The sequence below is a fragment of the Actinoplanes octamycinicus genome (assembly GCF_014205225.1).
GTDB lineage: Bacteria > Actinomycetota > Actinomycetes > Mycobacteriales > Micromonosporaceae > Actinoplanes > Actinoplanes octamycinicus.
Map to the genome: position 1 here is coordinate 6,282,004 of NZ_JACHNB010000001.1, position 57,510 is coordinate 6,339,513.

Genomic DNA, 57,510 nt, shown 5'->3' on the forward strand with positions numbered 1-57,510 from the left:
ACGATGATGCCGGTGTCGTCGATGGTGATGATGCCGTCGCCGGCGGTCCGCGTCTCGAGCAGTCGCTGCTGCGCGGCCCGCTCCTCGGAGAGCGACTCGATGGTGCTCAGCAGCTGCCAGGAGGGGCCGGTCTCCGGCCGGACGAGATAGCTGGAGACCAGGGCGACCAGCAGGGTGCCGTCGCGGTGCCGGTACTGCTTCTCCCGGACCACCGAGCGGCGGGCGCCGGAGATCAGGTCGCCCATCATCGCGACGTCGGAGTCGTGCTCGCCGGCCAGGGTGACCTCACTGAAGTGCCGGCCGAGCAGCTCGTCCACCCGGTAGCCGAGCAGGTCGGCGAAGGCGCGGTTGACCTCTACGTACTGGCCGCTGTCGTCGACGATGGTCAGGCCGGTGGAGGCATGGTCGAAGGCCGCGCGCAGCCATGCACCCGCCTGCGCCCGAGCGTTGTGCGCAACAGAACTGTCTTCGATCACCATGACTCCCCGTACGGCTGGAAGCGCCGGACACCCTGGTTCTGTTGATCGGCGCGGGCCGCGTCGATCTGAGCGTTGCGCCAACTGCCGACGGTGGGAGGGCGCGACTGGGGTGATCGGGGCGGCCGGATCGCCGCCCATGCCGCGGGCGGTTCCGCCAAGGGTGGCGGTGCTGGCCGGCCGCGGCCTCGGCGACGACCCGCGCCCTGCACGCCGGAGGAACTACGCGGCGGTGTGGATCTCCGCACGCGGGCGAGGCGGCACTGCGGCTGGCGATGACGGCGACGTCGCCGTCAAGAGTTCCGTCCGTCGACCGTGCCCCATCGCTTCGCGTCCTCGTCGTCCCAAGCGGCGATCTCCCGATCGATGTCGTGCTGATCGGCGACGCGCTCGCGTTCGTCGAGCTGCGCCTCACGCAGATCGAGCAGACGGTCCCGTTCGTCGGCCATGGATCGTTCCCGGTCGAGGGCGGCCTGCTGTCGCGCTGCCCGCTCGTCGCGGCGATCGGCGGCCTCGGCGCGCTGGTCGGCGGCGTGCTCCCGGCGCTGCAGGGCGGCCTCCCGCTCGTCGTTCGAGGCCTGCAACGCGCGCCCCGACGCGGCCGTCTCGGCGTCGATCTCGGCCTGTTCGTCCGCGGCGCTCGTGCCGCCATTTTTGGTCATCGCTTCACCTGGCATCGGGCGGGGCCGGGGTGTTGCCGCTCGCAGCACACGCCGACCGCGCGGCGCTACGCCTGAATCCTACCGGCCCGCGCTCCACAACAGCGCGAACTCTCGATGGAAGGATGCGTAAGGACTCGTGAGTTGGCCGAAAAATATGACGAATCCGCTACTGCCCTGACCTGAGCCTGCCGTGCCATGACGCGCGGGTGCGGGCGCTGCCGATCAGCGGGGTACGGTCATCTGCTGGGTGCCGATGGTGGCCAGCAGGTCGAGTTTGCTGCGGGCGTCGGTGCCCGGGCGTGGGGTGTAGACGACCAGATGCAGGTCCGAGCCCTGGGTGGTGAGCACATCGCAGTCCAGGGCGATGTCGCCGACGTCCGGGTGCTCGACGATCTTGCTGGCGCCCTGGTGGGCGGCGACCGACCCGCGGGTCCACAGCTCGCGGAAGCGGGGGCTGCGGTGCAGGCGGGCGACCAGCGCGGTCACGGCGGGGTCGCCGGGGTAGCGGCTGGTCGTCGCGCGCAGGTCGGCGACCAGGGACTCCTCGAAAGCGGCTCGCTCCGCCGGGCTCTGCCGGATCCGGTTCAGGCCGCCCTCGAAGTGCATGATCAGCACGTTGCGGGCCTCCGGGCCGCGTACGGTCGGATCGCCGAACGTGGCCGCGAGCAGCGCATTCCAGTGCAGCAGCTGCCAGGCCGCGTCGTAGACCGCGAGCGGGTGGCCGTCGAGCCGTTCGATGATCCGGTGGAGGCTGCCGGGGATGATCCGTGGCACCCGGTCCGGAGCGGCGGCGTGCCCGGCGAGGCGCATCAGGTGGGCCTGCTCGTCGTCGGACAGCCGCAGGGCGCGCGCCAGCGCCGAGCAGACCTGCGCGGACGGGGTGGGTGCGCGGCCCTGCTCGAGACGCACCACGTACTCGGCGGAGATGCCGGCCAGCACGGCGAGTTCCTCGCGGCGCAGGCCCGGCACGCGGCGCGGCGAGTGGTGCGGAAGCCCGGCGGCGGCCGGGTCGAGACGATCACGCCACGCGCGCAACGTGGCGCCGAGTTGATCCATGCCGACCATGCTGCCACCGGCGGCCGGGCGCAGCCTGGTACGGCTGGTACCAGGACAGGCTGTGGCTCCCCGGACCGCTGCCGGAGCGGCACGATCGTTGTCATGAACCGAGACGCACTCACCCTCGCCGACGACCTGGTGCTGACCCGGATGGGCTACGGCGCCATGCAGCTCGCCGGCCCCGGCGCCTTCGGGCCGGTCCGGGACCGCGCGGAGGCTGTACGGGTCCTGCGCACCGTCGCCGACCTGGGCATCACGCACATCGACACCAGCGACTACTACGGCCCGGTGGTGACCAACGAACTCATCCGGGAGGCGCTGCACCCGTACCCGGAAGATCTGCGCATCGTCACCAAGGTCGGCTTCCGCCGCGGCGAGGACGGCAGCTGGCAGCTGTCCGGGCACAACCTGCGCGAGCAGGTGCAGGACAATCTGAAGCACCTCGGGCTGGACGCGCTGGACGCGGTGAACCTGCGGGTCGAGGGGCCGGGGTCGCTGGCCGAGCGGTTCGGCCAGCTGGTGGAGCTGCAGCGCGAGGGCCTCGTACGCCACCTGGGGTTGTCGAACGTGACGGCGGAGCAGATCGGCGAGGCGCGGCAGATCGCACCGATCGTGTTCGTGCAGAACCTCTACAACATCGTGCTGCGCGACGACGACGCCCTGATCGATCAGCTCGCCGCGGACGGGATCGGGTTCGTGCCGTTCTTCCCGCTCGGCGGGTTCAGCCCGGTGCAGTCCGACGTCCTCGAGGAGGTGGCCGCCTCGGTGGGGGCGTCGGTCCAGCAGACCGCGCTCGCCTGGTTGCTGCGGCGATCTCCCAACATCCTGCTCATTCCCGGTACGTCGTCGGTGGCGCACCTGCGGGAGAACGTCGCCGCCGCGGATGTCGAGCTGCCCGAGGAGGCGATGGCCCGGTTGACCGCCCTGGCGGGGTGAACCACCCGACGAGCGGGACTCTCGCGGGAGGTTCCGGTGCGGGCCGGCGTTGCGGCGGTGGCTGGTGGAGCCGCAACGCCAACGCCGGTGCTCCTGATTGCTACGCGCCACCACCAGGGTAAATGCGTATTATGTCCGAATGGGGGATTGGGGCGGGCAGGCCAGCTCACACGGCCAGGACGGCGACGTCGATCACCGTTTGTTGTTCCTGGCGGTGCCGACCCCGGTGCTGGTGCTGGACACCCGCCTGGTGATCGTCGAGGCGAACCAGGCGTATCTGACGGCGACCATGCGCAGCCGTGGGGAGCTGGTCGGCCGGCCGGTCTTCGACGCGTTCCCCGACAATCCCGACGACCCGTCCGCGAGCGGGGTGAGCATGTGGGGATCCTCGCTGCGGCGGGTGCTCAGCGAGCGGGTCACCGACGTGATGGCCATCCAGAAGTACGACATCCCCCGGCCCGGCGGCGGGTTCGACACCCGCTACTGGTCGCCCGCCAACGCGCCGGTGTTCGGCGCCGATGGCGAGCTTCGCTGGATTCTGCACCGCACCGAGGACGTCACCGCCTTCATGCAGGCCCATCAGGGTGACTCTCCCGCGCTGGACGAGCTCAACGCCGAGCTGCGGACCCGGACCGAGCAGATGGCCGCCGAAGTCTTCGCCCGCCGGGAACTGCAACAGCAGAACGAAACCCTGCACGCGCTGCTCGACAGCCTCGACACCGCCGTCGTCGGCTGCGACTCCGCGGGCCTGCCGGTCCTGTTCAACGACGGTGCCCACCAGCTGTTCGGCCACCTGCTCGACGGGGTGCCGGTCGATCGGTGGGCGCAGCACCGGGCGGTGTTCCATCCCGACGGCAGGCCCATGCGCGACGAGGAGTTGCCACTGGTGCGAGCACTGCGTGGCGAACGGGTGCGGGACACCGAGGTGGTGATCCGGGCGCATGCGGCGCCGCGCCGGTACTTCCGGGCCAACGGCCGGCCGGTCACCGGCCAGCCAGGGCTGGCCGCGGTGGTCGCGCTGCACGACGTGACCCTGCACCGCCGCGCCGCCCGCTACAAGGAATGCGAGCTGGAGATCGCCCGGCTGCTGTCCAAGCTCAGCCCGCCGGACCAGCTCCTGGTTCAACTCGTCGAGGTCATCGGTCGCATGGCGGGCTGGGCGGCGGTGGAGCTGTGGACCGTCGACGACGTCGCGCAGATCCTTCGGCGGGCTACGTGCTGGGCAGAGGCCGACTACGACCTGCCCCACCCGATGCCCGACCCGTTACGGTACGGCCAGGGCATCCCCGGCCGCGCGTGGCAGACCGCGAACCCGGTCTGGGCGGCGAATCTGCACACCGACCCGGACGCCGCCCAGCAGACCGCCGACTGGGGGCCACTCCGCGCCGCCCTCGCCATCCCGGTGCCCAGCGGGTCGGTCATCCTGGCGGTGCTGATCTGCTACAGCGACACCACCGAAACCCCGGACGACGCACGCACCGTCATCATGGCCGGCATCGGCGCGCAGATCGGCGAGTTCCTCGTCCGGCGCCGCGCCGAACGGCTCGCCGCTGAACTCGATCAGTCCCGTGACGAGTACATCGCCCTGGTCGGCCACGAGCTCCGCACTCCGCTGACCAGCGTGCAGGCCTACACCGAAGTGATGCTCGACGACCCCGACACGACCGAGGACCAGCGGTTCATGCTCGAGGTGATGAGGCGCAACACCACCAGCCTGCATGGCATCGTCATGAAGCTGCTCGACGTCTCCGGCATGCGCGCCGGACACATCGACCTGAACTTGCAGCCCATGGACCTGGCCGCTGTCGTGCACGCGGCCGTCGACGCCGCCCGGGAATCCTCGGCCGCCGACGTCACGATCGAGGCGAACACGCCGCCGACGACACCGCTGCGCGCGGACCCCCACCGGCTGCGTCAAGTCGTCGACGAACTGCTCGCCAACGCGCTCACCTGGGCCGCCCCCGGCAGCACCGTCGGCATCAGCCTGCACAGCGACCCGCACAGCGCCACGCTGGCGGTCTCCAACACCGGGAACCGCATCGCCACCGACGAACGCGACCGGCTGTTCGACATGTTCTTCCGCAGCGACACCGCCCGTCACAGCGGCATCCCCGGCACCGGACTCGGCCTCACCATCGCCCGGACCATCATCGAACAACACGGCGGCACCATCACCGTCAGCGAACCCGATGAAGCCGCCACCACCTTCACCATCCGCCTCCCGGTCGCGGCCGGGAGCCGTTCACCGTCCTCCGGGCCGGTGATGATCGGACGCTAGCGCAAGCGGTCGCCGGTCATCGTTCCGCGCTCCAATCTAGCAGCGCTAGACACTCGATCGATGGCAGTGCTAGCTTTGCATCATCAGCTAGCAACGCTAGATCGATGGAGGGTTCGTCATGCTTGACGCTCTGGAAGTCGTCACGACCGTGGTCGTCGGCCTGATGGTGGGCGTGGAGTTCTCCGTCGCCTTCATCATGAACCGGATCCTGGACGCCCTGCCCGAGGACAGCGGCCAGCTCGGCCACGCACACGGCGGCCGGATGCTCGGCACGCTGATGCCGTTCTGGTACATCGGCTCGCTCGTGCTGATCGCGATCTGGGCGGTGGCCGGCTGGCAGCACGACGGCGCCGGGCTCGTCGTCACCGCCGCCGGGCTGCTGATCGTCAGCGTGCTCATGTCGGTGCTGCTCCTGGTCCCGATCAACAACCGCAACCGGACCTGGACGCCGCAGAACCGGCCCGCCGACTGGAAGCAGCAGCTGAACCGGTGGCTGCGCTACCACTACGGCCGCCTCGCCGTCATCCTCGCCGCCTTCACCCTGCTGGTCACCGCCCTCGTCTGACGCGACCGCGGCTTCACCCGGTCCGATACGGCTCTACGGAAACCCGGACGCGGCGAGGTTCGTACGGCGAACGGGTTATCGGTCTTGCGTCGTGAGCGGTACGGGGAACTCCTCGGTGCCGAGGACCCGCAGCAGGGCCAGGCGCTCGCGGGCCTCGTCGTCGGCCGGCGTCAGCACCAGCAGCTGCTGGCCCAGATCCGGGGTGACCAGGGTTTCGCAGTCCATGGTGAGCCGGCCGACCCTCGGATGCTCGAACGTCTTGCGGTCGCTGCGGCGTACCGCGACCTGGTGTTCGGCCCACAGCCGGTCGAAGTCGGCGCTGGCCGTGCGCAGGGTCGCGATCAGGGCGGTGACCTCCGGGTCGCCTGCCCGCCGGCCGGCCACGGCGCGCAGATCGGCGACGTGCTGCCGGCCCAGCCGTTCGCGTTCCGCGGCGGACGAGACGGGGTGCGAGTCCGGTTCGGTGAACCAGCGATAGGTCAGGTAGCGGCGGTAGCCGGTGAAACCGGTGTGGTCACCGGCCAGCAGGATCGACGCCCGGTTCTGAGCCAGCACCACGCCCAGGTCGGAGATGACTATGGCCGGGGTGTCGCCGAGCAGGTCGAGCATCCGCAGCAGACCGGCCCGGGCCAGCCGGGCGGCGTCGGCGCCCGGCTGCGGCTGGTGCCCGGCCAGGCGGAACAGGTGGTCGCGTTCGTCGTCGGACAGCCGCAGCGCGCGGGCCAGCGCGATCAGCAGCTGCGTCGACGGCTGGCTGCTGCGGCCCTGCTCCAGGCGGACCACGTAGTCCACCGACATGCCGGCCAGCATCGCGACCTCCTCCCGGCGCAGACCGGTGGTGCGCCGGCGCGGCCCGTCGGACAGGCCGACCTCGGCCGGGTGGATCGCCTTCCGGCGGCGGCGCAGGAAGTCGGCCAGCTCGTCACGTTCCATGCGACCATGCTGCCTCGCCGGGTGGCGGGGAGACAGGGAGCGGCGCTCCCACGACAAGCGCTCCGCTGCCGGGCCCGGCGGATCCGGCGCAGGCTGGCGACATGCAGAAACGAACTCTTGGTGAGCACGGTCCGATCGTCTCCGCGCTGGGTCTGGGCGCGATGAGCATGTCCGGGGCGTACGGTCCGGCCGACCGCGGCGAGAGCATCGCCACCGTGCATGCCGCGCTGGACGCCGGCGTCACGCTGATCGACACCGCCGACTTCTACGGCATGGGCCACAACGAGCTGCTGCTCGGCGAGGCACTGCGCGGCCGGGACCGGGACAGCTATCAGCTGAGCGTCAAATTCGGTCAGCTGGTCGGGCCGGGCATGCGGTTCTCCGGCGCCGACGGGCGGCCCGAGGCGGTCAAGAACTTCCTGTCGTACACGCTGACCCGCCTCGGGGTCGACCACGTCGACATCTACCGGCCGGCCCGGGTCGACCCGCGGGTGCCGATCGAGGACACCATCGGCGCGATCAAGGAGCTGATCGAGGCGGGATACGTCCGGTACGCCGGGCTGTCCGAGGCCGGGGCGGCCACGATCCGCCGGGCCCATGCCGTGCACCCGATCGCCGACCTGCAGATCGAGTACTCGCTGCTGTCCCGGGGGATCGAGGCGGAGGTGCTGCCGACGCTGCGTGACCTGGGCATCGGGCTGACCGCGTACGGCGTGCTCAGCCGGGGTCTGCTCAGCGGGCACTGGGCGCCTGGCCGGGACGGCGACCACCGCAACCACAGTCCCCGCTTCTCGGGCGAGAACGCCGCGCACAACTTCGCCCTGGTCGACGCGCTGCGCCGGGTTGCCGAGGCCAAGGGCTGCACGGTCGCCCAGCTGGCGATCGCCTGGGTCGCCGCGCAGGGCGAGTTCATCGTTCCACTGATCGGGGCTCGCACCCGGGAGCGGCTGGCCGAGGCACTCCCGGCGATCGGCCTGGAGCTGACCGGCGACGACCTGGCCGAGATCGAGAAGGCGGTGCCGGCCGGGTCAGCCCGTGGCGACCGATACCCGGCGGCGTTCATGGCCGCCCTCGAGGTCGGGAACTGAAGCCGGTCAGGTGTTGATCAGGGTCAGCAGCCGGGCGCACTCGGCTCGGCCCGCGAGGCGGGCGATCGCCGAACGGTAGAGCAGCACGTCGGCCAGCACGTCGAAGCGGCTGCCGCGGGCGTGTTCGGTCAGCCACCGGTCGATGAGGGCCCACATCTGATCGTCGGTCAGCTCGTCGAGGCGGGACGACAGATGACCCCAGACCGGTCCGCGCAGGGTCGCGGTGCCGAGGTTGCGGTGCACCTGCGCCGTCCACTCGACGATCTCCGACGGGTCGAGAAGGTACAGCAGCTCGGCGAGGACCTCCTGTTTCAGCTCGGCCGGGTTCGGTCCGCCGACCAGGTACAGCACCCGGTAGGCGGACTCCCGATCACCGTGGTGGGCGTACCCGACGGCGAGGCCGGCCATGACGTACGCCCGTAGGGTCCCGCTGTCGATCTGCGGGGTGTCGGCCCGTTGCTCGAGCTGGGCCAGCTGTTCGGCGGAGAACAGCGGGGTCAGGGCCAGCGCCTCCCGCGCCCAGTCGTCCAACTCGCCGCGCCCATGGTTGTGCTCGGGTCCTTCGACACCTTCGCCGTAGCCACCGTCGAAGAGCAGCTCGCGGACGATCGGCCGGGCGTCGGGGGCGAGGAGGCGGACGAAGAACGGGGCCCACCCGTCGACGCTGCCGGCCAGCCAGGGGCTGTCCGGCGGGAACGGGTACACCGAGCCACGCCGGGACGCGACCTCGCGCAGCTCGCCGATCCGGGACCGGATCTCGGCCAGCGCGGCGTCGCGGTGATCGCCGCGCGGTCGGCGGGTGACCGCGGCGAGCCGGCAGAGGGTGAACCACGGCCCTGACCCCGACCCGGGCTCCAGCCGGGGACCGGTGGGCGGATACCAGCGCTGGCCGCCAGGCGGCGGGGTGCCCCAGTACGCGGCGGTCCACCAGGCGGCCAGGTCCCGCTGCTCGGGCGGCTCTTCGGCGTGTTCCGCCGGAAGGTGGGTGGTCAGCAGCCAGCCCAGCTCGCCGGACACCTCCGAGGTGCGGTCACCGTGGACCTCTTCGAGCACGGCGGCCGCCTCCCGTGGGCCGTCGGCCGCCCGGCGGGCCAGCAGTTCCTTCCGGGACCGATGGACGGTGGCGGACGCGGCGATCGGCATGAGATCGCGGGCCTGCTCGAGGGTGAGGTGCTCCGCGGCGGTCGCGATGAGCCAGGTCTCCGCGCCGGTGCGCTCGATCAGGTCGACGACCAGGTCGGTGCAGCCCGCCCGGACCATCGCCGGCACGGCCGGGATCAGCATGTTCAGGCTGTCGGCGAAGGCCTTGAGGTCCTGCGGCGCGGCTTCGGCGATCTCGGCGGCGGTGTCCTGCCGGGCCGGCGGGTCGAGAAGCGGGAGCAGCTGAGCGAGGCAGCACACCCGTTTCGCGCCGGTCAGCTCCGCGCGGACCCAGGAGGCGACCTCGTCGGCGTCGGCGGCGGGCAACACGCTCAGCAGCCCGTCGTAGTTGATGTCCGGCAGGAGCACCTGCTCCTGCTCGTAGCGGCCCGCCTCCGGATCACGGCCGAGCCGATCGAAGATCGCCCAACGGATGATCGCGCTGACCTGCTCCTCCGGCATCCACGGCGCGGCCGCGACGAATGCGTGGTGCTGCAGGTAGTTCAGGTGGACGAAGGGCGTCTCGCCGTGCCCCCGCTTGCGGTACTCGTCCAGTTCGCCGACCAGGAAGGCCGCCGGCTCGGCAAGACCGAGCCGTTCGGCGCGCTGCGGGTGCAGTCTCGCGGTGAGATGAGCGATCGCGTACGTGTCGTCGTGCTGCTGATCCGACTCGGTGATCTGCCGGGCCACCGTGGCGAGCGCGCCGGCGGCCAGGTCGTCGGGCATCCTCGCGATCAGTTCCGTCAGCGTCCAGATCGCGACGTACCGGCGGGAGTGGTGACCCTCGGGCAGCCGGAACGCCGCCTGCAGAGCCTCCGCGACGTGGCCGAGTTCGTAGAGGCGTACCGCCCAGGCGGAGATCGCGGCGGCCAGCTCCTCCGAGTACGTGTTGCGTTGCGCGTCGTCGAGCAGCTGTTCCAGCGTGGGCAGGTCCTCGACCGGGATGACCGGCGCGAGCGCGGCCACCCCGTACGCCCGGTCGGAGAGCCCCGGGTGGGTGGAGGTCGCGAGGTATCCGAGGGCCCGGCCGGGCCGCCACAGCCCGTGGCGCACCAGTTCGGTGGCGAGCGCCGCGGACATGCCGGTGCCGAGAGCCCGCTGTTCGGCGGCGATCTCGGCGGCGCAGATCACCCGTTCCGGAAGGAGCCGGGGTTTCTCGCCGCGGGCGCGGCGTTGCTGGTCGAGGCGGCGGGCGTGACTCGCGACCGTCTGCACGTCGGCGCGGAACGCGTCGATGTCGTCGCCGGCCGCGTCCTTGACCCGCCGCCACAGCGGCCCAGCCAGCCGCGGCGCGTACGGATGAAAGGTGTCCTGCGACGTCAGATGGCCGGCCAGGTGCCGGGCCAGGTAGCTGGGCACCTCGCCGGGGGACAGGTCGCCGGCGTGCAACCGGTCGAGGACGTCGACACCCCACGATACGAACGTCTGCCGGTACTCCGTCGCGGAGCCGTCTGCCTCGAGACGGTCCCGGAGCATGTCGGTGATCACCTGGTGAGCGACGACCACGGTGCCGCCGGTCCGGCCGGGGAGCACGAACCTGCTCAGCACGGTGAGAGCCGCGTCGACGCGTACCCCGTCCAGGGGTTGCCGCAGGCGGCCGGCGAGGGTGAGCAAGTCCGCGCGGGTGACCGGTCCCTCGGCGATGACGAGGATGCGCAGCAGCCGCTCGGCGTCGTCGACGCGGCCCTCGCCGTGCCCGGACCAGAGTTTGCGCTGTTCCCTCCACCAGACGGCGAAGAAGCCGGCGAGGCCAGGCGGAGTCTGGGCGGCGTTCGCGGTCCAGGCGGGCAGGCCGCCCGGCTCGGCGGCGGCCGCTTGCAGGTGCAGGGCGACGGTGACCGGCTCGCCGTCGGTGAGCGACCACAGCCGGTCCGCGGCCGCGTCGAGGGCGGCGGCCGGTGCGTCCGGCAGAGCCTGGCGCAGCAGGCCGGCCATGGCGGGCGCGCCGAGGCGGGACAAGGTGGTGGTGCGCGCGCCGGGCAGGCCGAGCTCGCCGGTCCAGGCGGCAGCGTCCGGGTGTTCACCGGTGTGCCGGGCGGACAGCAGCAGCCGGACCCCGGCGCCGGGTTGCTGCGGGAAGAGCCGTGGCCCGGGTGTCCAGCCGGCCGCCTCGTCGAGCGCGTCGACGATGACCACGATCCGGGTGCCGGCCGGCGCCGGCCGGCTGAGCAGGGCACGGACGCTCTGGCGGGCGTCGGCGGCGCTCATCGTCCGGTCGTAGCTCTCCTGGTGCACCCGGCTGAGCCGGTGGACCAGCGCGAGCAGCGCCTCGCGGGCCTCGTTCGTCTCGTACCGGACGCTGATCGGCACCAGCACGACGTGCAGGTCGCGGCGGGCGGCGATCCGAGCCGCCCAGCGCACCAGCAGCGTGCTCTTGCCGATCCCGGCCGGTCCGCTGACCAGATGCTGCGGCGGCGCGTCCGGTTCGTCGAGCCACCTGTCCAGGGCGGCGAGGTCGTCGTCGCGCCCGGCGAACGGCAGATCGCCGCCGGGCCCGCGCAGCTGAGCCGTGACGAAGTCCTCGACTGCCAGCCGAGACGGGGCCTGCAGGTCACCGGCGAGGTCGAGCGCCGGCGCCGAGACCGGCCGCAGCGCCCGCCACCGGGCGGTGATGTCGCTGATTCGGGTGGCGTAGACGACACCGCCGACCGCGGTCTCCGGGTCGTCGTCGTCCTCCTGCATCCAGCGGGCGACGCCCACGGCGACCGGACCGGCCGGGGTACGGGCCAGCGCCGGGGAACCGCTGAACCCGCGCGGCCGGACGCCGCCGATCAGCTGGTCGGCGTAGAGCTGCAGCACCGTGGTACCGGCGCCGATGACGATCTGCTGCTCGACCCGGCACGGCAGAGTACGCGCGGCCACCGTGGTGATCCGGTCCAGCGGCCAGCCGGTGACATCCACCGCCGCCTCCCGCGGGGCGTCGTCGTCGCGTCCCAGCGCCACCGGCGACCAACCGGCGGGAAGCCGGAATGGCGGCCGGAAACCGAGCAGCGCCATGTCGTTGACCTCGTCGTCCTGCAGCAGGACGACGGTGGCGGTCAGGTCCGGCGCGAACGTGACGGTGATCTTTGCCCCGGCGGGCCGATCCCGGACACAGTGCCAGCAGGTCAGCAGGAGGTCCTCGGTGACCACGAACGCGGTGCCGCGCGCGCGGCCGCCGATCCGCACTTCACCGATGGCGAGCCCGGCCACGACGTCACGTCCTCGCGGTCCAAAGGACCGCCACCTTGAACGCGGCGGCCGTCTTGCCCTTGCAGACCACGATGCCGGTCTCGGCTTCCAGGTTCAGGCCGAACTCCATGCTGACCTGCGACATCTCCCAGCGGCCGGGCTCCGCCGGCGGCGGGGTGTCGCGTTCCAGGGCGGCGCGCAACCGCTCGGCCATGCCGGCAACGGCGGCGCCGACCTCGTCAGCCCGGTTGCTGAAGCGTTCGAGCACGTCGACGGCGCCGATCTCGCCGCGCCGGTCGGGGCTCGCCTCGACCTCGATGCGGACCAGCTCCAGAGACGGCCCGCCGTCGCCGGCGTCGACGTCCGCGGTGTCGGCGAGAATCCGGCGATAGTTGATCGGATCTGACATGTCGGCCATGAACGACAGCTATACCGTGGCCGCCGCCCGCGTCCTAGCAGGAATGCGTCAACGTGCGCGACGAGTCAACCGTAGGAGGAAAAACAGGCTTGTGGCGACGAGGCTGACGCGACAGAGCCGCAGGCCTGCACGTCACGGTCAGCGACCACCTGCGCGGACCTCCGAGCAGGCAGGCCCTAGCGTTGGGTCACGTTCAGCAGCGGCGACGCGTTCTGCACCGCCGGCGGGGCGTTCCATTTCTGCTGGTCGGAGCCGTCGCACGGCATCACGCGGAGAATGCTCGCGTTCGCTGGTGCGCCCGGATCCGCGAGGACGTCCTGTCCGACAGCGGTGAGGCACAAGGCGTGGTCGTCCTGGACCTGATAGCTGGTCGCGGACTGGCCGGTGTTCCGGGTGATCGTCCACCGGTATCCGGCCGTCGCCGCGGAGCAGGCCTTGGCCTGTACCTTCTGCCCAGCGGTGCCGGAACTCCACAGGCAGTACTTGCCGTCGGGATTGGTCGGGCTTCCGTCGTTGTCGGTCACGGTGAACAGGACATCCTTCACGCCGGCGGCCCCGTTGACGAGTACCGCGGCTTGACCGCTGGTGGCGTCCACGGGCACCCACTGCTGGCTCCAGTCGGCGCTCGTCAGGCTCTGGCTCTGACTGCAGGGATAGGTGATCAGCCGGGCGTCGGCGACCTTCTTGCCGGCGACGTCCATGCACCGGCTGAACTCGGCGTGATCCACCCACTGGTTCCGGTCCGCCAGCACGGCCGCGCCGGCACCGGCAGAGCCACCCGAGACGAAGGTGGACGCCGCGGTGCCGCAGTCGGCGTCGAGGTTGACGGGGTTGCCCGCCGCGGAGCCCGCTGCGCGCCAGCAGAGAGTCCGGGCCGAGGAGAGCCACGTGCCGCCACCGGACGCCCCGGGGCCCGAAGAGATCCATTGCTGGCCGGCGGGGACGGTGGTGGTGCCGCACACGGCGAGGGCCAGGGAGGCGCCGCTCGTCTGTTGGGCGGTCACGCACAGGGCGTCGGGAGAGTTCGACGACACCAACCTGACCTGCAGGTTGGAGCCGTAGGCGAACAGCTGGCTCGTGGGCCTGGTGCTGGCGGCGCAGTTGCGCAGCGAGAGTTGCTGGCCCGCGCTGGGCGAGTCGCCCGCGTCCAGGCACAGGTTGGTCGCGCCGAGCCGGATGGTGTCGCCGGCCAGGTTCTGGTCACCGGACAGCAAGGGGTACGTGGCGGTCAGCGTCACGCTCGCCTTGCCCGCGAGGTCCAACCCGGTCGACGTCAATCGCACGTAGGCGGCCTGGTTGCCGGGACCCTGTCCGGTCTGGCACGAGGGCAGAGGGCTGCCGCCGTACTGCGGATCCGTCGTGTAGTAGTCGAAGCTGATCGTATAGGTGGCCGGGACGGCGGGCGAGGCGTCGGTCAGAGTGGCGCAGGGCAACTTGGTGCGATCGCCCTGCGGGTTGCCGGCCGTCGTGGAGAGGGTCGCCTGCGACACGCTACCCGACGTGGACGCCCGGATGGTGGCCACGGCGACTTCCAGACCCGCGCGCGCGGCCTGCAATCCGCTGACCCGGCGCTGGTCGAATCGCGTGATACCGATCTGCGCGATCAGCAGTGCGCCGAGGATCGCGCTGAGGCTCGTCGCCACCATGGTGACCAGGATGGCGATCGGCATCGAGCCGCGGTCGTCGGCCGAGGGCCGCGGACGCGGCCGTCGCAGAGCGCTCACGGCGTGTTCCTTCCTAGCGAGCAGGCGACCGGGTCGTGCCAGCGGACGGCGCTGTTGGCCGCGACGATGGTGGTCTGGGTGTCGCGTTGGGTCGAGCCCTTCGCCCCGCTGGCCGTCGCCGTGAGCCGGATGCGCAGTTGCAGCGGCGTGGCGCTCGGCAGGTTCGTCAGCGAAGGTGTCGAGAAGTCCGGGAAGTGGAGGGTCTGCGGCGCCGCTGCCGCGCCGGTTTCGGTGTCCGGTGTGCCGGGCGCCGACAGCCCGGACGCGAGAACACGCCAGGCGGCTGCGGACACCGCCGCTGCCGTGGTCGCCGACGCCGGCCACTGGCGTAGCTTCAGCTTTCCGCCGGAGAGGCGTAGCTGGTGGCAGATCCGCTGACCGCTCGGGTCCTGGGTGACGTACTCGACGGAGGGATCACCGCCGGCTCCGGCGCCCGGCTCACTGATGTCGTAGGCGACACCGATCTCCGGTTGGAGGCCGGCGTACGCCAGGCTCGCTTGCGACTGGGCCTCGTCCATCCGGTCGGTGACGTCGGTCATCCGGTACAGCTGCGCGAGGCCGCCGGTCACGATGGACCCGATGATCGACATGAGCGCCATGGCGACCAGGAGGTCGATCATCGTGACCCCGGCGTCGCCGCGCGGCAGGGCGTGGCGTGCCCCGATCGGGATCCGGCTCGTCATCAACTCACCTGCCAGGTGAAGGAAATCGTCTTCCGGTTGCCGGCGTAGTCGGTCACGGTGACGTACACGGTCGACGTTCCGATGGTCGTCGGCTTCCCGGTGATCACGCCGGTGCTCGCGTCGATCGAGAGACCGGCCGGCAGCCCGGAGACAGTCCAGGTGAACGGTCCGGCGCCGCCCGTCTGGGTCAGTTGCAGCGACGGGATCGCCTTGCCCTTCGGACTTGCCTGGGCACCCGGAGACGTGATGCTCAGCGGTGCGAAGATCGTCCACTTGAAGGGCACCTTCTTCACGGTGCCGCCGGCGTCGGTGAGCAGGATCTGGATGTCCCAGGTGCCGACCGTGGTCGGCGTGCCGCTCACGAGTCCGGTCAGCGAGTTGATCGAGAGCCCCGGCGGCAGGTTGACGGCGCTCCAGGTGTACAGCGAGGGGTTGGCCACGATCAGCTGTGTGGTGGTGCTGTCGTACAGCTGCTGGGCCTTGTTGATGGACCAGTCGAAGGTCACCGAGGCGCTCTCGCCGCGACTGTCCGTGACCGTCACCACGACGTGCGAGGTACCCAATGCCAGCGGCGTCCCGCTGATCACGCCGGTGCTCGACCCGATCGACATGCCGGCGCGCAGGCTGGTGGCCGTCCAGGTGTAGGGGCCGACGCCATCGGTGACGACCATCTGCAGCGGCACCGCGGCGGTGTCGATGTAGGTGTCCTGCTTCGGAGGAACCGCCAGTTTCGGCGCCGAGTAGATCGTCCACACGAAGGAGACCTTGGCGGACTGCTTACGGGCGTCCGTCACCGTGACCGTGACGGTCGAGGCTCCGAGAGTGTCCGGCGTACCCGTGATCGCTCCGGTGCCGCTGTCGATCGACAGGCCGTGCGGCAGACCGGTGGCGGACCACGTGTACGGGGTGGTGCCGCCGGCCGCGGACGGCGACAGCGTGACACTGCGACCCTGCGTGGTGCCCTGGTCGGCGATCTTGGCGAGTGCGAGCTTGGTGACGACTGTCCACAGGAACGTGTCCTTGGCTTTGGTGCCGAGGGCGTCGGTCACGGTCACGGTCACCGTCGAGTTGCCGGCGCTCGTGGGCGTCCCGGTCACCGACGTCGTGGCCGGGTCGAACGTCAGACCATTCGGGAGGCCGGTGACCGACCAGGTGTACGGCTGGGCGCCGCCGGTGGCCGAGAACGGCAGCGGCGCGATCGCCGACCCGAGGGTGGTGACCTGGTCGGCAACGGCGGTCAAGGTCACTGCGCCGGAACTGAACACCGGGTCGCCCGAGCCGCCGGCGCTGAACAGCGTGGACGTGGCGAAAGAGCAGGTGCCGCCGGCGCAGGCAGACGACGGCCAGGCCACTCCGACGACCGCGCGAACCATGGCGATCGGCTGGGTGTCATCGGCAGTGCAGGCGCCCCCGCCCGTCTGCTCCCAGCATTTGCCGAGGTAGAGGTAGCGCTGGTAGGCCAGTCCGTTCACCGTGACGCTCGACGAGTTCGGCGGCACCGGGAAGGCGGTAGCGGAGACGGCCGGAGACGGCGCGATGGTGACGGACGTCGGCGCCGCCGCGGCATCCCACCGCTCGGTGCCGGCGAGCAGCGGTGCTGCCTTGGCCACCGGCGCCGGGCATGCCCCGGCGCACGGCGTGCGCTCGGACAGCAAGGCCGCCACCTGCGGCGCCCGGAGCGTGTCCAGGGCATCCGCGGCGACCCGGATACCGACCTGTTGCTGACCTTGCAGGTGAGAGCTCGACATGGCTTGCACGAAGAAGGCACTCAACCCCATGAGGACGATGCCCATCACCGCGGCGGACACCACGACCTCGAGCATGGTGAACCCACCATCGCCCGTACGGCGCGCCGTGGCGCGCTTGGGCACCTGGTAGCCCCCGAACACGGTTCCCAACTTTCGTCGCTCCATGGCCGTTCCACCCGCCCGAGGCGGACGCGCCCCTATCGGCACGACGACGCCCGCCCTGAGGGCAACCGGCTCACAGGTGACGTCACGCACGAAGCCGTCCGCCCGGGTGGCGCGCAGCCGGCACCTGACCGGCCCATCGAGCGGGACGCCTCAGGAACGGACGGGTGACGCCGAAAGGAGGGCCCGCGGTGCACAGCGCACCCCGAGCAGGAAGCGGTGACCAGATGGCGGCACACGGGAGGGTGGCGGACTCGACGCCGGAGCTCGACGCCGAGCTGGACCTGCTGGAGGAACGGATCGGGTGGGACCTGGCCGAGTCCCTCGCCCAGCTGGACCGGCTGATCGAGACGCTGCGACCGCTCGGCGAGGACGACCTGTTCTGGCGGGCGACGCTGCTGCGGGCGGAGGCCATCGAGCGTCAGGGTGACAGCGCGACCGCGGCCCGGCTCATCGGCGAGGTGCACCGGTGGGCGGCCGAGCACGGCTCGCAGCGGCTGATCTCCCGCACCCACCGGCTGCTGGCCCGGATCGCCACCAACACCGGTGACCTGGGCGGTGGCCTGGAGCACATGCTTCAGTGCGTGACGGCGCTGGGCGACGACACACCCCCGGCGGAACGGGTCCTGGCACTGATCAAGCTGGCCGACGCGTTCGCCGCGACCGGGTCGATGGCGGCCGCCCGGGAACGTTTCGAGCAGGCCTTCGCGGCCGCCACGGAGATCGGCCATCTGGAACGCCAGACGACCGCCTTGAACAACTACGCCTACAGCGAGTACGAGGCCGGCGAGCCGCAGCGCTCCTGGGAGGTGCTGCAGCGGCTGCGGGCCCTCAGTCAGGCGCACGGCCGGCCCCTGGACGCCGCCGAGCTGGACACGGTGGCCCGGGTCGCGCTGGAGCTGGGACACGTCGAGGAGGCCGAGCGCGCCGCCCGCGCTGCGCTCGATCAGTATCCGCAGGCCCCGGTCGAAGCCGACGCGCAGGCCGCGTACCTGCTGACGTTCGGCATGGCCCGGCATCGGCGGGGGGATCTGGAGGGCGCTGGGACGGCCCTCGCCGAGAGCGCGCAGCTGTGTGAACGGCACGGGCTCGGCCGGCTGGCCGCCGGGGTGCTGGCCGAGCAGGCCGCCGTGCTGGCCTCGGCCGGGCGATTCGAGGACGCCTACCGCAGGCTGTGCGAGGCCAACGCGGCCGAACGGCGCCAGCGCGATGCCGACCGGGAGAAGCAGGCCCGCACCCTGCAGGCGGCGTACGAGGTCGCCGACGCGCGCCGGCAGGCCGAGTCGTTCCGCGACCAGGCCCGTCGCGATCCGCTGACCGGGCTGCACAACCGCCGGTTCGTCGACGAGCGCCTGCCGGGGCTGCTCGCCCGCTGTGCCGCCGACGGAGCCCCGGTGATCGCCGCCCTGCTCGATCTGGATCACTTCAAGCAGATCAACGACTCGCTCTCCCACCAGGCCGGCGACGCCGTTCTGGTGGCGTTCGCCGGTCTGCTGGCACAGGTCGAGGTAGGCGCCGACGGCTTCGCGGCCCGGTTGGGTGGTGAGGAGTTCCTGCTGGTGATGACCGGCGCCGCCGTACCGGAATCGATCATGAAGGTGGCGGATTTCCGGCAGGCGGTGCTGGCCCACCGGTGGGCGCCGATCACCGGCGAACTGCCCGTGACGGTCAGCATCGGCGTCACCGCCGCGGCGCCCGGCGGTACCGTCGCGGACCTGCTCGGTCGAGCTGACGAGGCGCTGTACGCCGCGAAGCGGGCCGGGCGCAACCGTGTCCACCTCGACGAACTGGCCGACTTGGCGGACCGCCGGCAACGCCGCGATTGAGCCGCCTCCGGCGGATGCCGGGGGAGCTCCGCCGGCACACCGACCTGGCCGACGATTCATCCCCGCTCAGCTGCCACTGATCCCTCGGCTGTCGAAGACCTCCTTCGCGGCGAAGGTCGCGTTCAGGGCCCGCGGAAAACCGGCGTAGACGGCGGCGTGCAGCATCGCCTCGATGATCTCATCCGGGGTCAGGCCGACGTTGAGGCACGCGCCGACGTGCACCTTGAGCTGAGGCTCGCATCCGCCGAGGGCGGTCAGCACGCCGATCGTCACCAGCTGCCGCGAGCGTGCGTCGAGTCCCGGCCGGCTGTAGATGTCGCCGAAGGCGAACGCCGCCACGTGGTGGCCCAGGGCGGGGGACAGGTCGGCGAGCGAGTCGATCACCTTGCTCCCGGCCTCGCCGTCGATCTCCCGAAGGACCTCCAAGCCGCGGTTGCGGCGTTCGAGGTTGTCCGCGCTGTCGATGTCGTGCTGCGTCGTCCTCATGGCTGAGCCGCTCCTCCGTACGTGGCGATCTTGTATTCGGTGGCCGCCAGAGCCAGCTGGATCTGCTTGAGCTGGTTCCGCAACGTGTCGCGGTGCTCAAGGAGCAGGTCGAGGCGGTCAGGGATGGTGGCGTCGCCGCCATCCACGAGGGCGATGTAGTGGCGCAGGTCGCTGATGGCCATCCCCGACGTTCGCATGCGGGTCAGGAACACCAGGCGCCGTACGGACGCGGCGTCGTAGACGCGATGCCCCGCGCGGTTACGAGGCACCGCGATCAAGCCGATCCGTTCGTAGTAGCGCAAGGTGTGCGGGCTCACGCCGACGTGGCCGGCCGCCGTCGCGATGTCCCACTGCCGGGCCGGGTCGTCCCGGATCAGATCCTGCAAGGCCTCGACCGACACACCGCCGGGCGGGTCGACGGCCAGGCGCAACGCGTCCGCCAACTGTTCGTTCACGTCCATGGCCAGGAGGCTAGGGCTTCGAGCGCGCTCCAACGCAAGCCCAGGCGTCCGGATCTGCCGCCGGTCACCTTTCGCGGAGGTGACCCGCCGTGGTGGGGTGGCGTGGTGACAGTTCTGCGAGTGCGGGGCCTCGCTCTGCCCGAAGGTGAACCGATCGATCTCTATGCCGACGGTGACCGGTGGACCCTGGATCCGGTGGCGGGCGCCGAACTCGTCGCGGAGGGTTGGATCCTGCCCGGACTGGTCGATGCGCATACCCATCCCGGAGCCGAGGCGCCAGGCCGGCCACTGGACGCGGATCTGTTGACAGAGGACCTGCGGGCGCATCTGGATGCGGGAGTCACACTGATCCGCGCGCCCGGGCTCGCCGGCGACCCTCCCGACTGGTTCGGTCGGGCGGACGGCAGCCCGCGCGCCTTCCACGCCGGCCCGTGGATCGCTCAGCATGGACAGTTCATGCCGGGCTGGGGCCGGCGCCCCGAACTGACCGAGCTACCCGCCGTCGCGGCCGAGCAGGCCGCCCGCACCGGGTGGGCCAAGATAGTGATCGACTGGCAGCCGGACGACGATGTGATGCCGGTCGGTGTGCTCCGTGAGGCGGTCGAGCGTGTGCACGCGGTCGGCGGGCGCCTCGCTGTGCATTCGCAGCAGGCGGCAGGCGGATCGGTGGCCGTCGAGGCGGGTGTGGACTCGGTGGAGCACGGCATGGGGCTGGATCGGGATCTGTTGCCGCGTATGGCGGAGCGCGGCATCGCACTCACCCCGACCTTGTCGGTGATCACCGCTTCGCTGGCGAGGATCGTCGCTGAACCAGGGGACACGAACAGAAGGTGGTACGTGCCCGGCGCGAGCGCCCACGCCCGGCTCACCGCCGCCGCAGTCGAGGCCGGGGTCGTCGTCCTGGCCGGCACGGATTCCCGGCCGCACGGTGGCATCGCCGATGAGGTCCGGGCACTGGTGGCAGCCGGTGTGTCGCCGCATCAGGCGCTCGCCGCGGCGTCCTGGACCGCCCGGTCGTATCTCGGGCTGCCCGGCCTGGTGGATGGCGGGCCGGCTGATGCGGTCGTGTTCGGCACCGACCCGCGAGCCGATCTCAGTCAGCTCAGCACACCACGAGCCGTCATCGTCCGCGGGAAGCGCGTCCGTTGAGTAACCGGATCCGCCGGTGCGCCCTTCCTCGCCGACAGATTGTTCTGGCCGACGTCCTTTCTGCGACACCGTGGCATCCAGCGATCCGACGCCCGGTTCTCCAGGTGTTTCGGCCCCGAGGAATCGAGCCCTGGATCCGAGCCGACCGCCGTCGCGGCCCGCCGGGACCCGCCGGAACGGCGTCGAGCAAGTCGACCCCGGCCCGGCCGGCCCCGGAACAGGCGCTGATCAGCAGTAGAGGTTGGCGCCCGGGCTCACGCCCAGAATGCCGGTGAACCGGTTGTACGCGTCGACGCGGCTCTGCACCTGCGCCGGGTTGCCGCCGTTGCACTCCAGCGAACCGTTGATGCTGCGGATCGTCTCGCCGAAGCCGCGGCTGTTGACCATGGCGTCGTGCGGGGTCATCGTGCCCGGGCCGCGCTGGGTCATCCAGTACCAGAGGGCGGTCTGGTAGGCGACCGACGTCTCGTTCTTCACCCGGTCCGGGTTGTTCAGCAGGTCGATGCCGAGCGCGTCACCAGCCGCCTTGTAGTTGAAGTTCCAGCTCAGCTGGATCGGCCCGCGACCGTGGTAGGCGCTCTGCCCGGCCGGGCACCCGTACGACTGGCTGCGGTCGCAGTAGAGCGGCCAGTTCGCCTGATTGAGTTCCTCGACGTAGACCAGGCCTCCGGACTCGTGGTTGACGTTCGCCAGGAAGGCGGCGGCCTCCTGCTTGCGGACCGTGTCGCTGCCGGTGGTGGTGAAGGCCGGGAACTTCTTCATCGCGTCGATCAGGCCGGCGTACGAGTAGAACCCGATCCGGTTCGGGAACATCTGGTTGAACTGCGCCTCACTGACCGGGAAGCCGCTGGATCCGCCACCGCCGGGCGGCGGCGTGGTGCCGCCGCCGCAGGCGCCGTTGTCGGCCCACACGCCGGAGCCGCCGGTGCTCGGCGTTTCGCCCTGGGTCCACCACTTGGCCGTCCAGTTGTGGCTGTTGTAGGACGCGCGCATGCCGCCGGTGTAGACCGTCGAGCCGCTGTACGCGGCGGCGCAGGCCTCTGCCGCGCTCGACGTCGACATGGGCAGAACCGCCGCGGCGACGCCCACCGCGGCGACGCTGACAACGGTGAGGAGCTGCATAAGTCTGGACATGACTCACCTTCCGTACGTCCGGCACGTACTGGTGCGAGGGGGATGTAAGCATCGACTCAACTAGATCCGCACAGCTCATGTCAAGACGAACTGTTAACAAACCTCAGAATCAGAGTCGCCTGGATCAAGGCAGCCCACCTGTCGTCGCGGCGCTGCTCGGCGCTGACGCGGCGGCCGCGGTCGTGAATGCTGGGCGGTGTGAGCGTCAGCCGCCGACCAGTAGCCCGGCCGGCGTCACCGCGAGAAGGACGCAGCTCGGCCAGCCGGCGGCGGCCGCTCCGTCCGGCCCGCCCTGGCGTGCTGACCTGCACCTGAACGGCCGCTCGTGACGGTATTGTCGGTGTGGAGATGATGCGGCCGGACCGCGACGGGTATGCCGAGAAAGATCCGACAGCGATGGCCAAGACCGCCGAGGAACCACAGCCGTGGACCGTTCCGACCGCCAGCGTGTCGCTCGGCGGTGGGCCGGCCCGGACCTGCCGGGTCTCACGGGAAAGCGACGGCACGCTCCGGCTGGACCTCACCGGGTTCGCCATGATCGGTGTCGACGTGACCCTGCTCTGGACCCAGAACGGCGCCGGCTTCAGCATCGAGGGCACCGTGGTGCCACCGCCTGCCGATGGCGTGCCCGGGGTGTACATGCGGGTGGATACCAACGTGGGCGCCGTCGACCGGCGACGCTTCCGGCGTGTCTCGGTGCAGGTGCCGGTCGTCCTGATCCTGCCATCGGGTCAGATGTTCCCGGGTCTCGCGATCGACCTGTCCCTGGGTGGTGCTCGCGTCATCGTCGATCTCGACGTCGACGACCTCGGCGAGGACGCCTTGCTCGACATGGTCGACGGGCTGGCTCCCGGCCAGTCGGTCACCCTCGAGATGCTGCTGCCGGACGGCCCCGCCGACCTCACCTGTCACGTACGCGGCAGCGACGAACTCGGCGACGTCCGGCTGGTGTTCGTCGACGTGGCCGCCGAGGTCCGCGCCCGGCTCGACGCCTTCCAGAAGACCCAGTAACCCCCGGTGGGTCACGACGCTGCCGGCTCCTGGCGTCGTTCACCCGGGCACGCGAACGCCGCGAGCACTGTCGTACTGATCCGGTCGGCACCGACGTCTTCAGCGAGCCGGCCCGCGGTGATCTCCTCGGCGGAGCCGTGGACCACCTGGTAGAACACGCTGACCATCCAGGCCGTCGGCAGGTCGGCGCGCAGCGTACCGGCAGTTCCGCCGCGTTCGAGCAATTCCTCGACCCGGCCATGGCCGGGTGGTGATGCTCCCGGCTCCGACCGGTCCAGCCGTCGCGTGGCAAGACTTGCCCGGACGTTCAGGTAACCGGGTTAACCGTTCGGGCCATAGATGCGCATCGCTGAAGGCCCTAGCGTCGGGCCGGAACGCCTGACCGACTCACGGGGGAGACTTCGATGTTGAGGCGTGTACTCGTCGCTGTCCTGCTGATGGCGCCGCTGGTCGCGGTGGCGCCATCAGCGGCGGCGGCCGACCCCGCACCCACCGTCCTCGAACAATTGCGCCAGCGGGTCCAGGATCGGGCCGCGCCGCGGTTCGACGGGACCGTCCGGCTGCCCGACCCGGCACCGCAGCAGGCTCCGGCCGCTCGTCCCGCGGCCAAGTCCGCAGCCGCGGATGGTTGCCAGCCGGCTGGGTCCGCCTATCTGCTCTGTGACCAGCCCGGCACCGAGCATCCCGACCCCGCGCGGCTGCGCACCAGCGGCCGGTCCACCCTGGCGGTCGACCCGATCCCGTTGCCTGAGTGGTGTTACGAATACGCGTACCGAGGATGGCAGTACTACCGGCAGGACGGCTGCGCCATCCAGAGCCGGACGGCCACCATCGTCGACCGCAACACGCGGGAACCGGTCGGCGCGATCAACTACCTGCTCGCGGAGAACGTCTTCACCGCCGACGACATCCCCAACTTCGGGCGCCAGGCCTTCATCTCGCCGTTCGGCGGCTGGGGCCTCGGCCTGAGCCCCGGCACCACCGTCGTCGGGGAGCTGACCTGCTCCGGAGCATGCCTCTCGCTGCCCATCCCGTTCGGGCCACAGCCGGCCACCCAGGAATCGGTGGTCAAGGCGATCGGTATCTTCCCGATCCGGACGCTGGCCGCCGGCGCCGTCGACTACGCCAACAGCCGCGTCACCTACACCTTCCTCAACCCGCTGTGGGAGCCCACCCCGATCACGCCGGACCCGGCGCCACCGCAGATCCGATGCGACAACGCGGTGCCCGGCTACGCGTACGTCGGCTGTGTCTTCCCCGGCTTCGCGCCGATCTATCAGTACGCCCGCAGCGGTCTCTACCCGGAGCTGGCCGAGCACATCGGCGACGCGCAGGGCTCCGGGCTGCCCGGCGCTCCCGGCACGCCGGCCCTGCACCGGATGGTCGATCCCGCCCGGCAGGACGCGAACGGGAACCGGGCCTGCCCGCGCCGCTATCCCCGGCCGGCGACCAAGAGCTGTGACGAGTACCCGTTCCGCTCCACCATCGAGGGAGCGAGCACCGCGGTGCCGCAGGGGGTCGCCCGGACCTTCAACTGGTGCACGATTCCCGAGCCGATCGGGACCACCGGGCCGACCGGCTACAGCGTCTGCATGATCGACGCGCGGCAGAACTCCAACGGCGGATCGGCCCTCAACACCGGGCTGTACCAGTCCGAACGGGTGATCGACGGGGATGCCTTCTACATCGAGATCGTCGGTACCGGCGGCGGCACCAGTCCCTTCCCGCCCGACTATCCGCCGTCGGTCAACGCCGGACCTGACGTGTCCGGCTATGAAGGGGACTCCATCGAACTCGCCGGCACCGCGACCGACGACAACGGCACGCCGACGGTGACCTGGTCCTACGCGGCCGGGCCGGACGTCGATCCGGGCGCCACCTGTACCTTCAGCGGCGGCGGCAGCACGGCCACCACCGCGATCCGGTGCACCGACGACGGTACGTACACCGTCACCATCCACGGTGACGACGGCATTCACGACGAGGCGAGCACCGACTCGGCCACCGTACGGATGGTGAACGTCGATCCGCGGATCCGGCGCAACACGCGGGATCTGAACGCCGCCGCGGACGTCCCGGCTCTGGGCATCGTCTCGCCCCGCCCGTGGCAGGTCTACCAGGTCGGCGACCCGGTCACGCTGACCACCAACTTCGAGGACCCCGGCAGCAACGACACCCACACCTGCACGATCGGATGGGACGACGGCACCACAAGCAACACGGTCGCCGACGGTCACGTCTGCGGCGGCGCCCACACCTACCAGCACGCCGGCATGTACACGATCACCCCCGGGATCACCGACGACGACGGCGGCACCGCCGAGCAGACCAGCGTGTTGATCATCGTCTACGACCCGGACGGCGGATTCGCCACCGGCGCCGGACACTTCACCTCGGCCGCCGGAAGCCTGCCCGCCAATCCCACCGCGACCGGCAAGACTCACTTCCAGTTCAATCCGAAGTATCTGCCGCACGACACCGGCCCGGTGCCGAGCAACGGCAAGGCCAACCTGAAGCTCGAAGGTGGCGCCTTCGACTTCACCTCGACCTCGCTGTCCTGGCTGGTGGTCACCCAGGACGGCAAGACCGCCGTCTCGGGAACCGGCAGTGTGAACGGCAAGGCCGGGTACGGCTTCGTCGCGTACGGCTACGAGACCGGCCACTTCCGGATGGTCGTCTGGGATCTCGCCAAGGGTGCCTACCCCACCACGGACAAGATCTACGACAACAGCCCATCCCTGGAGTACGACCTGGACCGCGCCCGCCTGCAGCCCATCGACGCGGGCAGCATCCACACCCACTGAACCGGCTCACCGGGACGCGCTCGAAAGCACGAGCGCGTCCCGGTAGCGTGGGTGCCATGGCCGTGATCGAGGTCGCCTACCACCAGTTCTGGCTACTCGACGAGGGATGCCGCCCGGATCCGCAGACACCCGTCGGCAACGGCCTCGCGGGTGTGGCTGGTCTCGGCGTCGTCAAGGTCTGGACCGGGATAGCCACGGGGCCGGCCACCGTTTCGCTGCGCGCCTTGACCGCCGGCCCACCGCCGGACGAGGCGGCAGAGTGGGATGACGTGGTCGAACTGAGCCTGGCCGCCCCGACCGGTGCGGTACGGGCGATGGCCCTGATGGCTGATCCACCCGCTGAGCTCGGACCGCTGACGACAGCCGGTCCAGGCCCCTATCGGCTGCGAGTGCATGTGCGCGGTCGCGACTCCGCGCCCGACGAGTCCGTGTCCGCTCCGGTCGAGGACTATCTGCTGGTGGCGTGGCCCGCCCCTGACGAGCCGGAACGGATCCTGCGCCAGACCGACAGTTACGGCGCCCAGGTGCGCCGATCCGAGGCGGCTGCGCCGCCTTCACCATCACCCTCGCCGGCCCGAATCGATGCGCTCCGCGAGCAGCGCCGCAGGGCGCTGCGCGGCCTCCGCTGAGCCGCCGAATGCACCGTGCGAGATTCATGATCGGTGCGTTGTCGGAGCGATGCCGGATCGCTCGTGACCGGCGCGAACGGCGCCGGCAAGAGCACGCTCATGCGGCTGCGGCTGATGGCCGGTGAGCTTCGCGCCGACCACGGAACGGTCACCGTCACCGGCCGGGTGGGGCATCTGGGCCAGCGGGAGACCCCGTGGCCACCCGGCATGACGGTGCTTCAGGCGTACGCTCAATCACGCACCGGCGAGCCGCAAGAGCACGCGGCGGCCCGGCTCTCGCACGGCCTGCCCACCCTGGCGGAACTTGATCTGCGCGTCGGTGAACTCTCCTACGGCCAGCCCGCCGCATCGAACTGACCCCGCTGGTCAGCGAACCGTCGACCTGCTGTTGCTGGACGCGCCCACCAACCACCTCGGGCCCGCGCTGGTCGAGCAGCTGGAGCAGGCGCTGACGGCGTACCTGGGCGCCGTGGTGGTCGTGACTCACGATCGCCGGATGCGAGCCGCCTTCACCGGCTCCCATCTGGAACTCCGCGACGACCGCGCCGGGCCTGGCGGTGGCGAGGAGCACAGCCCACGATGAGACTGCCAAGATCCGCTGGTCCATCGCCCGCGAAGGCACATCGTCCGGCCGGTTGAACGAAGGGGCGCCCAGAACGGCGACCCTTACGGAGGATGCGCTCCTTCATCAGTGGGTCGGTCGGAGTCAGTCCAATACGGTTCGGGCATGGACACGAGGCGTTCCCCTTTGTGGTCGGCTGCGCTTGTCCTCGCGATCTTCTTCGCGGGCGGATGCGGCGGCACCGGCGGCTCCCCGGACGCGGCAGGGGAGCCGGAACCCGAGCCGAGCGTGAGTTCCCCCATGATCACCGAGGTTCGGTACGGACAACCCGGCGTGCTGTCGACGGAGAGCGGAAACGTGGAGTATGTCATCGGCAAGCCCGAGGCGATGACGTTCCACGAAGCGGATTACGACGCGACCTCCGACACCTCGACCAAGCCCGGCAAGGCGTTCGGTGGTGCGGGTCAGCGTGCGGATACATGGTGTCTCAGGGCAGGTTGCCACCGGTGCGGAAGTGCAGCTGACGTACGAGGCGGCGGACGGAACCCTGGCGGGCGAGACGCTTCCGCTGGCGACCTACGAGAAGACGGATCCCCTCAGCGATCACCCGACCACGGTCACGACCGGCCAGAAGACGAAGGGCGAGGTCTTCTTCGAGTCGGGTGACGCGAGCGGCAAGGTGATAGCGGAAGCCGGCGGCCGCCGTCAGGTGGTGTGGCGCCGGTAAGGCGAAGATCGCCGGCGTCATCGGCATCTCGTTCCTCTCCAGCACGGCGACGATCTGCCGATAGGCGGATCGGCAGGACGGCGCCCGCTGTGGCGGTCGTTACATCGCAGAGTTAGGGGCTGGCCGGGCTTTGTTCGGTCTGACGGATGTCGAAAGAGCTGGCATGAGGAATGTCGCCCCAGCGCCGTGGCGCCATCTCGCCGCCACGGTCGGCGTCCTGCTGGCCGGCGTGGTGTGGCTCGGCTGGTGGTCCGCGACCGGCGGCGGTCCCCGGCCGTTCGCCTACGTCTTCGTGCCCGCCGGCATGGCCACCGCCGCGTTCGCGACCATGACCGTGGTGCGTGGCGGCCACCTGGTGCCGGCGGCCCGGCGCTTCTGGCTGCGGTTGTCCGCCTCATGCGCGTTCCTCACCGTCGGGTACGGGCTGCTGGCCGTCGCCGCGGTCCGTAGCAGCCCCGCCTACCCGGAGATGCCGGTCCCCGCGACCGTCTGCGTCTGCGCCGGCGTGTTCCTCGCCATCTACGCGGTGGCGCGGGTGCCGCTGGGTGTCACCAGCCGGCACGAGCTGGGCCGGCAGTGGCTCGACCGGGCGATCGCCTTCCTCGGCTGCGCCGCCGTGCTCTATCACTTCGGGCTGGTCCCGCTGATCTTCCGCTCCGGGCCGCGGGACCTCCCGCTCACGGTGATGATCCTGATGGCGTTCGTGCTGGCGGCGGCCAGCATCACGAAGGTCTCCTACATCAACGGCGGCCCGGTGGACCGGGTCGCGGTGCGGCTGCTCGCGGCGACCGGGCTGACCGGGGCCGTGGTGGCGCTGCTCGCGATCGACCCGTACTCCAACTGGCCGATCGTGGCCCAGGCCCTGGTCCTGCCGGTCGTCCCGGTGCTGGTCACGTTCGCCGTCTACCGCCAGCGGGTCGCCGCCGGCGTCTCCTCGCGCCGGCCGAACACCTGGCTGCCGTACCTGGCGGTGGCAGCGGTCCAGGCGCCGGTGGTCGACGTGCTGACGCACCGGACTGCCGCGTCGCCGCTGGTCGTCGCCGCGACAGCGGTCCTGGTGATCACGCTGGTCATGATCCGCCAGTACCTGGTGATCCGGGAGAACAGCCGTCTGCTGCGCGACCGGCAGGCCTCCGAGCTGCGCCTGCGCTACGAGGCCACCCACGATCCGCTGACCGGCCTGGCGAACCGCGTCCTCTTCCGGGAGTGGCTGAACGCGGCGCTCGACGCCGGCGACGTCGAGGTGCTGCTGGTCGATGTCGACGACTTCAAGGTCGTCAACGACTCGCTCGGGCACGATGTCGGTGACGTGCTGCTGGTCGCCTTCGCCGACACGCTGTGCCGTGCGGTCGGTGACGACGGCAGCGTGGCCCGCCTGGGCGGCGACGAGTTCGCCGTCCTGGTCGCCGGTCCGGCCGGCACCGCCGACCTGGTGGCGCAGCGCATCATCACCGCGATCCAGGTCCCGATCAGCGAGCACGGGTTGCTGGTGCACGCCAGCGTCGGCATCGCCACGGCGCCGGCCGGAGCCCCGGTGGGTGGCCTGCTCCGCGAGGCGGACATGGCGGTGCACACCGCGAAGCAGCGCGGCAAGGGCAACTGGGTGCGGTTCACCACGGACCTGGAACAGCCCGTGTACGCCGACGCCCGCCTCGGCGGTGACCTGCGCCGGGCTCTCGACGCCGGCGAGTTCCGCCTGCTGTACCAGCCCATCGTCGACCTGCGGGACCGCCGCGTGGTCGGGGTCGAGGCGCTGGTGCGCTGGCACCACCCGCAGCGCGGCCTGATCTCGCCGCTCGAGTTCATCCCGGCGGCCGAACGCACCGGTCTGATCGTGCCGCTCGGCCGGTTCGTGCTGCGCGAGACCTGCCGGCAGGCGGCGGCCTGGCTCGCCGAGTTCGGCCCCGACGCCCTGCAGAAGGTGGAACCCAACGTCTCGGTCCGGCAGCTGCACGACCCGGACTTCGTCGCCGACGTCCGGGCCGCGCTGGCGGACAGCGGGCTGCCCGCCGAGCGGCTGGTCCTGGAGCTGACCGAGTCGGCCGTGCTGCGCGGCCCGCGAGTCTCGCAGGTCTTGCACGAGATTCACGACCTTGGCGTACGACTCGCGCTCGACGACTTCGGCACCGGCGAGTCGTCGCTGAGCCTGCTGCGCGCGTTCCCCGCCGCCATGGTCAAGCTCGACAAGTCGTTCGTCGACGGCATCGAGGTGGGCCGGCCCGGCACGCCGGAGACCGACGCACGGCAGGCCGTGGCCCGCGCCGTGCGGCAGCTGGCCGGCGCGCTCGGCCTGGAGGCGGTCGCCGAGGGCATCGAGAACGAGGACCAGGTGCGGCAGCTGCGCCGGCTGGGCTACACCACCGGGCAGGGCTACCACCTGGGCCGGCCCATGGAGCCCGCCCGGATCACCGAGCTGCTCGCCGCCCAGCGCCAGACCGCAGTCGCCTGAGCCGGCGCGGGCCGCGAGCAGCGCGCGCTCGTCAGCTCATCGGGATGCCGACGCCGCCGGTGGACATCAAAGTCGGCGGTCCGTCTGTCTCAGGGGTACCGGTGCGCGGTCGATATGAGCGATCGTGAGTCCTCGTCAGCGGGCCGGGAAAGCAGTGCCCGCCACCGCGGCCGCCGTCGCCGTGGTGCTGGCCGGATGGTTCAACCTGACCACCGCCGGCCTGCGGTTGCAGGTGGTCTGCTGCTGGCTGGCGGTGGCGGTCTTCGCGTCCTCGATGTCGTATTTCGCCTTCCGGGCCAGCCGCCAGATGGACCCCAGCGACCAGCAGCGCCGGTTCTGGTCGGCGCTGGCGATCGCGGCCGCCGTGTTCGGGATCGGCGAGTGGGCGCAGGTGGTCACCGCGATCGTCAGCCCGTTGAGCCTGCCCGCGCTGACCGGCACCGGTCCGGTCCGGACGACGGCGCTGGGCGTCGGCTGCCTCGGGTTGACGCTGGTGGTCCTCTCCTATCCGATCCCGCACCGGTCCACCCGGGAACGGGTCTGCTACCTGCTCGACCTGGCGACCGTGGTGATCGCCGCCGCCACCTACGGCGTCTACTGGAGCGTGACGTCGGCCAGCGACCAGCAGTCGATCATGGCGGACGACCTGGCCACCGTGATCGCCGGGCCGGTCGTGGCGATCATGACAGCGTTCACCGTCGGGCGGCTGTACCTGAGCAAGGTCGCGCCGTTCAGCTGGCCCCTCGGTGTTCTCGGCCCGTTCGCCGCCATCGTGGAGGCGATGGCGCGCGCCCTCGGCCCCAACCTGGTGAGCGCGGGGCATCCCGGCGTCATCTTCTCGATGACGGTGCTCTCCCACGCCCTGCTGATGACCGCCGCCTGGGCCCAGTACCGGTCGGGCGGCGGGAGCAAGCGACGCCGCGACGACAGCCGCAAGCGGTCGTTCAGCATGCTGCCCTACGGAGCGCTGTGGCTCACCTTCACGCTGCTGGTGGTCAGTCTGGTACTCAAGGACTCCAGCCCCTGCACCTGGACGGCGGTCGCCGGCCTGGCGGCGATCACCGGTGTGGTGGTGGCCCGGCAGCTCATCTCGTTCGTCTCGAACGAGGAACTGCTGGTCGAACGGGACGCCCTGGCCGCCCGCCTGCACACCATGGCGTTCACCGACAACCTGACCGGCCTGGCCAACCGCGCCCAGTTCCTCGACCGCCTCGACGACGCCCTCGGCGACCGCGACGCCCAGGTGGGTGTTCTGCTGATCGACCTCGACGACTTCAAACCGGTCAACGACACCCACGGGCACGCCGCCGGTGACGCGGTGCTGGTGCAGAGCGCCGAGCGGCTGCGCGGCTGCGTCGGCCCGGACGACGTGGTCGCCCGGCTCGGCGGCGACGAGTTCGCGGTGCTGCTGGCCCGGTGCGGAGCCGACGACCTCGCCGCGGTGGCGGATCGAGTGGTCCAGGCCCTCGACCAGCCCTGCCCGCTGGCCAGTGGTGCCGAGGCGCGGGTCCGGGCCAGCGTCGGCGGGGCCGTCCCCCTCGACGGAAGCCGCGATCCGCTGGCCCTGCTGCACACCGCTGACCAGGCGATGTACCAGGCGAAATGCGCCGGCAAGGGCGCGTTCCGCCTGGCGGCGGCGTGATCGCTGCGAGGTCCGTTCACGGTGCCGCGGGCGATCCGGGGACGCTGCCAGGCGCGCTCCTGACCACGCCGCAGCCCCGGCCGGTCTCCGAGACTGGTGCGAGCAGCGGCCCGAGCGCCTGGCCGCTGCTCGCACCGGTACGCGGACGCCGGGTCAGGAGCCCTTGACCCATCCCGCGGTGAAGCGGGCGAGGTGGATGCCGCCGCTGTCACCGACCTCGTACAGGTCGCCGATGGTGCCGTCGGGCAGCACGGCCATCGTCGAGTAGCCGGCGCCGCCCGGCTTGATCAGCGCCCGGGCGGGCCAGGTGGTGCCGTCGTCCGCGGACAGTCGCACGGTGAGGTCGTTGCGGGCGCTCGGGTGGGCGTTGTTGCTGAACAACGCGGTTCTGGTACGGATCGGTGCCGCGTTCGCGCCGACCTCCGACGGGCGGAGGTAGGAGATCTCGTCGGCGTTGCACAGGGGATCCGTGAGTACGGCGCTGGCCGTGGCCGCGCCGAACGTGATCCCGCCGTCGGTGGACGTGGCGTAGAACCGGCTGCGGGTGCTGTTGTGGCGCATGTTCTGCACCACGGCGCCCGAGCCGCGCTCCAGGACCTTGCTCTCGTTGACCGGCGCCCCGGCGGAGCCCCCGCGCTTCCAGGTGACCCCGTGATCGTCGCTGTAGACGTTCGCGGCGTGACTGGTGCCCGCGGCGTCGCGATAGGCCACCGGCTGGATCAGCCGGCCGGTGCTGGTCTGGACGCCGTGGCCGGAGGAGAAGAAGACCTGCTGCCACGCCGGGTCCTTGGCCATCGGGTTCAGCTCGACCGGGTTGCTCCAGGTGGCGCCGTTGTCGGTGCTCTTGACGTACTGCAGGTGCATGCTGTTCGGGTCGTCGGCGGTGTTGAGCCCGGTGCCGGCCGACCAGAAGCTGATGCCCGGCCGGGGGGAGTAGGTGTAGAAGCAGTAGACGGTCCCGGTCGTGCGGTCCACCAGCAGGCTCGGATCGCCGACGCCTTCGCCGGTGGTGGCGGCGGCGTGGATGATGCGTGGTTGTTCGAAGGTGCGGCCGCCGTCGGTGCTGCGGATCATGGCGAGCTGGATGTTGTTGGTGCCGCCGCCGAGGTCGTACGAGCCGTCGACGCGGGCGTCGGCCACGGCGATGACCGTGCCGTTGCCGGTGACGGCCAGGCCGGGGATCCGGACCGATTTCGCGGTTCCGTCGTAGCGGCCGCCGGGTCCGTTGAGGTCGCGGATGACGGTCTGCGTGGTCAGCAGCGTCGTGACGGTCATCTGCGGGGTCCCGGCGGTCAATCCGCACCCGGTGGTGCCGCGCTGGGTGGTGTCGAATCCGGCGGCGGTGACCCGCAGCTGGTACGCGGTGCCGGCTCCCACCGTCCAGTAGTGCAGATAGGTGCCGCCGGCGGCCAGCGTGATGGTCCACGGCGAGTTGGCCCGGCCGGGCCAGGTGACGGTGAACGTCCGGGCGGTCGAGGTGCGGTTCTCCAGGGCCAGCTGCAGCCGGCCCGTCGTGCAGTCGTAACTCACCGGCGCGGACATGCCGGTGCCGCAGTGGAAGATGCCGCTCGCGGTGTCGTCCATCCCGCTGGGGGTGGTGGTGCGCAGCGTGTACGCCGTACCCGGGGGAAGGGTCCATTGCAGTGGGGTGCTGGCACCGGCGGCGACGGTCCGCGTCCAGGGCGAACCGCTGCGCCCGGTCCAGGTGACCGTGTAGGTCTGCGCGGTGGTGCTGCGGTTGTCGAGGACCAGCAACAGCTGGCCGGCGGCGCAGTCGGCACCGACCGTCGCGGTCACTCCGGTGGGCGCGGCGGCCAGCGCCCGGGTGCTCGGCGCCAGCGAGGCGCCGCATGCGACGACAGCCGTGACGGCCACGAGTCGTCGCCAAAGGGGTCGGGCAGAAGACAAGGCTTCCTCCGGGGGAAGAGGGGCTTACATCGGTCGTAGGACGTAGGATGTCATGCGAAGATAGGTTGCCGCTGACAAACCGTCAAGAGATCGATGTCCATACCCCGCGGCTCGCCACGCCCGCAGGGCGCCTGGCGTGGCGTACCGGGGAGGTGGTTTCAGCCCTGTTGTTCGGCCAGCCGTCGGCGGATACCGCTGAAGTGCTCGCGCAGGGCGGCCATCGACTCCTCGACGTCGCCGGCGCGGACGGCGTCGTAGACCCGGCGGTGGCGCGCGGCGATCTCGACCGGGGACTCGTCCGCCTCGCCGATGTCGGTGTGCAGGGCGTGGTAGACGTCCCAGAAGGCGGCGAGCAACTGGATGACGAGCGGGTTGCCCAGCGGCTCGTAGAGCAGTTCGTGGAACCGCTTGTCCGTCTCGGGGGAGACCGCGCCGGCCCGCGCCTCGGCCTCCATCTGTTCCATCACCGCGGCCAACTCGTCGGTCGGCGCGTTCGGCGCGGCGATCACCTGCTGGATCAGCCCCGACTCGAGGACTTCCCGGATCTCGACCAGGTGGCGCAGGTCGTTGCGGCCGGCCTGCAGGGACATCCGGCCGTGGAAGGTGAGCTCGTCGACGAGCGAGACCAGCGACATGGTGCCGACGTACATGCCGAAGCCGTGCTTGATCTCCACGATGCCGACGGCCTGCAGCGCCTTGAGGGCCTCGCGCAGCGAGTTGCGGCTGACGTTGATCTCGTCGAGCAGGTCGAGCTCGGTCGGCATCGGATCGCCGGCGGACAGGCCACGCTCCAGGATCAGCTGCTTGATCCGCTGCTGCACCTCGTCGGTCCGGCTGGGCCGCCGGGTGGTGGCGGCGGATGACCCGGTGCGTCGTCTCATCGGAGTCCCTATGTCGAATCGCCCCGTCCGTGCCGGGGATGTGCGGATTCTGTCATCAAAGCCTTCTGCCGGTCGCCCTTGACCGGGGAGGGAGGCCACCCTAAGGTACCGCATACGAAGTATGTTGGACGTAGGACGTCCTATAAATAGCTGATGGAGATGCGATGAACAGCAACGGCGTGTCGAGACGGGATCTGCTGCGGTACATGGGCGTCCTGGGCGCGGCCACCACCATCACCGCCGGACTCGGGGCGTGCGGCGGCGGCGACAGCGGTTCCTCCGGGTCCGGGAGCAAGACCATCGAGGCCACGCTGGCCTTCACCCTGTCCAGCGGCTTCGACCCGATGAACGCCTCCAGCGCGGTCGCGACCGCCGTCAACCAGCACATCTTCGAGGCTCTGGTGGACCTCGACCCGATCACCCGCAAGCCCTATCCGGCGCTGGCCGCCGCCCTGCCCACCCCGGGCGCGGACCCGCTGACCTGGACGGTGACCCTGCGCGAGGGCGCCAAGTTCTCCGACGGTACGCCGGTGACCGCCGAGGACGTGGTCTGGTCCTTCCAGCGGGTGCTGGACCCGGCCAACAAGGCGCTGATGGCCGGTTTCGTCACGTTCCTCGACAAGGTCACCGCCACCGACGCCAAGACCGTCGTGTTCACGCTCAAGACACCGTTCAGCCTGTTCCCGCAGCGCATCGCGGTCATCAAGATCGTGCCGAAGGCGAAGACCGGTGACCCGGCCGCGGCCAAGGCGTTCGACACCACGCCGATCGGCTCCGGTCCGTTCACGCTGGTCAGCGCGAACGCCACCGCCGGTGTGGTGCTGGGCGCCAACGCGAACTACGGCGGCTCCCGCAAGGCGCTGGTCGAGAAGATCACCCTGCGGACCACGCCGGACAACACGGCGCGGCTCAACGACCTGCAGGGCGGATCGTCACAGGCGATCGAGGCGGTGCCGTACCTGGACGTCAGCGCGGTCTCCGGCGGCAAGAAGGTGGACGAGAAGCAGGCGTTCAACCATCTCTTCCTGATGTTCAACTGCGCCGCGGAACCGTTCGACGACAAGCGCGTCCGGCAGGCCCTGCACTACGCCATCGACACCGACAAGCTGATCAGAACGGCGGTGCAGGGGCACGCCACCGCGGCCACCAGCTACCTCGACGAGGGCAACGCCGGGTACCAGAAGGCCGCCACCGTCTACCACTACGACCCGGACAAGGCCAAGGCGCTGCTCGCCGCGGCCGGTGCCAGCAATCTGTCGTTCGAGCTGGTCACCACGGACGCCGCCTTCATCAAGGACAGCGCCCCGGTGATCATCGACGCCTGGAAGGCGATCGGGGTCACCGCCACGCTCAACACCAACCCGTCGTCGGCGGTCTACGGGACCATCGTGCCGGGCGACGGCTTCCGGGTCCTCGCCGGCAGCGGTGATCCCAGCACCTTCGGCCCCGACGTGGACCTGCTGCTGCGCTGGTTCTACACCAATCAGACCTGGACCAGGGACCGGCACCGCTGGGCCGGCACGCCCGCCGCCGCCCAGTGCGCGAAGCTGATCGAGGACGCCGCCAAGTCGACCGGCGCGACGCAGACCGGCCTGTGGAAGCAAGCGCTCGACCTGGTCGCCGACGAGGTGCCGATCTACCCGGTCTTCCACGCCAAGACCATCACCGCTTTCGACCCGGCCAAGCTCAAGGACTTCCAGGGCGCGGCGACCACCGGGCTGTACTTCCTCGGCACGTCCCGCGGGTGACGTGTTCCGTGCGGGTGCTCATCTGCGCCGTGGCCGCCTGCGGGCGGCCACGCGCCTCCCATGAAAGGAGCGGCGGATGGATGCGTTCCTCGGCATCATCCTGCGCCGGCTGGCGGCGCTGATCCCGCTCATGCTCGGCATCATCCTGTTCATCTTCCTGGTCATGGCGTTGTCACCGAACGACGCCGCGCTCTCGGTGCTCGGCGACCAGGCGACACCGGAGCAGGTCGCCGCGTTCAACGCCGCCAACGGCCTGGACCAGCCGCTGCTCGTTCGCTATGCCGACTATCTGTGGGCGCTGCTGCACGGCGACCTGGGACAGACGTTCTCGTTGAGCGCGCCGATCGGTGGGATCATCGCCGCCGCGCTGCCGGTCACGCTGCAACTGACCGCCCTGGGAGTCAGCCTGGCCGTGGTCCTCGCCCTGGTCCTGGGCATCACCGGCGCGCTCTACCGCGACCGGTGGCCCGACCAGCTGACCCGGCTGATCTCCATGGCCGGCATCTCCATCCCCTCGTTCTGGCTGGCCATCCTGCTGATTCAGCAGCTGTCCACGATCGGCGGCGGATCGCTGCCCAGCGGCCACTACGTCGCCCCGTCCGAGTCGGTGAGCGGCTGGCTCCAGCACCTGATCCTGCCCGCCGTCGCCCTGGCCGTGCCGACCGGATGCGCGCTGGCCCGCGTCGTACGCACCTCGATGGTCGAGGAGTTGGACCGCGACTACGTGCGCACCGCGGTCGGCGCCGGCCTGCCCCCGGTCGTCGTGGTCGGCCGCAACGTACTGCGCAACGCCCTGCTCACCCCGCTGACCGTGCTGGGTCTGCAGACCGGATACCTGATCGGCGGCGCCGTGATCATCGAGGCGATCTTCACCCTGCCCGGCATGGGCACGCAGATCATGAGCGCGGTCCAGCAGAACGACATCGGCCTGGCCCGCGGCCTGGTGATCACCATCGCCTTGGGATTCGTCGTGGTGAATCTCGTCGTCGACCTGCTGTACCTGGCGGCCAACCCCCGGATGAGAGGAGCCCACTGATGCTCGCCGGAATTCGGCGCCTGCCGCTGAGCGCCCAAGTCTGCCTCGGGTTCCTGCTGGTCGTCGTCGCCGTCGGCATCGCCGCGCCGTGGCTGACCCGCTACGACCCCACCCAGGTCGCCCTCGCCCCGCCCTCGACCGGCCCGTCCGGCGACTTCTGGTTCGGCGTGGACCGGCTCGGCCGTGACATCTATTCCCGGCTGATCGCCGGCACCCCGCGCTCCCTGGTCATCGGCTTCGGATCGGCGGGCCTGGCGCTGGCGCTCGGCGCGCTGCTCGGCGCGATCGCGGCGACCAGCCGCCGGGCCCTCGACGAGACGGTCATGCGGGTCCTCGACGTGATCATGGCGTTCCCGACGATCGTGCTGGCCGCGATCCTGGTCGTCGCCTACGGCCACGACAGCGTGCCGGTCCTGGTCGGCGCGATCGGGTTCGTGATGATCCCGCAGATCGCCCGGCTGGTCCGGGCCAACGTCGCCGCCCAATATCAGGAGGACTACGTCGCCGCGGAACGGGTGATCGGCGCCGGCCGCGCGCACATCCTGCGGCGACACGTGGTCCGCAACTGCGCCGCGCCGATCCTGGTCTACACCACCGTCATGGTGGCCAACGCGATCGTCTTCGAGGCGTCGCTGTCGTTCATCGGCGGCGGCCTGCAGCCCGAGGCCGGGCCGTCGTCCTGGGGCAGCGTCATCGCCTACGGGCAGCAGCTGCTGGCCAGCGGCGGCTGGTGGGCCACGTTCTTCCCCGGCCTGCTGATCCTGATCACCGTGCTCTGCCTCAACATCCTGGCCGAGGGCATCTCCGACGCCTGGGCGGCGCCGGCCGCCCGGCGCCGGGCGGGCGCCGCGACCGGACCGATCGAGATCTCCGACGCCGAACGGGAGTCGGCGGTGGCCCTGCCCGGCCTGGCACAGGCGGCGGCACGGTTGGCGGCCACCGCACGGCCGCCGATCACCCAGGCCCCGATTGTTTCGGTACGAGACCTGCACCTCGGTTTCGCCGGCAGTCACCACGGGGTGGACATCGTCGACGGCGTCAGTTTCGACGTGCGCCCCGGCGAGGTGCTCGGCCTGATCGGCGAGTCCGGATGCGGCAAGTCGCTGACCGCGCTGACCGTGATGGGCCTGCAGCCGCGCGGCGCCCGGACGAGCGGCGCCATCGAGTTCGCCGGCACCGACCTGCTCACCCTGAGCACCGCCGAACGGCGGAAGATCATGGGCCGTCGCATCGCGATGATCTACCAGGACGCGCTGTCCGCCCTCAACCCGTCGATGACGGTCCGCGCTCAGCTCAAACAGATCATCAAGCGCGGCGGCACCCGCACCGCCGAGGAGCTGATGGCCCTCGTCGGACTGGACCCGATCCGCACGCTGTCGTCCTATCCGCACGAACTCTCCGGCGGCCAGCGGCAACGCGTCGTGATCGCGATGGCGCTGGCCCGCGACCCGCAACTGGTCGTCGCCGACGAGCCGACCACCGCCCTCGACGTCACCGTGCAGGCACAGGTCATCCACTTGCTGCTGCGCCTGCGCGCCGAGCTCGGCTTCGCGCTGATCCTGGTCTCGCACGACCTGGCGCTGGTCAGCGACGTCTGTGACCGGATCGCGGTGATGTACGGCGGCCGCATCGTCGAAGAGGGCCGCACCGCGCAGGTGCTCGCCGCGCCCACCCACCACTACACCCGCGGGCTGCTCGGGTCGGTGCTGTCCCTCGAAGCGCAGGCGCCGCGGCTCGTGCAGATCCGCGGCACCGTACCGTCGCCGGCGGATTTCCCGGCCGGCTGCCGGTTCGCCGACCGCTGCCCGCGAGCCACCCGCATCTGCGCGGACGTTCGCCCGCCGCTGGCCGACGTCCATGGCCACCTGGCCGCCTGTCATCACCCGGCGCAGGTCGAAGAGGTCGAGAAGGTTGCCGTCCATGACTGAATCATTGGCCGAACTGCGCGAGGTCAGCGTCGACTTCCGCGCCCCGGGCGGCTCGATCCTCAACCGGGCCCGAGTGCACGCGCTGACCCGGGCCGACGTGCGCGTCGCGCCCGGCGAGACCCTGGGCGTGGTCGGCGAGTCCGGATGCGGCAAGTCCACTCTGGTCAAAGTGCTCGTCGGGCTGCAACCACCGTCCAGCGGGACGGTGCACATCGGCGGGCGTGACATCTGGGCCATGAGGACCGCCGAGCGTCGCCGGCACGTCGGCCGGCTCGTCGGGATGGTCTTCCAGGACCCGGCGACGTCGCTGAACCGCCGGCTCAGCGTCGAGCAGATCATCGGCGACCCGCTCGACGTGCAGCGCTGGCGCAGCCCGGTGGAGCGCGGTGTCCGGGTCGGCGAGCTGATGGACCTGGTCGGTCTGCCCGCCTCGGCCCGGGAAGCGCTGCCCAGCCAGATGTCCGGCGGTCAGCGGCAACGCGTCGCCATCGCCCGGGCTCTCGCGCTGGAGCCGGCGCTGCTGATCGCCGACGAACCGACCTCGGCACTCGACGTGTCGGTCCGGGCGCAGATCCTCAACCTGCTGCTCGACCTGCGCACCCGCCTCGGGCTGGCCATGGTGTTCGTCTCCCACGACCTGCAGACCGTGCGCCGCGTCTCGGACCGGATCGTCACCATGTACCTCGGCCGCGTCGTGGAGGAACTGCCCGCCGACCGGATCCACGACGGGCGTCACCCCTACACCCGGGCCCTGTTCTCCGCGGCTCCCGGCCTGCTGCACCCGATGCGGGCCATCCCGCTGGTCGGCCCGGTCCCGTCCGCGGTCAGCCCGCCGACCGGGTGCCCGTTCCGCACCCGCTGCTGGCGGGCCACCGATCGCTGCGCCACCGAGATGCCGCCGTACGCCACCGAAGCCGACGGCCGCTACCGCTGCTACCACCCGATCACCGAACCTTCGGATCTTCCCGCTCAGGAGCCCGCATGACCAGCACCGCCGCCACCGCCGCCACGCCGGCCGGAACCCTCGTCCCGGCGCTGACCGGCGTGGTCCCCCCGGTGTGCACCCCCCTGACTCCCGACTTCGAGGTCGACGTCACCTCGCTGCTGCGGCTGGTCGACTTCCAGCTCGCCGGCGGCGTGGACGGCCTGTTCGTCCTCGGCTCCTCCAGCGAGGTCGCGTTTCTGCCGGACGCGCACCGCGCCGTGGTGGTCGACAGGGTCCTGCGGCACGTCGCCGGGCAGGTACCGGTACTGGTCGGGGCGATCGACATGACCACGCTGCGGGTGCTCGACCATGCCCGGCGCGCCGCCCGGGCCGGTTGCTCCGGCATCGTGGTGACCGCGCCGTTCTACACCCGCACCCACCCCGCCGAGATCGAGCTGCACCTGCGTCGCGTCGCGGAGCAGTGCGAGGCGCCGCTGTACGCCTACGACCTGCCGGTGTCGGTGCACAGCAACCTCGACCACGACATGCTGCTGCGCCTGGCCGCCGAGGGGCTGCTCGCCGGGCTCAAGGACTCCACCGGCGACGACGCCGGCCTGCGAGACCTGATCGTGGCCCGCGACGACGCCGGGCTGACCGGGTTCAGCGTCCTCACCGGTTCCGAGCTGACCGTGGACAACGCGCTGCGGATGGGCGCCGACGGTGTCGTGCCCGGCCTGGGCAACGTCGACCCGCACGGCTACGCCGCCCTGCACGCTCATGCCCGCGCCGGCGACTGGGAGCAGGCCGGCCGGGAACAGGAACGGCTGCTGCGCCTGATGCGCATCGTCCGGGCCGCCCCGGCGTCACGGATGGGCCGCGGCTCGTCCGCGCTCGGAGCCTTCAAGACCGCCCTGCGGCTGCGGGGCGTGATCGAGCACGCGGTCACCGCCCCGCCGCAGATTCCGCTGGACGACACCGAGACGGACTACGTACGCCGGATCCTGATCGCGGCGGGCCTGCTGTGAGCGCTGTCGCCGCTGTCGACATCGGCGGGACCAAGATCGCCGCGGCGCTCGTCGACGACGCCGGGGTGATCCGCGAGCGGATCCGCGTCGACACGCCGTCCGGTGCTCCCGCCATCCTGTGCGTGGTCGCCGAACTGGTCACCGACCTGCGCCGCCGCGGGGAGCAGAACTCGGCACCGGTGCAGGCGGTCGGTGTCGGCGCACCCGGTGTGGTCGACACCGCGGCGGGCGTGGTGCGTTCGGCCACCCAGATCGTGCCCGGCTGGGCCGGCACACCGGTCCGTGACGAACTGACCAGGATGCTGCGGCTGCCGGTCGCCGTCGCCAACGACGTCCGTGCCGCCGCGGTCGGCGCGGCCCTCGACCCGGCCCTGCGTGACTGCCCCCAGCTGCTGCACGTCTCCGTCGGCACCGGCGTCGGCGGCGCCCTGATCCAGCACGGGCGCCCGGTCAGCGGTCCGCACGCGGTCACCGGCGAGATCGCCCACCTGCTGGTCCCCGCCCAGGGCGCCATCGCCTGTGGATGTGGCCGGCTCGACCATCTCGAGGCGGTCGCCGCGGGGCCGGCCATCGCGGCCGCCTACGCCCGGGTCACCAACCGCCCGATCCGATCACTGACCGACGTGACCGCTCTGCTGCGCGCCGGGAACCAGGACGCCCGTGCCGTGGTGCGCGACGCGGCGCACCTCCTCGGCCGCGTCCTCGCCGGGCTGGTCGCCGCCATCGACGCGAACGCCATCACCCTCGGCGGCGGAGTCGTGCACGGCATTCCGGAATTCGCGACGACCGTCGCCGAGGCCTTCCGTGCCGAAGCGCTGCCACCGTTGCGGACGCTGCCCGTGCTGGTGCCGGGGACCGCAGCCGACGCGCCACTTCTCGGCGCTGCCCACCTGGCCCGGCAGCTCGGACAGGAGACCGGATCATGATCCTCGGCGACCTGCTGCCGGCCATCGCCGGCAGCCTCATCGTCTCGTGCCAGGCCGGGCCCGATCATCCGCTGCGTGACGCGCCGACGATCGCCCGGATGGCCCGGGCCGCGGTTCTCGGCGGCGCCACCGCCGTCCGGTGCGGCGGGGTCGGTGGCCTCGCCGACATCCGCGCGGTCGCCGCCGCCGTGGACGTACCGATCATCGGGCTCACCAAACGCGGCACCTCGGGCGTGTTCATCACCCCCACCGTCCACGACGCCGTCCAGGTGCTCGACGCCGGTGCGCACATCGTGGCCACCGACGGCACCCGGCGTCCTCGCCCGGACGGCGCCGGGCTGACCGCGACCGTCGACGCCGTGCACGCCGCCGGGGGACTGGTCATGGCGGACGTCGCCACCCTCGCCGACGCCGTCGCGGCAGTCGGCGCCGGCGCCGATCTGATCGCCACCACACTGTCCGGCTATACCCCGGACAGCCCGCCCGGGCCCGGCCCCGACCTGGACCTGATCGCCGCGCTGCGCACCGCGCTGCCGGCCACGCCGATCATCGCCGAAGGCCGCTACCACCAGCCCGCACAGGTCCGCGCCGCCCTCGACGCCGGAGCTCTCGCCGTCGTCGTCGGTACCGCCATCACCGACCCGGCCTGGATCACCGCTTCCTTCGCCGCGCGGACCGACCGTCCGCACCACAGCTGATCCAGGCACCACGCCGGGGGTCGCGAACGCAGCCCGGGCGGCGCCGACAACGGCGTCCGTGCCGCCCGGGCTGTCCCGCAGAACAGGAGTCCGCATGTCCGGCCGTGACCGCGTCGACCCGGAGGCCCGCGCCGCCCTCGACGCCCGCCTCGCGGCGGTACCCGGTGGCTTCCAGGCGATCGGGGACATCGTCGCTCGCCGGGCTGCCATCGAGGAGATGACCAGCACCAGCCAAGCACCGCCGAACCCGCGGATCCACAGCCAGGACCACACGATCCCGGCGACACCGGAGGTCCTGGTCCGCGTCTACCGCCCGGCCGGCACGAGCGAGACGCTGCCGGGGATCTACTGCATCCACGGTGGCGGCATGGTGCAGGGAAACATCGACGGTGACCGCGCGACAGCCTCGCTGCTCTGCGAACAGATCAACGCCGTGGTGGTGTCGGTGCGCTATCGGCTCGCCCCCGAGCACCCCTACCCGGCCGCTGTCGAGGACTGCTACACCGGCCTGACGTGGATGGTGGACAACGCCGCCGAGCTCGGTCTCGACCCGCGCCGGGTGGCTGTCTACGGCGCCAGCGCAGGCGGCGGGCTCACCATCGCGACCGCCCTGCTGGCCCGCGACCGCGGCGGCCCACCGATCTCGTTCATGATGCCGATCTACCCGATGATCGACGATCGGCACGAGACCGCGTCCAGCCGTGAGATCACCGATCTCGGCAGCTGGGACCGGGACACCAGCATCCAGGCCTGGACCTGGTACCTCGGCGGTCGCCCCGCCGACGGGTACGCCGCGCCGGCCCGCGCCGAGGACCTGACCGGCTTACCGCCGGCCTTCATCGACGTCGGCACCGTCGACCTGTTCCGCGACGAGGACATCACCTTCGCGCAACGGCTGATGGCCGCCGGCGTGCCCACCGAGTTGCATGTGCATCCCGGCAGCTACCACGGCGCCGAATCGCTCGCCCCGGACAGCGCGCTGGCACGACGAACCTGGCAGCTGCGCCTCGACGCCCTCAGACGCGCCCTCGCCTGAGCCGTGCACCAGCGCGCCTCAGAGACTCCGGTCGGTGGCGGCCTCGGCCAGCGCGAGCAGCACGGCGTGCCCCGCCGCCTCGAGGTCGGTCGTGTCCAGCGCGGTGCGGGCGCGCTCGACCAGCTCGTCGATCATCCGCTCGACCGCGACCGGCGCCCCGGTGTCGGCGATGACCTCCCGGAGCACGTCGATGTCGGCCGCGGGCAGGCTGCGGTCGCCGAGGAGAGCTTGCAAGACCTTTTTCTGTACGTCGGTGGCGCGCTCGACGGTGAGCGCGATCAGCGCCGTACGTTTGCCCTCGCGCAGGTCGTCCCCGGCGGGCTTGCCGGTCCGGGCCGGGTCGCCGAACACGCCGAGCAGGTCGTCGCGCAGCTGGAACGCCTCGCCGAGCGGCAGCCCGAACGCCGAGAAGCGCTCCAGCACGCCGCTGCCGGCGCCGGCCAGGTGCCCGCCGAGCAGCAGCGGATGCTCGACGGTGTACTTCGCGCTCTTGAAGTGCGCGACCCGGCGCGCCCGCTCCAGCGCACCGCGCCGGTCGCGGCCGGCGCCGGCCTGGTCGACCAGGTCCAGGTACTGCCCGCCCATCAGCTGGATGCGCATCCGGTCGAAGACGCCGCGGCCGCGCGCGAGGGCGGCCGGCGGCAGGCCGCTGCCGGAGAACAGCGCGTCGCTCCAGGTCAGGCACAGGTCACCGGCCAGCACGGCGGCCGACATCCCGAACTGTTCGGCGTCGCTGTCCCAGCGGTTCGCGGTGTGCAGGGCGGCGAACCGGCGGTGCATCGACGGGGCACCGCGGCGGGTGTCCGAGGCGTCCATGATGTCGTCGTGGACCAGCGCGGCGGCCTGCAGGAACTCCAGTGCGGTCGCGGCGGCCAGGACGGCGGGGCCGTTCGGTGCGCCGGCCGCGCGCCACGCCCAGTAGCAGAACGCGGGCCGTAGCCGTTTACCGCCGGACATCAGGTCGGCCACGTACCGCACCAGCGGCGCGCAGTCGTCGCTGACCTCGGCCAGCACCTCCGTCTGGGCGGCGAGGAACCGCTCGATCTCGGACCGGACCCGGCCGCGCAGGTCTTCGGCGTCCAGCGGTGAGCTGCGGATGGCCGGCGTGGTCGTGGTGCCGGCCTGCGGCCGGCGCGATGGCGTGAACATGGATGCGGGAGCCTTCCGGTCGGGCGGGGGAGTGGGCACTACCGGTTCAGGTGGTGGTTCGGCGCCCGGTCGGGGTGAGCCGGACCGAGGCCAGCAGGCCGAGCAGCAGGAACCCGGCCGCGGTGAAGGCGGTCCAGCGCGTCGCGGTGGAGAGCGCCTGCTCGGCGTCGCCGGCCAGCGCGGCGGTGCCGGGGTCGGCCGCGAGCCCGGGGATGGCCGCGCCGGCGCTGTCCTTGACGGCCGCCACGACGGCGGAGCGCTGGTTCTCCGGTACGCCCCGGTCGTCCAGCGCGGTGTCGAGCCGGCCGGCGAGCGTGCTGAACAGCACGGTGCCCAGCACCGCGATGCCGAGGGCGGAACCCAGCTGCCGGGTGGTGCTCTGGGTGCCGGACGCCTGACCGCTCATCGCCACCGGCACGTCCGCCAGCACGATCCCGGTGATCTGTGCGGTGGCCAGGCCGACTCCCAGGCCGTACGCGAAAAGCATCGGGGTGATCTGCCACCAGGCGGTGTCCGGGGCGGCGACCAGCCCGATGCCGGCGATCCCGGCGATCTCCAGGACGATGCCCAGCCGGACAGCGAACACCGCGCCGCGCGTGGCGGTCAGCCGGGTGGCCAGCCCGCTGGCCAGGAAGCTGCCGGCGGCCAGCGGCAGCAGCACCACCCCGGTCTCGAACGCGCTGTACCCCCGCACGTTCTGCAACCACAGGGGCAGCGTGAACAGCAGGCCGAACTCGCCGAGGCTGACCACGGCCGCGACCAGGTTGCCGTTGCGGAACGACGCGATGGTGAACAACCCCAGATCGAGCAGGACCGGCTGGCCGGCGGCGTTGCGGCGGCCCTCCCACCAGAGGAAGCCGAGCAGGCCCACCACCGCCAGCGCGAACGCGACCGGCACCGGCGACACCTGGGGCGTCCAGGTGAAACCGGCGACGTCCACCGGGCCGGTGCGCTGCCACCAGCCGTAGCTGCGGCCCTCGATCAGCGCGAAGACCAGACCGGCGAGGGTGATCACGGACAGCGCCGCGCCGACCCAGTCGTTGCCGCGCCGGGTGCGCGGCTCGCGGGACTCCGACAGCAGCAGCGGCGCCGCGACCAGCAGCAGCACACCCAGCGGCAGGTTGATGCCGAATGCCCAGCGCCAGGACAGGTGCGTGGTCAGCCAGCCGCCCAGCAGCGGTCCCAGCGCCGCGGTGCCGCCGATGGTGGCGCCCCAGACGGCGAACGCGATGCCCCGCTCCCGGCCGGCGAACGTGGCGTTGAGCAGCGACAGGCTGGTGGGCAGGATCATCGCGCCGCCGATGCCCTGCACCAGCCGGAAGGCGATCAGCGCCGGCGGCGCCGGGGCCAGCGCGCAGCCGAGGCTGCCGAGCACGAAGACGGCGATGCCGGCCATGAACAGCCGCCGCCGCCCGACCCGGTCCGCGGCCCGGCCGGCGACCAGCAGCAGGGCGGCCAGCACCAGCGTGTAGGACTCCTGGATCCACTGCGCGTCGCTGGAGGTGGCGCCGAGGTCCTCGATGATCGACGGCACCGCGACGTTCACGATCGTCGCGTCCACGATGATCATCGCCACGCCCAGGCTGACCACGAGCAGGCCCAGCCACCGGCGCCGCTGATGTATCTCAGTAGTCATGAATCTTGTTATACAAGTATCTAGAAAATCTTGCTACCTGAGAGCCGTATGATGCGGACGTGAGCGGGCACCCAGCACAGCGACACAGCGACCTCGCCCTGGCCATCCGGGAGATGCTGCAGGCCAACGGCGAGGCGACGCACAGCCTGGCCGCCCGGCTCGGCGTCGGCGGGACCGACGCGATCGCCCTCGATCACCTGCTCAGCAGCGACGACGGCCTCGGGCCGACCGAGCTGGGCCAGCGGCTCGGGATCCGGTCCGCGTCAGCGACCACGCTGGTCGACCGGCTGCAGGCGACCGGCCATGCCCAGCGGGTGCCGCACCCGTCGGACCGGCGCCGGCAGACGGTGGTGGCCACCCCGCACGCGCGCGAGCAGGTGGTGCGGGCCCTGACGCCGCTGCTCGACCGGATCGAGGAGGCCGCCGCCCGCCTGAGCCCGGAGCAGGCCGAAGTCACCGTGGCGTTCCTGCGCGAGGTCACCGCGGCGATGCGGGACTACGCCGCCGGCTGAGCCGGTCAGCGCAACTCCCGGCTGATCCCCGGATCCAGCTGGAGGGTGACCCGGCCGTTGCGGTCCCACCGCTCCAGCGTCCACCAGTTCCGCTGCTGACGGACCGTCACCTGAACGTTCGGGGACTCGCCGTGCCAGGCCGAGCCGCCCGCGGAGACGCCGAAACGGCCCCGGGCGAAGAGGCCGACCTTGGTCAGGGCGGCGCAGGCGCGGCAGCGGCCGTCCTCGGTCACCACGCAGTCGCCGCAGGCCAAGCCCTGGCACAGCCGGCACAGGCGAACCGCCTCCGAACAGGAGACGCAGGTCGGCTGCAGGCAGTGCGTGCACCACTGGAGCACGCCGGCCAGGTGGTGGTTCCGGCACGCTTGGAGGGTGCTGTGCGGCGTACCGTCCGGGTCGGCGACGTACCCCTGGGTCCGGCCCGGCGCCACGTCGTAGACGACCGGGACCTGGAAGCCGTCTGCCAGCTCCCAGGTCTCGGCGACGCGCAACCCGACCGCGATCCGGGCCACGTCGACCGGTTGACGGCGCAGCCGCCGCAGCAGCGCGGCGGTCAGCTCCTCCGGCAGGTCGAGCGGCGCGGCGGGCGCCTGGGCGGCGGGCGCGCCGACGACGAAGCGGGCCTCGGCGGGATCCAGCTCCGCGCCCTGCGGGTGCTCGACGATCCGCGGGACGACCAGTTGCTGGACCCGCCGGGCACCCTGGACCTGGATGCCGGTGAAGTCTTCCTGGCGGGTCGCGGCGGTGACGTCGGCGAGCCGGCCCGGGGCCACCAGGGTGGCGCCGACGATGCCGCGGTTCATGTCGTCCGGCGACTTGCTCAGCCCGTGCCAGGCCGGGCGGCCGTCGCCGTGCCGCACGCCGAGCTGCGCGTGCCTGCCGACCCGGGCCAGGACGGCCTCCCACTCGTCGAGCCGGGCCTGCGCGACGATCTCCGGCTCCGGCTGCCAGTCCCGGACCGCCCAGTCGATCCGGCCCGACGGCTCGCGCCAGCCGGCGACCGTGTCCCCGCGGACGATGCCGCTGTCGTCGATCCCGGTCTCGTCGTCGAGGATCAGGCGGCTCACGCCGCCGATCTTACTCGGCGAGCGGTATCCGCCAGCTGGGCCGAAACGCGCCAGGCGGTTCACGCCGGCGTGGTCACCCGGGGTTCGCCGGACGGGATGGCGTGGTGGCGGCGGCTCGGCAGCATCGCGGTCGGGTGGGAGATGCTCCAGGCCGCGCTCTTGCAGATGATCTCCTTCAGGCGGGCGGCCGCCCTGCCGGTGACCGCGGACGGCTTGGGCCGGTCGTCCGGCGTCACCCACTGCACGATGCCGTCGCGGCGGCCCAGGCTGATGCACTGCGCGGTGTAGCCGATCCGGTTCGGCGGGATCCGGCGACCGGTCAGGCGCGCCGCGATGACGTCGGCGGCCAGGTGGGCCGACGGCACCCCGGAGGCGCAGGACATCCGCAGCGGTTCGCCGTTCGCGCCGGGGGCGAACGCGGCGTCCCCGACGGCGTAGACGCCGGGATGCGAGACCGACCGCATGGTGTCGTCGACGACGATCTGTCCGGTGGGGCAGACCCGCAGGGTCGTGGCCGCGGCGAGCGGATGGACCGCGAAGCCGGCGGTCCAGACCGTCACCTGCGCCGGGAGCGTCCGGCCGTCGGCGGTGACGGCGCCGGTTGCCTCGACCCGCGCGATGCCGGTGTGCTCGTGCACGACGATGCCGAGCCGGTCGGCGGCCGCCCGCAGGTGAGTGCGGGCCTTGTCGCTCAGCCAGTCGCCGAGGCCGGCGCGGGCGGCGAGGGAGACCCGGAGGTCCGGCCGGGCCTCTGCGATCTCGGTGACCGCTTCGATGCCGGTCAGGCCGCCGCCGACGACGAGCACGGTTCCGCCCGGAGCGAGCGCGGCCAGGCGGTCACGTAGCCGCAGCGCGGACTGCCGGCCGGCGAGGTGGTGGGCATGCTCGGCGACGCCGGGAACGCCACCGTCGGCGGCGGTGCTGCCGAGGGCGTAGACGAGCGTGTCGTAGGCGATCTCGCCGGGACCATCGGCGCCGACGATGCCGACGGTCCGGCGGTCGGGGTCGACGGCGTCGACCCGGGCCACCTTCACCTGTACGCCGGTGCCCGCGAAGACGTCGGTCAGCCGCCGGGGCCGCAGCTCCTGGCCGGTCGCCAGTTGGTGCATGCGGACCCGCTCGACGAAGTCGGGTTCCGCGTTGACCAGGGTGATCCCGGTGTCCGCGGGGTGCAGCCGCTTGGCCAGGCGCCCGGCCGCGTTGGCTCCGGCGTATCCGGCCCCGAGGACGACGATGCGGTGCTTCATGGTCTGGCTCCCATCCGGTCGGTGTTCGCTTCCTGAACCGGATGGCGGTGCGAGATCTGACAGCCGCGAGTTGTGACCTGAGTCACCAGGTGAGCGGCTCCCCGGGTGCCGCAGCGGCCCACTGACGGGTCGCGTGCCGGAGCTTGCCGGGGTTCGCCTGGGCGTGCACGCCCGCGATGCCGTCGGTGGTCACGTCCAGCGCGAACACCCCGGCGACCCGGTCGCCGACCACCATGACCAGTGCGGGTACGCCGTTCGCGACCGCGGCGAACAGGTCCGGACGGCCGCCGATCATCTCCCACTTGGCCGCGCTGGGCGTGAACAGCGTCCGCAGGAACCGCGCCACCCGCAGCGCCCCGGTGATCGGGTGCGGCACGGAGAACACCACGCCGCCGCCGTCACCGATGCTGATCGCGTCGTCGGTCAGCATCCGCACCAGCGAGTCGGTCCGGCCGCTGAGCGCCGCGGCGAGGAACTCCTCGACGATCCGGCGGGCCGCGGCGGCGTCGACCGGCACCCGGCGGCGCTCGTCGGCCAGGTGCTGCCTGGCCCGCCGGTGGATCTGCTGGCAGTTCGACTCGGTCAGGTCGAGCACCTCGGCGATCTCGGCGTGCGGGTATCCGAACGCCTCGCGCAGCACGTACACGACGCGTTCCCGGGCCGAGAGCCGCTCCATCAGCGTGAGCATCGCGAGGGAGACCGACTCGCGCTGCTCGACGGTGTCGGACGGGCCGAGCATCCGGTCCCCGGCGAAGACCGGCTCGGGCAGCCACTGGCCCACATAGGTCTCCCGGCGGGCCCGCGCCGAGGTGAGCCGGTTGAGGCAGAGGTTGGTGAGCACCTTGGTCAGCCAGGCCTCGGGCGTCTCGATGAGTTCCCGCTCGGCGGCCTGCCAGCGCAGGAACGTGTCCTGCACCGCGTCCTCGGCGTCGTTCGCCGACCCCAGCAGCCGGTACGCGATCGCCTCCAGCCGCGGCCTGGCCCGCTCGAACACCTCGACGTCATGCGCACCGACCAGCATGGAGCACAGTTAAGCATCCACACCGGAGACCGTGATCCGGCATGCCGGCTGTCGCCGCCGTTCAGAGGCCCCCGAGAACCTGGTGGAAGTTCTGCCAGCCGCGGCCGATCGGGTTGCTGGAATGCGGGTGCCAGCCGGTGGCGCCGGTCTGGTCGGCGGTGCCGTCGCCGGTGTAGCGGTACCAGAGGAGGTCCCCGTCGTGTTTGATGGCCAGGACTTGGCCGTTGCCGATGCCGAAGACCTGTTGGAAGTTCTGCCAGCCGCGGCCGATGGGGTTGCTGGAGTTGGCGTCCCAGCCGGTGGCGCCGGTCTGGTCGGCCTTGCCGTCGCCGGTGTAGCGGTACCAGAGGAGGTCCCCGTCGTGTTTGATGGCCAGGACTTGGCCGTTGCCGATGCCGAAGACCTGTTGGAAGTTCTGCCAGCCGCGGCCGATGGGGTTGCTGGAGTTGGCGTCCCAGCCGGTGGCGCCGGTCTGGTCGGCCTTGCCGTCGCCGGTGTAGCGGTACCAGAGGAGGTCCCCGTCGTGTTTGATGGCCAGGACTTGGCCGTTGCCGATGCCGAAGACCTGTTGGAAGTTCTGCCAGCCGCGGCCGATGGGGTTGCTGGAGTTGGCGTCCCAGCCGGTGGCGCCGGTCTGGTCGGCCTTACCGTCGCCGGTGTAGCGGTACCAGAGGAGGTCCCCGTCGTGTTTGATCGCGAGGACTTGGCCGTTGCCGATGCCGAAGACCCGTTGGAAGTTCTGCCAGCCACGGCCCACCGGGTTGCTGGAATTCGGCTCCCAGCCGGTAGCACCTGTCTGATCCGCCGTACCGTCACCGGTGTACCGGTACCACAGCAGATCACCATCGTGTTTGATCGCGAACACCACGCCTGCCATTGCCTGTCTCCTCGTTGAGAAATCGGTGCCACCGCACGGGCCAGCAGAGTTGCCTTTCATCGTCCTCCGCGGGTGGCAGCGTCGGCCCTGGACGAGCGGCGCATAACCGCTGAGCCTCCGGCCCGGCCCGGCCGTCCGAAAAGCTCCCTCCGCCTGGGACAGACGGGCGCGCGGTCCGGTAGATCGGCGTGGCGAAGCCCCGGACCGGCCGACCCCGGCCACGAGATGGCGTGCCGGTATCAGGAGGTCAGTGCGCTGCGGTTGGGCGATGGCTGCCGCCTCCCCGGCAAGCCGTCCGTCACTCGTTCGCGGCGGCTGGGCGTCGCAGGGCGAGAGTGGCGTGGACCTGGGCGAGCTGCGTGGTGGCGGTGAGCATCGCGAGGTCGGCGCCGGGAACGTACGGCTCCTCCGAATGATCGTCCTCGTTGATGTTGGTGTGGTAGTCGACCAGGCAGATCTGGTAGAGGCGTTCGGCCTCGTCGATGAGCTCGGCGGCGCGGGCGGCGTGTTCGTCAGCAGTCATGGTGATCATGGTGTCATCCAGCCCGCCGATCCTGCCGATGGCGCGTGGTGCCGGGAGCGGGCTGTGGGCCGGCCTCACTTGCGGCGGTCACCAGAACGCACCCGCGTGCCACGGTGGCCGGAACCTATCCTCGAAGCCATGATCGCCGCTCACCTCAACGCTCTGGTGGACTTCTGCGCTCAGCGTGACGTCGGCGCGCTGAGCCGTGACGAGGTGGGTGACGTGGATGTCGCCATCCTCTTCGGCGGCAGCATCCTCGCGGGCGGTGATCTCTTCGCACGGGCCATCGCCGACGAGCTCGCCGCCTGCTTCATGATCGTCGGTGGGCGGGGGCACTCCACCGACGTCCTGCGGGCCGCCATGCGGCGAAGGATGGGATGGGACGACGTCGCGGGTCTGACCGAGGCCGCGCTCTTCGACCGCTATCTCACTGAGAGGTACGACGTGCGCGCCGACCTGCTCGAACACGAGTCGACGAACTGCGGGAACAACGTCCGTAACGCATTGGCGCTGCTTGCCGACAAAGGAGTGCCGCATCGGCGGATTCTGCTGATCCAGGACGCCTCGATGCAGCGGCGTATGGACGCCGGGTTCCGGCTGTTGGCGCCTGCCGCGCGGATCGTGAACTTCGCCGCTCACCGGACGCCGGTCGACCTGATCGGCGGGGAGCTGGGGTTCCGGTCGCCGCCGGAGGGAATGTGGCCAGTGGACCGGTACGTCTCGATGCTGATGGGGGAGATCCCGCGGCTCACCGATGACGGCGACGGGTATGGGCCGGCCGGGCGGGGGTTCATCGCGCACGTCACCGTTCCGGAAAGGATCCAGCAAGCGTACGAGGCCCTGCGCCGCGCTGGGGTGGGGGCGCCTCGCGCCGCCGATCAGCGGTGGGCGGGCTGAGCCGGCCAACGGCGTCGGTGTATTCGTGCCCCGGTGGGGTAGCCGGACGGCATGCGTATCGGAAACATGCAAGTCCGGTTCCTCGGCGGGCCGGTCGGCTGCCTCGGCATGATCCTGGTGTCGATCCTGTTGTCGGTCGGACTGACCGTCCTGCTCAACCTCTTCCTGCGGTAATCCGGGCTTCTCCGGGCGCGGCAGGGTCTTCTGACCCCGCCGCGCCCACGAATGCCGGAGAAGCCGATCAGTGCGTGCGCGGGTCGACGTCGTTGCTGCGGCTGCCGGCCTTGGCCAGACCCCGGCTGATCATGTAGCCGATGGTCAGCAGGGTGATGTACCACCACGCCTTGTCGGCGGCGAAGTAGTCCGAGCCATTGTTCGCCGCCCCGTCACCGACGACGTAGGAGGCGATCAGTACACCGATTACCGCGAGCACGTAAACCACCAGTTCGGTGGTTTTGTAAGAGGGCTTGGTCTCCTCGCCCCGGAACCGGGTGCCCTTCACGGTCACGTTCTCGTTGTGGGCGTGGGTACTCATAGCCATGGTTGTCTCCTGGGGGGATCGTATTCAAACCGTCGAGCGGCGGTGACCAGCAACTACCCAGTCGATGAGCCCGCAATCAGGATTCACCCAGCCCGTTTCCAGACTGTTACCAGAAACGTGAAACGACGCCGCCACCGATAGGAGAAATTCTCACCTGCGCGGTGCGTTCATTGGGGGAGACCGGTTCCGGTGGCGATTTCAGCACCACGGCCCCGCGTCAGCCGGGCAAACTGGCGAGGGTGAGCGGTTTCGGATCGCCGAGTCAGGAAGAACTGCCGCTGGAATTGTTGTTGCGGCTGGCGCAGCGGGAGATCCAGGACGATGACGGCGTGGTCGGGTTGCCGTCTCTGCTCGCCCTGCATCGCCGGCCGACCCGGGACGTGTTCGACCGTGCCGCCGCGCTCACCGGCGACAGCAGCCCCCGGCGGCGGGAACTCGGCGTGCGGATCCTGCGCGAACTCGGTGACGAGCAGGCCGACGGGCGCCGGCCCTTCACCGAGGAGACCGTGCCCCTGCTGCTTGACCGCCTTCGCGACGAGGCCGAACCGTCGGTCACCTGCTGGATCGTCTCCGCGCTCGGTTACCACCGCGCCCAGGAGGCGTTGCCGCGGGTGGCGACGCTGGCCGATCACCCGGACGAGCGGGTCCGGTTCCACGTGGCGGCTGCCCTGCCCGGGCTGGTCGACCTCGATCGGGTGGCACCCGAGGCGGCCGCGGCGTTGATCCGGCTCTGCCACGACGACGACGCCGAGACCCGTTATTACGCGCTCTACGCGGTCACCCGCGAGATCCCGAGTCTGGACGTCGAGGTGGTGACCAGGCTGACCGAGCAGCTCGCCGGCGATCCCGACGAGCAGATCAGCGCGATGGCCGCCGCCCACCACAGTGCGATCGGCGAGGTTCGCGAGCTGCTCGGCGACGCCCTGGAACGGGGCATCGCGACTGGCGCCTACGACCATCTGATCGGGCCGGTCCTGGTCACCCTCGCCTGTGCCGGCGACGCCGGCCTGCTCGATGAGGAAGTTCGCCGCAGGCTCGGAGCGGCAGCGGAACCGATCCACACCGCGCGTCTCGCCGGTGATCTCGTCGCCTGGTGGACCGACAAGGAAAGCCGGATCACCTGGGACTGACGGCACCGCACCGGCATGCGGAGTCCTAGCTCCCCGAGTCTGCGGTGCGGAGGCGGATGAGGAATCCGGCGAACCGCCGATCGTCGAGGTCGTTGTTCCACTTCTCCGCCGCGATGACCGGCGTCACGACACCGGATCCGGCGACCGGCTCGGGAGCGAAACGGCAGTGCAGCGTGGCGATCGAGACCACCGTGCCCGCGGTCCGCGGAGCGCTTCCATCGCCATGGTGGTCCTCGACGGCGTCGATGGTCGCGGCGACGCCGTCGTGCAGTACGGTGTCGAGCCAACTCAACTCGGTGGGATTGGGGTTCCGCAGCCGCCACGCCACGTCGCTGCGCTCCCCGAACGGCGTACCGCAGCACTCCATCTGCCAGCCGTCCATCCATACGTCAAGGTGCACGGTTCAAGTCTCCCAGATAGGAATCTTGTGACCGTCGGGTCTGCTTGATGAGCGTGGCGACGAATCGGGCCAGCCCTTCGGCGCCGTGCGCGTCGGGGGTCGGCCAGCGGGTCATCAGCAGCGGGGCGGCGCGGTCCAGCACCACCTCCTCGCGCGCGAGCACGAAGTACAGCGCGAGCGCCGCCGATCGCGCGTTGCCGTCGGCGAACGGGTGGAAGTGCAGCACGTCGAGGTACACCCGCGCGGCGCGCGACGGCAGCGGTACCGCCGGGTCGGTGGCTTCGGCGAGACACACCTCGAAGGCCCCGGGCAGCTCCTCGCGGTATGCGTAGCGTTCCCGGCCGCCTCGCGCCCAGGCGGACGTCGTACGAAACGGTACGGCGGCTGCCGCGAGCACCTTCCGTTGCCACGTCTCCAGCCGCGCGAACGTGAGCGAGCCGCCCTCGGCAGCGTCCGCGCGCACCAGCTCCACCGCGGCCAGAGCACGGCTGCCGTCGTACTTGCGCCGCGCCAGATGCTCGGCGATGCCGTCGCGTGCCGTCCGGACCGGCCCGGTGACGTGCTCGACCGCGTGCTCCCACCGAGCCGCCTCCCGGACCTGCCGCCAGGCCTCCAGCGTGTCGGGCACCGCAGGCGCGGTGACCCACGGCGCCCGGGCGGCGGTGGGCAGCTCGGTGCTCCGCCAGCTGGGCCAGTCCTGCGGCCAGGTGTCGGGCCAGACGTCGTCCGGTGCGGCCGGGACGCCGGTGAGCATCGCCGCCAGGGACTCCGCGGCGTCGGCCACCTCGGCGCCCAGCGGGGAGACGAAGCTCCAGAACCGCCCGCCGATCGCCGCGTCGACGAGCGCGTCGTGGTTCTCGCCGGGCACCTCGGCGACGGCCAGGAACCACTTCAGGACCAGGGCGCAGACCGGGTACCAGTGCTCGTCGGCACCGGATCGCGCCGCCACGGTGGCGACCAGGGAGGCGACGGTGGCCTCCCACGCGCGGGACGCCGCGCGCGGGTCGGCGGGCAGCGGCAGATGCCGCGGGAACAGCTCGGCCAGGTCGTCGAGGAAGATCCGCCAGTCCACGAGCGCCCCGGCGACGGCGTCGAGCGTCTCCTCCGGCGTCGTGATCGACTCCCGGGCGCCGCTCCACCGCACCACCATGGCGCCGTCGGCCGTGAGCCCGGCCATCTCGGCGAGCCAGCCGCAGGCCCAGACGCCGTAGTGCTCGGCCAGGGCAACGGTCATCGCCCGCTGCCAGTCCCAGCGCGCCTGATCCGCGAGGTGATCGAAGCCGCGGCCCGGGTCGTACCGGAAAGGCTCCGGCACGCCGCCCGCCGGCGCTATCGCTCGCACGACGTCGTGCACGGTGCCCGGATCGAACGGGTGCCGATCGGGGTCCACGTCTGCCCAGGTGAGAGCGTTGACGCGCAGCCGTGGAAAGGAGAACTCGCTCGTCATCGCCGGCCATCGTGCCACGGCCGTGGCACGGATGGTGACCTATTAATCGGTGCTCGGTCCACTTCGAAGATCAGGTCCAGGCCCTGGGCCACGACGGCCCACGTGGACACCTGGTGGCGGGTCGGCGTGCGCGGACCGGCGCCCACCACGAGGATAGTGATCATGATGGTTGAGGCGGGGGAAATCGCGCAGTGCCCACCATGGTTGTCTGTGGTGTGTGGCCGGACCGTCGTCTCCTGTCAGCGCCCTCCCCGGTGAGACCGTCTCGCCGGCTGGTGCGGGCCGCCCCGGTCCTGGCCGTGGTCATCGTCGCCGCCGCCGTGGCCGGGGCCGCGGCCTGGGCGAACGTCCCGGCGAAGCTGAGCTTCCACGGCGGGTTCGTGGATCTCTCCGTCTACCGGTACGGCGGCCGCCTGGCAGTCGACGGCCTGCCGCTCTACGGCTCCCGGGACCCGGCCACCCACCTGCGCTTCACCTACCCGCCCTTCGCCGCGGTGGCGATGGCGCCGCTGGCGTGGCTGCCGCTCTGGCTGGCCACGGCGTTGTGGACCGCCGCGTCGGTGGGCGCGCTGGCCGCGGTGATCGCGCTGGTCCTCCGGTCGCTGCGCGGCACCGCTCCCGGCTCGCTGGTCGCCCTGCTCACCCTGGCCGCGCTCACCCTCGAACCGGTCTGGCAGAACCTCACCTTCGGCCAGATCAACCTGCTGCTGATGCTCGCCGTGCTCGTCGACCTGGTGCACCCGGACCGGCGCTGGTCCGGCGTCCTGGTCGGCATCGCGGCGGGCGTGAAGCTGACCCCGCTGCTGTTCGTCGTGCTGCTGTTCCTCGTCGGCCGGCGCCGGACGGCGGCGCGAGCGCTGCTGGCCTTCGCCGGCACCGTCGCGATCGGGTTCGCCGTGCTGCCCGGCGCGGCGCGCACGTACTGGACCGAGGACCTGGTCCGGGCCGGCCGGGTAGGCCCTCCGGAGCTGGCCCACAACCAGTCGGTTTTCGGTACGCTCACCCGCCTGCTCGACCATCCGCCGGCGACGC

At 71.4% G+C, this 57,510-nt stretch carries 49 protein-coding genes and 2 pseudogenes (2 of these 51 cut by a window edge); 26 read left to right on the top strand and 25 right to left on the bottom strand.

What is annotated here, in order from left to right; genetic code table 11:
* The 3 genes from BJY16_RS27780 to BJY16_RS27790 all read right to left on the bottom strand — a co-directional run.
* On the bottom strand, positions 1-476 hold the beginning of the coding sequence (locus BJY16_RS27780; RefSeq protein WP_185042509.1) for a sensor domain-containing protein. Its footprint begins 2,113 nt before the window's first position; the window shows 476 of its 2,589 coding nt (coding positions 1-476); it begins with the start codon at positions 474-476; the stop codon falls past the left edge of the window.
* A 293-nt stretch (positions 477-769) separates the two neighbouring features.
* Positions 770-1,138, bottom strand: a complete 369-nt coding sequence (locus tag BJY16_RS27785; protein ID WP_203759097.1) for a hypothetical protein — start codon at positions 1,136-1,138, stop codon at positions 770-772.
* 222 nt (positions 1,139-1,360) lie between these two features.
* Positions 1,361-2,194 carry a helix-turn-helix transcriptional regulator gene (locus BJY16_RS27790; protein ID WP_185042510.1) on the bottom strand — a complete coding sequence of 278 codons (834 nt, stop codon included), beginning with the start codon at positions 2,192-2,194 and terminating at the stop codon, positions 1,361-1,363.
* 102 nt (positions 2,195-2,296) lie between these two features.
* Between BJY16_RS27790 and BJY16_RS27795 the strand changes: the two genes are divergently transcribed.
* The 3 genes from BJY16_RS27795 (at position 2,297) to BJY16_RS27805 (ending at position 5,973) form a co-directional block, all read left to right on the top strand.
* A complete protein-coding gene (locus BJY16_RS27795) occupies positions 2,297-3,130 on the top strand; it encodes an oxidoreductase (protein WP_185042511.1) in 834 nt (277 codons plus the stop codon).
* A gap of 139 nt (positions 3,131-3,269) precedes the next feature.
* A complete protein-coding gene (locus BJY16_RS27800; protein WP_185042512.1) occupies positions 3,270-5,408 on the top strand; it encodes a PAS domain-containing sensor histidine kinase in 2,139 nt (712 codons plus the stop codon).
* A 118-nt stretch (positions 5,409-5,526) separates the two neighbouring features.
* Positions 5,527-5,973, top strand: a complete 447-nt coding sequence (locus BJY16_RS27805) for an anthrone oxygenase family protein (protein ID WP_185042513.1) — start codon at positions 5,527-5,529, stop codon at positions 5,971-5,973.
* Positions 5,974-6,048: 75 nt separating this feature from the next.
* Here BJY16_RS27805 and BJY16_RS27810 read toward each other — a convergent pair whose 3' ends face one another.
* A complete protein-coding gene (locus tag BJY16_RS27810) occupies positions 6,049-6,906 on the bottom strand; it encodes a helix-turn-helix transcriptional regulator (RefSeq protein WP_185042514.1) in 858 nt (285 codons plus the stop codon).
* Positions 6,907-7,007: 101 nt separating this feature from the next.
* Between BJY16_RS27810 and BJY16_RS27815 the strand changes: the two genes are divergently transcribed.
* Positions 7,008-7,994, top strand: a complete 987-nt coding sequence (locus BJY16_RS27815) for an aldo/keto reductase (protein ID WP_185042515.1) — start codon at positions 7,008-7,010, stop codon at positions 7,992-7,994.
* Between the two features lie 6 nt (positions 7,995-8,000).
* Here BJY16_RS27815 and BJY16_RS27820 read toward each other — a convergent pair whose 3' ends face one another.
* The 5 genes from BJY16_RS27820 to BJY16_RS47540 all read right to left on the bottom strand — a co-directional run bounded on the left by BJY16_RS27820 (position 8,001) and on the right by BJY16_RS47540 (position 17,133).
* The gene (locus BJY16_RS27820; RefSeq protein ID WP_185042516.1) at positions 8,001-12,326 is read right to left on the bottom strand and encodes a serine protease; all 4,326 of its coding nucleotides are present in this window, start codon (positions 12,324-12,326) and stop codon (positions 8,001-8,003) included.
* 4 nt (positions 12,327-12,330) lie between these two features.
* Positions 12,331-12,714 carry a CU044_2847 family protein gene (locus BJY16_RS27825; protein ID WP_185042517.1) on the bottom strand — a complete coding sequence of 128 codons (384 nt, stop codon included), beginning with the start codon at positions 12,712-12,714 and terminating at the stop codon, positions 12,331-12,333.
* Positions 12,715-12,899: 185 nt separating this feature from the next.
* Entirely contained in the window at positions 12,900-14,447 is a 1,548-nt protein-coding gene (locus BJY16_RS27830) for a ricin-type beta-trefoil lectin domain protein (RefSeq protein ID WP_185042518.1), read from the bottom strand.
* Positions 14,444-15,067 (bottom strand): PulJ/GspJ family protein, encoded by a 624-nt coding sequence (locus tag BJY16_RS27835; RefSeq protein WP_185042519.1) that lies wholly within the window; start codon positions 15,065-15,067, stop codon positions 14,444-14,446. Before BJY16_RS27835 ends, BJY16_RS27830 begins: the two co-directional genes overlap by 4 nt.
* A gap of 62 nt (positions 15,068-15,129) precedes the next feature.
* Entirely contained in the window at positions 15,130-17,133 is a 2,004-nt protein-coding gene (locus tag BJY16_RS47540) for a putative Ig domain-containing protein (protein ID WP_185042520.1), read from the bottom strand.
* 134 nt (positions 17,134-17,267) lie between these two features.
* On the opposite strand from BJY16_RS47540, the gene BJY16_RS27845 reads away from it, so the two are divergent.
* The gene (locus tag BJY16_RS27845; protein WP_185042521.1) at positions 17,268-18,866 is read left to right on the top strand and encodes a GGDEF domain-containing protein; all 1,599 of its coding nucleotides are present in this window, start codon (positions 17,268-17,270) and stop codon (positions 18,864-18,866) included.
* Between the two features lie 66 nt (positions 18,867-18,932).
* On the opposite strand, the gene BJY16_RS27850 is transcribed toward BJY16_RS27845, so the two are convergent.
* Both BJY16_RS27850 and BJY16_RS27855 read right to left on the bottom strand, forming a co-directional pair.
* A complete protein-coding gene (locus tag BJY16_RS27850; protein ID WP_185042522.1) occupies positions 18,933-19,352 on the bottom strand; it encodes a carboxymuconolactone decarboxylase family protein in 420 nt (139 codons plus the stop codon).
* Complete coding sequence (locus tag BJY16_RS27855; RefSeq protein WP_185042523.1) at positions 19,349-19,813, bottom strand: MerR family transcriptional regulator; 465 nt, start codon at positions 19,811-19,813, stop codon at positions 19,349-19,351. The genes BJY16_RS27850 and BJY16_RS27855 overlap by 4 nt, the downstream gene beginning before the upstream one ends.
* 105 nt (positions 19,814-19,918) lie before the next feature.
* Between BJY16_RS27855 and BJY16_RS27860 the strand changes: the two genes are divergently transcribed.
* Complete coding sequence (locus BJY16_RS27860; protein WP_185042524.1) at positions 19,919-20,962, top strand: amidohydrolase family protein; 1,044 nt, start codon at positions 19,919-19,921, stop codon at positions 20,960-20,962.
* 228 nt (positions 20,963-21,190) lie between these two features.
* On the opposite strand, the gene BJY16_RS27865 is transcribed toward BJY16_RS27860, so the two are convergent.
* Positions 21,191-22,096 carry a glycoside hydrolase family 19 protein gene (locus BJY16_RS27865; protein ID WP_203759095.1) on the bottom strand — a complete coding sequence of 302 codons (906 nt, stop codon included), beginning with the start codon at positions 22,094-22,096 and terminating at the stop codon, positions 21,191-21,193.
* A 348-nt stretch (positions 22,097-22,444) separates the two neighbouring features.
* Here BJY16_RS27865 and BJY16_RS27870 point away from each other — a divergent pair, with 348 nt between their 5' ends.
* Positions 22,445-23,107, top strand: a complete 663-nt coding sequence (locus BJY16_RS27870; protein WP_239177599.1) for a PilZ domain-containing protein — start codon at positions 22,445-22,447, stop codon at positions 23,105-23,107.
* Positions 23,108-23,118: 11 nt separating this feature from the next.
* Here BJY16_RS27870 and BJY16_RS27875 read toward each other — a convergent pair whose 3' ends face one another.
* Entirely contained in the window at positions 23,119-23,331 is a 213-nt protein-coding gene (locus tag BJY16_RS27875) for a hypothetical protein (protein ID WP_185042525.1), read from the bottom strand.
* 180 nt (positions 23,332-23,511) lie between these two features.
* Between BJY16_RS27875 and BJY16_RS27880 the strand changes: the two genes are divergently transcribed.
* The 6 genes and pseudogenes from BJY16_RS27880 (at position 23,512) to BJY16_RS48605 (ending at position 31,920) form a co-directional block, all read left to right on the top strand.
* On the top strand, positions 23,512-25,911 hold the full coding sequence (locus tag BJY16_RS27880) for a PKD domain-containing protein (RefSeq protein ID WP_185042526.1): 2,400 nt from the start codon (positions 23,512-23,514) through the stop codon (positions 25,909-25,911).
* 56 nt (positions 25,912-25,967) lie between these two features.
* On the top strand, positions 25,968-26,540 hold the full coding sequence (locus tag BJY16_RS27885; RefSeq protein WP_185042527.1) for a hypothetical protein: 573 nt from the start codon (positions 25,968-25,970) through the stop codon (positions 26,538-26,540).
* Positions 26,541-26,570: 30 nt separating this feature from the next.
* A pseudogene (locus tag BJY16_RS49005) lies at positions 26,571-27,123 on the top strand (ATP-binding cassette domain-containing protein); the annotation flags it as partial.
* Between the two features lie 436 nt (positions 27,124-27,559).
* Entirely contained in the window at positions 27,560-27,829 is a 270-nt protein-coding gene (locus BJY16_RS27895) for a hypothetical protein (RefSeq protein ID WP_185042528.1), read from the top strand.
* 163 nt (positions 27,830-27,992) lie between these two features.
* Positions 27,993-30,278 (top strand): putative bifunctional diguanylate cyclase/phosphodiesterase, encoded by a 2,286-nt coding sequence (locus BJY16_RS27900; RefSeq protein WP_185042529.1) that lies wholly within the window; start codon positions 27,993-27,995, stop codon positions 30,276-30,278.
* A 124-nt stretch (positions 30,279-30,402) separates the two neighbouring features.
* Positions 30,403-31,920 (top strand): GGDEF domain-containing protein, encoded by a 1,518-nt coding sequence (locus BJY16_RS48605; RefSeq protein WP_185042530.1) that lies wholly within the window; start codon positions 30,403-30,405, stop codon positions 31,918-31,920.
* A gap of 153 nt (positions 31,921-32,073) precedes the next feature.
* On the opposite strand, the gene BJY16_RS27910 is transcribed toward BJY16_RS48605, so the two are convergent.
* Complete coding sequence (locus BJY16_RS27910; protein ID WP_185042531.1) at positions 32,074-33,795, bottom strand: exo-alpha-sialidase; 1,722 nt, start codon at positions 33,793-33,795, stop codon at positions 32,074-32,076.
* A gap of 191 nt (positions 33,796-33,986) precedes the next feature.
* Positions 33,987-34,709 (bottom strand): FadR/GntR family transcriptional regulator, encoded by a 723-nt coding sequence (locus BJY16_RS27915; protein WP_185042532.1) that lies wholly within the window; start codon positions 34,707-34,709, stop codon positions 33,987-33,989.
* 164 nt (positions 34,710-34,873) lie between these two features.
* On the opposite strand from BJY16_RS27915, the gene BJY16_RS27920 reads away from it, so the two are divergent.
* The 8 genes from BJY16_RS27920 to BJY16_RS27955 all read left to right on the top strand — a co-directional run bounded on the left by BJY16_RS27920 (position 34,874) and on the right by BJY16_RS27955 (position 44,031).
* Positions 34,874-36,457 carry an ABC transporter substrate-binding protein gene (locus tag BJY16_RS27920; RefSeq protein ID WP_185042533.1) on the top strand — a complete coding sequence of 528 codons (1,584 nt, stop codon included), beginning with the start codon at positions 34,874-34,876 and terminating at the stop codon, positions 36,455-36,457.
* A 76-nt stretch (positions 36,458-36,533) separates the two neighbouring features.
* The gene (locus BJY16_RS27925) at positions 36,534-37,493 is read left to right on the top strand and encodes an ABC transporter permease (protein ID WP_185042534.1); all 960 of its coding nucleotides are present in this window, start codon (positions 36,534-36,536) and stop codon (positions 37,491-37,493) included.
* Complete coding sequence (locus BJY16_RS27930; RefSeq protein WP_185042535.1) at positions 37,493-39,421, top strand: dipeptide/oligopeptide/nickel ABC transporter permease/ATP-binding protein; 1,929 nt, start codon at positions 37,493-37,495, stop codon at positions 39,419-39,421. Before BJY16_RS27925 ends, BJY16_RS27930 begins: the two co-directional genes overlap by 1 nt.
* Positions 39,414-40,406, top strand: a complete 993-nt coding sequence (locus BJY16_RS27935) for an oligopeptide/dipeptide ABC transporter ATP-binding protein (protein ID WP_185042536.1) — start codon at positions 39,414-39,416, stop codon at positions 40,404-40,406. The genes BJY16_RS27930 and BJY16_RS27935 overlap by 8 nt, the downstream gene beginning before the upstream one ends.
* On the top strand, positions 40,403-41,371 hold the full coding sequence (locus tag BJY16_RS27940; protein WP_185042537.1) for a dihydrodipicolinate synthase family protein: 969 nt from the start codon (positions 40,403-40,405) through the stop codon (positions 41,369-41,371). Before BJY16_RS27935 ends, BJY16_RS27940 begins: the two co-directional genes overlap by 4 nt.
* A complete protein-coding gene (locus BJY16_RS27945; protein WP_185042538.1) occupies positions 41,368-42,297 on the top strand; it encodes an ROK family protein in 930 nt (309 codons plus the stop codon). The genes BJY16_RS27940 and BJY16_RS27945 overlap by 4 nt, the downstream gene beginning before the upstream one ends.
* Complete coding sequence (locus BJY16_RS27950) at positions 42,294-42,995, top strand: N-acetylmannosamine-6-phosphate 2-epimerase (protein WP_185042539.1); 702 nt, start codon at positions 42,294-42,296, stop codon at positions 42,993-42,995. Before BJY16_RS27945 ends, BJY16_RS27950 begins: the two co-directional genes overlap by 4 nt.
* 94 nt (positions 42,996-43,089) lie before the next feature.
* A complete protein-coding gene (locus BJY16_RS27955) occupies positions 43,090-44,031 on the top strand; it encodes an alpha/beta hydrolase (protein ID WP_185042540.1) in 942 nt (313 codons plus the stop codon).
* Between the two features lie 18 nt (positions 44,032-44,049).
* Here BJY16_RS27955 and BJY16_RS27960 read toward each other — a convergent pair whose 3' ends face one another.
* Together BJY16_RS27960 and BJY16_RS27965 are read right to left on the bottom strand one after the other, a co-directional pair.
* A complete protein-coding gene (locus BJY16_RS27960) occupies positions 44,050-45,180 on the bottom strand; it encodes a polyprenyl synthetase family protein (protein ID WP_185042541.1) in 1,131 nt (376 codons plus the stop codon).
* Positions 45,181-46,816 (bottom strand): annotated as a pseudogene (locus BJY16_RS27965) (DHA2 family efflux MFS transporter permease subunit); the annotation flags it as partial.
* Between the two features lie 59 nt (positions 46,817-46,875).
* Between BJY16_RS27965 and BJY16_RS27970 the strand changes: the two are divergent.
* Positions 46,876-47,328 (top strand): MarR family winged helix-turn-helix transcriptional regulator, encoded by a 453-nt coding sequence (locus BJY16_RS27970; RefSeq protein ID WP_239177598.1) that lies wholly within the window; start codon positions 46,876-46,878, stop codon positions 47,326-47,328.
* A gap of 5 nt (positions 47,329-47,333) precedes the next feature.
* On the opposite strand, the gene BJY16_RS27975 is transcribed toward BJY16_RS27970, so the two are convergent.
* From BJY16_RS27975 to BJY16_RS27995, 5 genes are all read right to left on the bottom strand, one after another.
* Entirely contained in the window at positions 47,334-48,395 is a 1,062-nt protein-coding gene (locus BJY16_RS27975) for a hypothetical protein (protein ID WP_185042543.1), read from the bottom strand.
* 59 nt (positions 48,396-48,454) lie between these two features.
* A complete protein-coding gene (locus tag BJY16_RS27980; protein ID WP_185042544.1) occupies positions 48,455-49,642 on the bottom strand; it encodes an NAD(P)/FAD-dependent oxidoreductase in 1,188 nt (395 codons plus the stop codon).
* Between the two features lie 82 nt (positions 49,643-49,724).
* Positions 49,725-50,663 (bottom strand): RNA polymerase sigma factor SigJ, encoded by a 939-nt coding sequence (sigJ, locus tag BJY16_RS27985; protein WP_185042545.1) that lies wholly within the window; start codon positions 50,661-50,663, stop codon positions 49,725-49,727.
* A 61-nt stretch (positions 50,664-50,724) separates the two neighbouring features.
* Complete coding sequence (locus BJY16_RS27990; RefSeq protein ID WP_185042546.1) at positions 50,725-51,600, bottom strand: tachylectin-related carbohydrate-binding protein; 876 nt, start codon at positions 51,598-51,600, stop codon at positions 50,725-50,727.
* A 238-nt stretch (positions 51,601-51,838) separates the two neighbouring features.
* Positions 51,839-52,063 carry a hypothetical protein gene (locus BJY16_RS27995; RefSeq protein ID WP_239177595.1) on the bottom strand — a complete coding sequence of 75 codons (225 nt, stop codon included), beginning with the start codon at positions 52,061-52,063 and terminating at the stop codon, positions 51,839-51,841.
* Between the two features lie 138 nt (positions 52,064-52,201).
* Here BJY16_RS27995 and BJY16_RS28000 point away from each other — a divergent pair, with 138 nt between their 5' ends.
* Complete coding sequence (locus BJY16_RS28000; protein WP_185042548.1) at positions 52,202-52,960, top strand: YdcF family protein; 759 nt, start codon at positions 52,202-52,204, stop codon at positions 52,958-52,960.
* Between the two features lie 51 nt (positions 52,961-53,011).
* Positions 53,012-53,134 carry a hypothetical protein gene (locus BJY16_RS47550; RefSeq protein WP_260418317.1) on the top strand — a complete coding sequence of 41 codons (123 nt, stop codon included), beginning with the start codon at positions 53,012-53,014 and terminating at the stop codon, positions 53,132-53,134.
* Positions 53,135-53,201: 67 nt separating this feature from the next.
* On the opposite strand, the gene BJY16_RS28005 is transcribed toward BJY16_RS47550, so the two are convergent.
* Entirely contained in the window at positions 53,202-53,501 is a 300-nt protein-coding gene (locus BJY16_RS28005; protein WP_185042549.1) for a hypothetical protein, read from the bottom strand.
* A gap of 239 nt (positions 53,502-53,740) precedes the next feature.
* Here BJY16_RS28005 and BJY16_RS28010 point away from each other — a divergent pair, with 239 nt between their 5' ends.
* Positions 53,741-54,631: a HEAT repeat domain-containing protein gene (locus tag BJY16_RS28010; protein WP_185042550.1), complete on the top strand. Its 891-nt coding sequence runs from the start codon at positions 53,741-53,743 to the stop codon at positions 54,629-54,631.
* A gap of 25 nt (positions 54,632-54,656) precedes the next feature.
* On the opposite strand, the gene BJY16_RS28015 is transcribed toward BJY16_RS28010, so the two are convergent.
* The gene (locus BJY16_RS28015; RefSeq protein ID WP_185042551.1) at positions 54,657-55,013 is read right to left on the bottom strand and encodes a DUF6578 domain-containing protein; all 357 of its coding nucleotides are present in this window, start codon (positions 55,011-55,013) and stop codon (positions 54,657-54,659) included.
* 7 nt (positions 55,014-55,020) lie between these two features.
* On the bottom strand, positions 55,021-56,478 hold the full coding sequence (locus tag BJY16_RS28020; RefSeq protein ID WP_185042552.1) for a Fic family protein: 1,458 nt from the start codon (positions 56,476-56,478) through the stop codon (positions 55,021-55,023).
* 254 nt (positions 56,479-56,732) lie between these two features.
* Here BJY16_RS28020 and BJY16_RS28025 point away from each other — a divergent pair, with 254 nt between their 5' ends.
* A protein-coding gene (locus BJY16_RS28025) for a glycosyltransferase 87 family protein (RefSeq protein ID WP_185042553.1) crosses the window boundary here: on the top strand, positions 56,733-57,510 show its 5' portion. The gene runs 455 nt beyond the window's last position; 778 of the gene's 1,233 nt are visible here — the first part of the coding sequence; the start codon lies at positions 56,733-56,735; the stop codon falls past the right edge of the window.

Coding starts and splice junctions, on each gene's coding strand:
- BJY16_RS27785 (WP_203759097.1), bottom strand. CDS start 1,138: ATGACCAAAAATGGCGGCACGAGCGCCGCGGACGAACAGGCCGAGATC.
- BJY16_RS27790 (WP_185042510.1), bottom strand. CDS start 2,194: ATGGATCAACTCGGCGCCACGTTGCGCGCGTGGCGTGATCGTCTCGAC.
- BJY16_RS27795 (WP_185042511.1), top strand. CDS start 2,297: ATGAACCGAGACGCACTCACCCTCGCCGACGACCTGGTGCTGACCCGG.
- BJY16_RS27800 (WP_185042512.1), top strand. CDS start 3,270: ATGGGGGATTGGGGCGGGCAGGCCAGCTCACACGGCCAGGACGGCGAC.
- BJY16_RS27805 (WP_185042513.1), top strand. CDS start 5,527: ATGCTTGACGCTCTGGAAGTCGTCACGACCGTGGTCGTCGGCCTGATG.
- BJY16_RS27810 (WP_185042514.1), bottom strand. CDS start 6,906: ATGGAACGTGACGAGCTGGCCGACTTCCTGCGCCGCCGCCGGAAGGCG.
- BJY16_RS27815 (WP_185042515.1), top strand. CDS start 7,008: ATGCAGAAACGAACTCTTGGTGAGCACGGTCCGATCGTCTCCGCGCTG.
- BJY16_RS27825 (WP_185042517.1), bottom strand. CDS start 12,714: ATGTCAGATCCGATCAACTATCGCCGGATTCTCGCCGACACCGCGGAC.
- BJY16_RS27835 (WP_185042519.1), bottom strand. CDS start 15,067: ATGATCGACCTCCTGGTCGCCATGGCGCTCATGTCGATCATCGGGTCC.
- BJY16_RS27845 (WP_185042521.1), top strand. CDS start 17,268: ATGGCGGCACACGGGAGGGTGGCGGACTCGACGCCGGAGCTCGACGCC.
- BJY16_RS27850 (WP_185042522.1), bottom strand. CDS start 19,352: ATGAGGACGACGCAGCACGACATCGACAGCGCGGACAACCTCGAACGC.
- BJY16_RS27855 (WP_185042523.1), bottom strand. CDS start 19,813: ATGGACGTGAACGAACAGTTGGCGGACGCGTTGCGCCTGGCCGTCGAC.
- BJY16_RS27865 (WP_203759095.1), bottom strand. CDS start 22,096: ATGTCCAGACTTATGCAGCTCCTCACCGTTGTCAGCGTCGCCGCGGTG.
- BJY16_RS27870 (WP_239177599.1), top strand. CDS start 22,445: ATGATGCGGCCGGACCGCGACGGGTATGCCGAGAAAGATCCGACAGCG.
- BJY16_RS27880 (WP_185042526.1), top strand. CDS start 23,512: ATGTTGAGGCGTGTACTCGTCGCTGTCCTGCTGATGGCGCCGCTGGTC.
- BJY16_RS27885 (WP_185042527.1), top strand. CDS start 25,968: ATGGCCGTGATCGAGGTCGCCTACCACCAGTTCTGGCTACTCGACGAG.
- BJY16_RS27900 (WP_185042529.1), top strand. CDS start 27,993: ATGAGGAATGTCGCCCCAGCGCCGTGGCGCCATCTCGCCGCCACGGTC.
- BJY16_RS27915 (WP_185042532.1), bottom strand. CDS start 34,709: ATGAGACGACGCACCGGGTCATCCGCCGCCACCACCCGGCGGCCCAGC.
- BJY16_RS27920 (WP_185042533.1), top strand. CDS start 34,874: ATGAACAGCAACGGCGTGTCGAGACGGGATCTGCTGCGGTACATGGGC.
- BJY16_RS27925 (WP_185042534.1), top strand. CDS start 36,534: ATGGATGCGTTCCTCGGCATCATCCTGCGCCGGCTGGCGGCGCTGATC.
- BJY16_RS27930 (WP_185042535.1), top strand. CDS start 37,493: ATGCTCGCCGGAATTCGGCGCCTGCCGCTGAGCGCCCAAGTCTGCCTC.
- BJY16_RS27935 (WP_185042536.1), top strand. CDS start 39,414: ATGACTGAATCATTGGCCGAACTGCGCGAGGTCAGCGTCGACTTCCGC.
- BJY16_RS27940 (WP_185042537.1), top strand. CDS start 40,403: ATGACCAGCACCGCCGCCACCGCCGCCACGCCGGCCGGAACCCTCGTC.
- BJY16_RS27950 (WP_185042539.1), top strand. CDS start 42,294: ATGATCCTCGGCGACCTGCTGCCGGCCATCGCCGGCAGCCTCATCGTC.
- BJY16_RS27955 (WP_185042540.1), top strand. CDS start 43,090: ATGTCCGGCCGTGACCGCGTCGACCCGGAGGCCCGCGCCGCCCTCGAC.
- BJY16_RS27960 (WP_185042541.1), bottom strand. CDS start 45,180: ATGTTCACGCCATCGCGCCGGCCGCAGGCCGGCACCACGACCACGCCG.
- BJY16_RS27980 (WP_185042544.1), bottom strand. CDS start 49,642: ATGAAGCACCGCATCGTCGTCCTCGGGGCCGGATACGCCGGAGCCAAC.
- sigJ (WP_185042545.1), bottom strand. CDS start 50,663: ATGCTGGTCGGTGCGCATGACGTCGAGGTGTTCGAGCGGGCCAGGCCG.
- BJY16_RS27990 (WP_185042546.1), bottom strand. CDS start 51,600: ATGAAAGGCAACTCTGCTGGCCCGTGCGGTGGCACCGATTTCTCAACG.
- BJY16_RS27995 (WP_239177595.1), bottom strand. CDS start 52,063: ATGACTGCTGACGAACACGCCGCCCGCGCCGCCGAGCTCATCGACGAG.
- BJY16_RS28000 (WP_185042548.1), top strand. CDS start 52,202: ATGATCGCCGCTCACCTCAACGCTCTGGTGGACTTCTGCGCTCAGCGT.
- BJY16_RS47550 (WP_260418317.1), top strand. CDS start 53,012: ATGCGTATCGGAAACATGCAAGTCCGGTTCCTCGGCGGGCCGGTCGGC.
- BJY16_RS28005 (WP_185042549.1), bottom strand. CDS start 53,501: ATGGCTATGAGTACCCACGCCCACAACGAGAACGTGACCGTGAAGGGC.
- BJY16_RS28015 (WP_185042551.1), bottom strand. CDS start 55,013: ATGGACGGCTGGCAGATGGAGTGCTGCGGTACGCCGTTCGGGGAGCGC.
- BJY16_RS28020 (WP_185042552.1), bottom strand. CDS start 56,478: ATGACGAGCGAGTTCTCCTTTCCACGGCTGCGCGTCAACGCTCTCACC.